This is a genomic window from Streptomyces sp. AP-93 (assembly GCF_022808175.1).
Taxonomy (GTDB): domain Bacteria; phylum Actinomycetota; class Actinomycetes; order Streptomycetales; family Streptomycetaceae; genus Streptomyces.
This window is the reverse complement of sequence record NZ_JALGBX010000022.1, coordinates 111,951-166,555: the sequence shown is the minus strand read 5'-3', so window position 1 is coordinate 166,555 and position 54,605 is coordinate 111,951. Positions and strand designations below refer to the sequence as shown.

At 71.9% G+C, this 54,605-nt stretch carries 58 protein-coding genes and 1 riboswitch (2 of these 59 cut by a window edge); of the genes, 32 read left to right on the top strand and 26 right to left on the bottom strand.

The features are described 5' to 3' along the window. The 3 genes from MTF69_RS31315 to MTF69_RS31305 form a co-directional block, all read left to right on the top strand. Positions 1-903: the 3' end of a helicase C-terminal domain-containing protein gene (locus MTF69_RS31315; protein WP_243339585.1), read on the top strand. The gene continues 1,578 nt to the left of window position 1, outside the view; the window shows 903 of its 2,481 coding nt (coding positions 1,579-2,481); its start codon lies beyond the left edge, outside the window; its stop codon occupies positions 901-903. A gap of 83 nt (positions 904-986) precedes the next feature. After that, the gene (locus tag MTF69_RS31310; protein WP_243339584.1) at positions 987-1,589 is read left to right on the top strand and encodes a DUF4291 domain-containing protein; all 603 of its coding nucleotides are present in this window, start codon (positions 987-989) and stop codon (positions 1,587-1,589) included. Between the two features lie 306 nt (positions 1,590-1,895). After that, positions 1,896-3,215, top strand: a complete 1,320-nt coding sequence (locus MTF69_RS31305) for a hypothetical protein (RefSeq protein WP_243339583.1) — start codon at positions 1,896-1,898, stop codon at positions 3,213-3,215. 75 nt (positions 3,216-3,290) lie between these two features. Here MTF69_RS31305 and MTF69_RS31300 read toward each other — a convergent pair whose 3' ends face one another. Together MTF69_RS31300 and MTF69_RS31295 are read right to left on the bottom strand one after the other, a co-directional pair. Beyond that, complete coding sequence (locus MTF69_RS31300; protein ID WP_243339582.1) at positions 3,291-3,773, bottom strand: N-acetyltransferase; 483 nt, start codon at positions 3,771-3,773, stop codon at positions 3,291-3,293. A gap of 9 nt (positions 3,774-3,782) precedes the next feature. Next, positions 3,783-4,433 (bottom strand): peroxiredoxin-like family protein, encoded by a 651-nt coding sequence (locus MTF69_RS31295; RefSeq protein ID WP_243339581.1) that lies wholly within the window; start codon positions 4,431-4,433, stop codon positions 3,783-3,785. 84 nt (positions 4,434-4,517) lie between these two features. On the opposite strand from MTF69_RS31295, the gene MTF69_RS31285 reads away from it, so the two are divergent. The 4 genes from MTF69_RS31285 to MTF69_RS31270 all read left to right on the top strand — a co-directional run bounded on the left by MTF69_RS31285 (position 4,518) and on the right by MTF69_RS31270 (position 7,509). Next, a complete protein-coding gene (locus tag MTF69_RS31285; RefSeq protein WP_279346482.1) occupies positions 4,518-5,126 on the top strand; it encodes a TetR/AcrR family transcriptional regulator in 609 nt (202 codons plus the stop codon). 7 nt (positions 5,127-5,133) lie between these two features. Then, complete coding sequence (locus MTF69_RS31280; RefSeq protein ID WP_243339580.1) at positions 5,134-5,382, top strand: hypothetical protein; 249 nt, start codon at positions 5,134-5,136, stop codon at positions 5,380-5,382. 155 nt (positions 5,383-5,537) lie between these two features. Beyond that, a complete protein-coding gene (locus MTF69_RS31275; protein ID WP_243339579.1) occupies positions 5,538-7,181 on the top strand; it encodes a DNA repair helicase XPB in 1,644 nt (547 codons plus the stop codon). Positions 7,182-7,227: 46 nt separating this feature from the next. After that, positions 7,228-7,509, top strand: a complete 282-nt coding sequence (locus MTF69_RS31270) for a hypothetical protein (protein ID WP_243339578.1) — start codon at positions 7,228-7,230, stop codon at positions 7,507-7,509. On the opposite strand, the gene MTF69_RS31265 is transcribed toward MTF69_RS31270, so the two are convergent. Both MTF69_RS31265 and MTF69_RS31260 read right to left on the bottom strand, forming a co-directional pair. Next, a complete protein-coding gene (locus tag MTF69_RS31265; protein WP_243339577.1) occupies positions 7,411-8,238 on the bottom strand; it encodes a glycosyltransferase family 87 protein in 828 nt (275 codons plus the stop codon). The genes MTF69_RS31270 and MTF69_RS31265 overlap by 99 nt on opposite strands. 107 nt (positions 8,239-8,345) lie before the next feature. Further along, entirely contained in the window at positions 8,346-8,531 is a 186-nt protein-coding gene (locus MTF69_RS31260) for a hypothetical protein (protein WP_243339576.1), read from the bottom strand. Positions 8,532-8,864: 333 nt separating this feature from the next. Here MTF69_RS31260 and MTF69_RS31255 point away from each other — a divergent pair, with 333 nt between their 5' ends. Next, complete coding sequence (locus tag MTF69_RS31255) at positions 8,865-10,982, top strand: AAA family ATPase (RefSeq protein WP_374324448.1); 2,118 nt, start codon at positions 8,865-8,867, stop codon at positions 10,980-10,982. 615 nt (positions 10,983-11,597) lie between these two features. On the opposite strand, the gene MTF69_RS31250 is transcribed toward MTF69_RS31255, so the two are convergent. Beyond that, on the bottom strand, positions 11,598-12,293 hold the full coding sequence (locus tag MTF69_RS31250) for a copper homeostasis protein CutC (protein WP_243339575.1): 696 nt from the start codon (positions 12,291-12,293) through the stop codon (positions 11,598-11,600). A 110-nt stretch (positions 12,294-12,403) separates the two neighbouring features. Here MTF69_RS31250 and MTF69_RS31245 point away from each other — a divergent pair, with 110 nt between their 5' ends. Beyond that, positions 12,404-13,114, top strand: a complete 711-nt coding sequence (locus MTF69_RS31245; RefSeq protein ID WP_243339574.1) for a hypothetical protein — start codon at positions 12,404-12,406, stop codon at positions 13,112-13,114. Positions 13,115-13,170: 56 nt separating this feature from the next. Next, the gene (locus MTF69_RS31240) at positions 13,171-14,394 is read left to right on the top strand and encodes a Cmx/CmrA family chloramphenicol efflux MFS transporter (protein WP_243339599.1); all 1,224 of its coding nucleotides are present in this window, start codon (positions 13,171-13,173) and stop codon (positions 14,392-14,394) included. Positions 14,395-14,451: 57 nt separating this feature from the next. Here MTF69_RS31240 and MTF69_RS31235 read toward each other — a convergent pair whose 3' ends face one another. Continuing rightward, the gene (locus MTF69_RS31235; protein WP_243339573.1) at positions 14,452-14,718 is read right to left on the bottom strand and encodes a DUF4031 domain-containing protein; all 267 of its coding nucleotides are present in this window, start codon (positions 14,716-14,718) and stop codon (positions 14,452-14,454) included. A gap of 7 nt (positions 14,719-14,725) precedes the next feature. Continuing rightward, a complete protein-coding gene (locus MTF69_RS31230; RefSeq protein WP_243339572.1) occupies positions 14,726-15,151 on the bottom strand; it encodes a hypothetical protein in 426 nt (141 codons plus the stop codon). 102 nt (positions 15,152-15,253) lie between these two features. Here MTF69_RS31230 and MTF69_RS31225 point away from each other — a divergent pair, with 102 nt between their 5' ends. From MTF69_RS31225 to MTF69_RS31215, 3 genes are all read left to right on the top strand, one after another. After that, entirely contained in the window at positions 15,254-16,228 is a 975-nt protein-coding gene (locus MTF69_RS31225; RefSeq protein WP_374324444.1) for a MurR/RpiR family transcriptional regulator, read from the top strand. A 45-nt stretch (positions 16,229-16,273) separates the two neighbouring features. Further along, complete coding sequence (murQ, locus tag MTF69_RS31220; protein ID WP_243339571.1) at positions 16,274-17,200, top strand: N-acetylmuramic acid 6-phosphate etherase; 927 nt, start codon at positions 16,274-16,276, stop codon at positions 17,198-17,200. A gap of 64 nt (positions 17,201-17,264) precedes the next feature. Beyond that, a complete protein-coding gene (locus MTF69_RS31215) occupies positions 17,265-18,788 on the top strand; it encodes a PTS transporter subunit EIIC (protein ID WP_243339570.1) in 1,524 nt (507 codons plus the stop codon). Positions 18,789-18,834: 46 nt separating this feature from the next. Here the strand turns inward: MTF69_RS31215 and MTF69_RS31210 are convergent, their stop codons facing one another. From MTF69_RS31210 to MTF69_RS31200, 3 genes are all read right to left on the bottom strand, one after another. Further along, the gene (locus MTF69_RS31210; RefSeq protein ID WP_243339569.1) at positions 18,835-19,377 is read right to left on the bottom strand and encodes a hypothetical protein; all 543 of its coding nucleotides are present in this window, start codon (positions 19,375-19,377) and stop codon (positions 18,835-18,837) included. Between the two features lie 259 nt (positions 19,378-19,636). Continuing rightward, positions 19,637-21,865, bottom strand: coding sequence for a site-specific integrase (locus MTF69_RS31205; protein ID WP_243339568.1), 2,229 nt, complete (start codon positions 21,863-21,865; stop codon positions 19,637-19,639). Positions 21,866-22,118: 253 nt separating this feature from the next. After that, the gene (locus MTF69_RS31200) at positions 22,119-23,321 is read right to left on the bottom strand and encodes a site-specific integrase (protein ID WP_243339567.1); all 1,203 of its coding nucleotides are present in this window, start codon (positions 23,319-23,321) and stop codon (positions 22,119-22,121) included. A gap of 52 nt (positions 23,322-23,373) precedes the next feature. On the opposite strand from MTF69_RS31200, the gene MTF69_RS43095 reads away from it, so the two are divergent. Next, positions 23,374-23,508, top strand: coding sequence for a hypothetical protein (locus tag MTF69_RS43095; protein WP_279346481.1), 135 nt, complete (start codon positions 23,374-23,376; stop codon positions 23,506-23,508). 99 nt (positions 23,509-23,607) lie between these two features. Here MTF69_RS43095 and MTF69_RS31195 read toward each other — a convergent pair whose 3' ends face one another. Continuing rightward, the gene (locus tag MTF69_RS31195) at positions 23,608-23,733 is read right to left on the bottom strand and encodes an alpha/beta hydrolase (RefSeq protein ID WP_243339566.1); all 126 of its coding nucleotides are present in this window, start codon (positions 23,731-23,733) and stop codon (positions 23,608-23,610) included. Between the two features lie 56 nt (positions 23,734-23,789). Between MTF69_RS31195 and MTF69_RS31190 the strand changes: the two genes are divergently transcribed. The 3 genes from MTF69_RS31190 to MTF69_RS31180 all read left to right on the top strand — a co-directional run bounded on the left by MTF69_RS31190 (position 23,790) and on the right by MTF69_RS31180 (position 25,218). Continuing rightward, a complete protein-coding gene (locus MTF69_RS31190; RefSeq protein ID WP_243339565.1) occupies positions 23,790-24,398 on the top strand; it encodes a GNAT family N-acetyltransferase in 609 nt (202 codons plus the stop codon). 137 nt (positions 24,399-24,535) lie between these two features. Continuing rightward, positions 24,536-24,808 carry a CopG family transcriptional regulator gene (locus tag MTF69_RS31185; protein ID WP_243339564.1) on the top strand — a complete coding sequence of 91 codons (273 nt, stop codon included), beginning with the start codon at positions 24,536-24,538 and terminating at the stop codon, positions 24,806-24,808. Then, positions 24,805-25,218: a PIN domain-containing protein gene (locus tag MTF69_RS31180; protein WP_243339563.1), complete on the top strand. Its 414-nt coding sequence runs from the start codon at positions 24,805-24,807 to the stop codon at positions 25,216-25,218. The genes MTF69_RS31185 and MTF69_RS31180 overlap by 4 nt, the downstream gene beginning before the upstream one ends. A 19-nt stretch (positions 25,219-25,237) precedes the next feature. Here MTF69_RS31180 and MTF69_RS31175 read toward each other — a convergent pair whose 3' ends face one another. Next, complete coding sequence (locus MTF69_RS31175) at positions 25,238-25,576, bottom strand: GYD domain-containing protein (RefSeq protein ID WP_243339562.1); 339 nt, start codon at positions 25,574-25,576, stop codon at positions 25,238-25,240. Between the two features lie 179 nt (positions 25,577-25,755). Beyond that, positions 25,756-27,084, bottom strand: a complete 1,329-nt coding sequence (locus MTF69_RS31170; RefSeq protein WP_243339561.1) for an MFS transporter — start codon at positions 27,082-27,084, stop codon at positions 25,756-25,758. Positions 27,085-27,269: 185 nt separating this feature from the next. Here MTF69_RS31170 and MTF69_RS31165 point away from each other — a divergent pair, with 185 nt between their 5' ends. Genes MTF69_RS31165 through MTF69_RS31140 form a run of 6 tightly spaced genes read left to right on the top strand, consistent with a single transcriptional unit; the run spans position 27,270 to position 33,115 of the window. Then, positions 27,270-28,298: an ABC transporter substrate-binding protein gene (locus tag MTF69_RS31165; protein ID WP_243339560.1), complete on the top strand. Its 1,029-nt coding sequence runs from the start codon at positions 27,270-27,272 to the stop codon at positions 28,296-28,298. Continuing rightward, complete coding sequence (locus tag MTF69_RS31160; protein WP_243339559.1) at positions 28,288-29,349, top strand: iron ABC transporter permease; 1,062 nt, start codon at positions 28,288-28,290, stop codon at positions 29,347-29,349. Before MTF69_RS31165 ends, MTF69_RS31160 begins: the two co-directional genes overlap by 11 nt. Then, the gene (locus tag MTF69_RS31155) at positions 29,346-30,176 is read left to right on the top strand and encodes an ABC transporter ATP-binding protein (protein ID WP_243339558.1); all 831 of its coding nucleotides are present in this window, start codon (positions 29,346-29,348) and stop codon (positions 30,174-30,176) included. Before MTF69_RS31160 ends, MTF69_RS31155 begins: the two co-directional genes overlap by 4 nt. Positions 30,177-30,223: 47 nt before the next feature. After that, the gene (locus MTF69_RS31150) at positions 30,224-31,063 is read left to right on the top strand and encodes a Rossmann-like domain-containing protein (protein ID WP_243339597.1); all 840 of its coding nucleotides are present in this window, start codon (positions 30,224-30,226) and stop codon (positions 31,061-31,063) included. Then, the gene (locus MTF69_RS43525; protein ID WP_243339557.1) at positions 31,060-32,190 is read left to right on the top strand and encodes a GHMP kinase; all 1,131 of its coding nucleotides are present in this window, start codon (positions 31,060-31,062) and stop codon (positions 32,188-32,190) included. The genes MTF69_RS31150 and MTF69_RS43525 overlap by 4 nt, the downstream gene beginning before the upstream one ends. Beyond that, complete coding sequence (locus tag MTF69_RS31140) at positions 32,111-33,115, top strand: pyridoxal-phosphate dependent enzyme (RefSeq protein ID WP_243339556.1); 1,005 nt, start codon at positions 32,111-32,113, stop codon at positions 33,113-33,115. The genes MTF69_RS43525 and MTF69_RS31140 overlap by 80 nt, the downstream gene beginning before the upstream one ends. Before the next feature lie 27 nt (positions 33,116-33,142). Here the strand turns inward: MTF69_RS31140 and MTF69_RS31135 are convergent, their stop codons facing one another. Continuing rightward, positions 33,143-34,330 (bottom strand): S8 family peptidase, encoded by a 1,188-nt coding sequence (locus MTF69_RS31135; protein ID WP_243339596.1) that lies wholly within the window; start codon positions 34,328-34,330, stop codon positions 33,143-33,145. 400 nt (positions 34,331-34,730) lie between these two features. Here MTF69_RS31135 and MTF69_RS31130 point away from each other — a divergent pair, with 400 nt between their 5' ends. The 3 genes from MTF69_RS31130 (at position 34,731) to MTF69_RS31120 (ending at position 36,139) form a co-directional block, all read left to right on the top strand. Next, a complete protein-coding gene (locus MTF69_RS31130; RefSeq protein WP_243339555.1) occupies positions 34,731-35,090 on the top strand; it encodes a protease inhibitor I9 family protein in 360 nt (119 codons plus the stop codon). 84 nt (positions 35,091-35,174) lie between these two features. Continuing rightward, positions 35,175-35,552 carry a PadR family transcriptional regulator gene (locus tag MTF69_RS31125; RefSeq protein WP_243339554.1) on the top strand — a complete coding sequence of 126 codons (378 nt, stop codon included), beginning with the start codon at positions 35,175-35,177 and terminating at the stop codon, positions 35,550-35,552. Continuing rightward, on the top strand, positions 35,549-36,139 hold the full coding sequence (locus MTF69_RS31120) for a hypothetical protein (protein WP_243339553.1): 591 nt from the start codon (positions 35,549-35,551) through the stop codon (positions 36,137-36,139). Before MTF69_RS31125 ends, MTF69_RS31120 begins: the two co-directional genes overlap by 4 nt. A 45-nt stretch (positions 36,140-36,184) precedes the next feature. On the opposite strand, the gene MTF69_RS31115 is transcribed toward MTF69_RS31120, so the two are convergent. The 3 genes from MTF69_RS31115 to MTF69_RS31105 form a co-directional block, all read right to left on the bottom strand. Further along, positions 36,185-37,645 carry a sodium:alanine symporter family protein gene (locus MTF69_RS31115; protein ID WP_243339552.1) on the bottom strand — a complete coding sequence of 487 codons (1,461 nt, stop codon included), beginning with the start codon at positions 37,643-37,645 and terminating at the stop codon, positions 36,185-36,187. A 106-nt stretch (positions 37,646-37,751) separates the two neighbouring features. Then, entirely contained in the window at positions 37,752-38,624 is an 873-nt protein-coding gene (locus MTF69_RS31110) for a haloalkane dehalogenase (protein WP_243339550.1), read from the bottom strand. A gap of 101 nt (positions 38,625-38,725) precedes the next feature. After that, positions 38,726-39,547, bottom strand: coding sequence for an SDR family oxidoreductase (locus tag MTF69_RS31105; protein WP_243339549.1), 822 nt, complete (start codon positions 39,545-39,547; stop codon positions 38,726-38,728). 96 nt (positions 39,548-39,643) lie between these two features. Here MTF69_RS31105 and MTF69_RS31100 point away from each other — a divergent pair, with 96 nt between their 5' ends. Further along, the gene (locus MTF69_RS31100; RefSeq protein WP_308401477.1) at positions 39,644-40,228 is read left to right on the top strand and encodes a TetR/AcrR family transcriptional regulator; all 585 of its coding nucleotides are present in this window, start codon (positions 39,644-39,646) and stop codon (positions 40,226-40,228) included. Positions 40,229-40,240: 12 nt separating this feature from the next. Here the strand turns inward: MTF69_RS31100 and MTF69_RS31095 are convergent, their stop codons facing one another. Both MTF69_RS31095 and MTF69_RS31090 read right to left on the bottom strand, forming a co-directional pair. Next, entirely contained in the window at positions 40,241-40,873 is a 633-nt protein-coding gene (locus MTF69_RS31095; protein WP_243339548.1) for a hypothetical protein, read from the bottom strand. Between the two features lie 783 nt (positions 40,874-41,656). Next, positions 41,657-42,274 carry a phosphoribosylanthranilate isomerase gene (locus MTF69_RS31090; protein ID WP_243339547.1) on the bottom strand — a complete coding sequence of 206 codons (618 nt, stop codon included), beginning with the start codon at positions 42,272-42,274 and terminating at the stop codon, positions 41,657-41,659. A 123-nt stretch (positions 42,275-42,397) separates the two neighbouring features. On the opposite strand from MTF69_RS31090, the gene MTF69_RS31085 reads away from it, so the two are divergent. Then, the gene (locus MTF69_RS31085; protein WP_243339545.1) at positions 42,398-42,988 is read left to right on the top strand and encodes a Uma2 family endonuclease; all 591 of its coding nucleotides are present in this window, start codon (positions 42,398-42,400) and stop codon (positions 42,986-42,988) included. A 106-nt stretch (positions 42,989-43,094) separates the two neighbouring features. On the opposite strand, the gene groL is transcribed toward MTF69_RS31085, so the two are convergent. From groL to thrC, 4 genes are all read right to left on the bottom strand, one after another. Continuing rightward, positions 43,095-44,717, bottom strand: coding sequence for a chaperonin GroEL (groL, locus tag MTF69_RS31080; protein ID WP_243339544.1), 1,623 nt, complete (start codon positions 44,715-44,717; stop codon positions 43,095-43,097). 369 nt (positions 44,718-45,086) lie between these two features. Then, positions 45,087-45,293, bottom strand: a complete 207-nt coding sequence (locus tag MTF69_RS31075) for a cold-shock protein (protein ID WP_008743607.1) — start codon at positions 45,291-45,293, stop codon at positions 45,087-45,089. Positions 45,294-45,686: 393 nt separating this feature from the next. After that, positions 45,687-45,965, bottom strand: coding sequence for a MoaD/ThiS family protein (locus MTF69_RS31070; protein ID WP_243339542.1), 279 nt, complete (start codon positions 45,963-45,965; stop codon positions 45,687-45,689). A 36-nt stretch (positions 45,966-46,001) separates the two neighbouring features. After that, a complete protein-coding gene (gene thrC / locus MTF69_RS31065) occupies positions 46,002-47,312 on the bottom strand; it encodes a threonine synthase (protein ID WP_243339541.1) in 1,311 nt (436 codons plus the stop codon). Between the two features lie 17 nt (positions 47,313-47,329). Further along, positions 47,330-47,488, bottom strand: a riboswitch (SAM riboswitch). Positions 47,489-47,686: 198 nt separating this feature from the next. On the opposite strand from thrC, the gene MTF69_RS31060 reads away from it, so the two are divergent. The 4 genes from MTF69_RS31060 to MTF69_RS31045 all read left to right on the top strand — a co-directional run bounded on the left by MTF69_RS31060 (position 47,687) and on the right by MTF69_RS31045 (position 52,083). Then, positions 47,687-48,673: a glucosyl-3-phosphoglycerate synthase gene (locus MTF69_RS31060; protein ID WP_243339594.1), complete on the top strand. Its 987-nt coding sequence runs from the start codon at positions 47,687-47,689 to the stop codon at positions 48,671-48,673. A gap of 270 nt (positions 48,674-48,943) precedes the next feature. Next, on the top strand, positions 48,944-50,203 hold the full coding sequence (locus MTF69_RS31055; protein ID WP_243339593.1) for a transposase: 1,260 nt from the start codon (positions 48,944-48,946) through the stop codon (positions 50,201-50,203). A gap of 47 nt (positions 50,204-50,250) precedes the next feature. Continuing rightward, positions 50,251-50,487, top strand: coding sequence for a hypothetical protein (locus tag MTF69_RS31050; protein ID WP_243339537.1), 237 nt, complete (start codon positions 50,251-50,253; stop codon positions 50,485-50,487). Between the two features lie 132 nt (positions 50,488-50,619). Continuing rightward, positions 50,620-52,083 (top strand): trehalose-6-phosphate synthase, encoded by a 1,464-nt coding sequence (locus MTF69_RS31045; RefSeq protein WP_243339534.1) that lies wholly within the window; start codon positions 50,620-50,622, stop codon positions 52,081-52,083. 470 nt (positions 52,084-52,553) lie between these two features. On the opposite strand, the gene otsB is transcribed toward MTF69_RS31045, so the two are convergent. From otsB to MTF69_RS31030, 3 genes are all read right to left on the bottom strand, one after another. Further along, positions 52,554-53,408 (bottom strand): trehalose-phosphatase, encoded by an 855-nt coding sequence (gene otsB, locus MTF69_RS31040; protein WP_243339533.1) that lies wholly within the window; start codon positions 53,406-53,408, stop codon positions 52,554-52,556. Between the two features lie 115 nt (positions 53,409-53,523). Then, positions 53,524-53,775, bottom strand: coding sequence for a DUF3263 domain-containing protein (locus MTF69_RS31035; protein WP_243339532.1), 252 nt, complete (start codon positions 53,773-53,775; stop codon positions 53,524-53,526). A 94-nt stretch (positions 53,776-53,869) separates the two neighbouring features. Continuing rightward, positions 53,870-54,605, bottom strand: partial view of an extracellular solute-binding protein gene (locus MTF69_RS31030; protein WP_243339531.1) — the 3' portion only. 581 nt of this gene lie beyond the right edge of the window; the window shows 736 of its 1,317 coding nt (coding positions 582-1,317); its start codon lies off the right edge, out of view; it ends in the stop codon at positions 53,870-53,872.

Genomic DNA, 54,605 nt, shown 5'->3' with positions numbered 1-54,605 from the left:
GTGGACCACGTACTGCTCCAGGCCGACCTGACGGCGGTGGCCCCGGGGCCGCTGCGGCGGCCGCTCGCCGAGGTGCTGGCCGTGCTGGCGGAGATCGAGTCCAAGGGCGGGGCCACCGTGTACCGCTTCACGCCCGGGTCGGTACGCCGCGCCCTGGACGCCGGCCACACCGCCGTCGACCTGCAGTCCTTCCTCGCCGAGCACAGCCGGACCCCGGTACCGCAGCCGCTGTCGTACCTCATCGACGACGTGGCCCGGCGGCACGGACACCTCCGGGTCGGCGCGGCCTCCTCGTACGTGCGCTGCGACGACGACGGCATGCTGAACGAGATCCTCGCCGACAAGCGGTCCGCCGGCCTCGGGCTGCGCCGCCTCGCCCCGACCGTACTGGCCGCGCAGGCCGAACCGACCGCGCTGCTCGACGGGTTGCGGGCCATGGGGTACGCGCCGGCCGCGGAATCCCGTACGGGTGACGTCCTGGTCTCCCGCGCCGACGCCCACCGCACCCCGGCCCGCGCCCTGCCCGTACCGGTCCCCGACGGGCCTCCGGTCCCGGACAGGACGCTGCTCGGGGCGGCCGTACGGGCGATCCGCGCGGGCGACCTGGCGGCGACGGCGGTCCGCAAGGAGCCCGCCGCTTCCGGCTCCCCGGGCGCCCCCGGCGAACTCCCGCGCACGAGCGCGGCGGAGACCCTGGCGACCGTGCAGGCGGCGGCGCTCACCGGGTCCGCGGTGTGGATCGGCTACGTCAACGCCGACGGGGCGGCGAGCCAGCGGGTCATCGCCCCGGTACGGGTGGAGGGCGGCTTCGTCACCGGCTACGACCACACGGCGGACGAGGTACGGACCTTCGCGCTGCACCGGATCACGGGCGTCGCGGAACTGGCGGAGGACCAGGTGTAGTCGGGGTCGAGTCCCGGGCCCCCGGCCCTGAGCTCCGGGGAAATCCGCTGGCCGGGACGGCCCGCGGCCCGCACCCTGGGGCCATGCAGGAATCCGCAGCCCCGTACCCCCGCCACCAGATCCGCGCCTCCCACACCGCCGACACCCTCACCGTCTACCAGGCCTACCGCCCCGGTCTGGGACTGCCGGCCGCCCGCGACGGCCGTTTCCCGCCCGAGTGGAAGCGCGAGCGGATGACCTGGGTCAAGCCGTCGTTCCTGTGGATGATGTACCGCTGCGGCTGGGCCACCAAGGAGGGTCAGGAGACGGTCCTGGCCGTCGAGATCACCCGCGCCGGTTTCGACCGGGCCCTGAGCGACGCCTGCCTGTCCCACTACGCGCCCGGCGTGCACCCCGACCGCTCGGCCTGGAAGCAGGCGCTGCGCACCGCCCCCGCCCGCGTCCAGTGGGACCCGGAGCGGGACCTGCACCTGAACCCGCTGCCGTACCGCTCGCTCCAACTGGGCCTGTCCGGGACGGCGTCACGCGCCTACGCCGACGAGTGGACGGTCTCCATCCGCGATGTCACCCCGCTGGCCCGGGAGATCCACGGCCTGCTCCGCTCCGGCGAACCGGAGGCGGCGCGGGCCCTGCTGCCGGTGGAGACGCCCTATCCGGCGGGGCCGCTGGAGCACCTGGGCGCATAGCAGGAAACAGGCTGCGGGAGCTTATTTCCCTGTTGCACGGCGGTGACATTCCGGCGACGGATTGGGGATGCGACCTGTGTGAGGATCAGCTCATCGCAGGAGCGACCGGGGGGAAGCAACCGGACCGCCGGCGAGAACCAAGCACCATCGGACCGGCCTTCAGTAGCCGGCCACCTCGCGCGGCCTCTCTTTCTCTGCCTCACCTCTGCCCTACCTCTGCGCTGCCTCGCACTGCCTCTGCACTGCCTCTCGGCCTCTCGGCCGCCACTGCCATGTGTTCTTGATGATTCCTGGGGGGAATCCGCCATGTCCGCTCGCTCCGCCGTCTTCCGCTCCGCCGTCTTCCGCTCCGCCGTCTTCCGCTCCGCCGCCCTGCGCACCGGCTCGGCCGCCGTGGTCGCCGCCGCCGTCGCCGGCACCTTCCTGATGCCGCTGTCGGCCTCCGCCGACGAGGGCAACCCGAAGGCGCTGAAGACCACGATGAGCGCGCCGGTCCCGAGCGGACCGCTGACCCGCGGCGGCGCGACGTCGACCTTCGACCTGACGGTGACCAACACGACGGCCAAGTCCTCCTCCTACCACCCGTGGATGCTCCTCGACCCCATCGGCGCCAGCCCGCTCCAGAAGGCCGACGTGATCTACAAGGTCGAGCCCGTCAGCGCCCCGGCGACCTCCTTCTTCATCGGGCAGCAGGACGGCGGGTGGCAGGGCATGTTCTACCCGGCGGGCAAGAACCCCACGGAGGGCTTCGAGATCCCGGCCGGCGGCACGCTGGTCTGGAAGGTCACCATGGGCCTCGGCAAGAGCTACCCGACCATCAACGGCGACTTCACCCTGCGGGCGTCGAGCATCCAGAACGAGATCGCGGACGGCGGCGAGGGCTCCCTCACCTTCAAGACCAGCCCGGCGGGCAAGCCCGGTGCACTGGAGACCTGGTTCGGCAAGGCGGCCCCCTGCACGGACGGCGGCGGGTCCCCCGACTGCAAGGAGCTGGACCTGCACTACCGGGTCACCGGTGAGGGCCAGTTCAGCTCCGGGCTCGGCACCTGGCTCGAGGTGGCCACGGCCGACCTGTCCGAGCACGAGGCAGCCGACCTCCAGACGCGCGTCAAGGGCGACGGCACCTGGAAGGGCACCAGCGTCAATCTGCCGGTCATCGCCAAGGGCTTCGGGGCCTCCTCCGGCGAGCGCGTCGTGCGCCTGCAGGTCAGGCTCGGCCCGAAGACGCAGCTCAAGAAGCTCACCCCGGTCAAGGCGACCGCCTCCGTCGGCCTGGCCGAGGGCGACAACACCTACCACTTCGAGTACGCCGATGGGGAGTTCGCGCTCGGCCCGAAGACCACCACCCCGCCCACCTCCCCGGCTCCCACCTCGCCGGCCCCGACCTCCCCCGCGCCCACCTCCCCGACGCCCACCACCCCGGCTCCGACCGGCTCCGCGACCACCACCCCCACGGCCACGACGACCCCGGCCACGGGGAACACCCCCGCGCCGACCGGCTCCCTCGCGCACACCGGCGCGGACTCCGACACCACCCTGTACTACTCCGGCCTGGCCACCGTCCTCATCGGCCTCGGCGGCGCGGTCGCCTGGTTCGCCCACCGCCGGCGCACCGTCCGCGGCTAGTCACCCCGTACCGCCACCCCGAAGGGGCCCGGTCCACGCCACGCGCGGGCCGGGCCCCTTCTGCTTCCGCCTCGCTCACCTCGCCGCGTACGCGATGCGCTCCGCGTCGAACGGCCAGACCTCGGCGAGCCAGCGCGTGACGGTGTCGTACACGGCCTTGTCGAGCGCGACCCGGTCGGCGCGCACCCAGGAACTGACGTGCACGCGCCCCGGCTCGGCCTTCGCGGGATAGATGTAGAGACACCCGATGACCTCGCCCTCGCCCTCGCGCTCCCCCTCCAGCACGCTGTACGTGAACCCGCGCCGCTCGGCGAAGTCCCGTGCGTGGCGCACCAGATCGGCGAGGTTCGCCTCGGGGCTCATGCCCTCCAGAGGTGGCCAGTCCCCCAGGAAGCCGGGCGTCGCGCGCACGTGCGCGATGCTCCCGCTCCAGGCGGCGAGGTCGCCCTCGTTGTGCTCGGGCCCGAGGGGCTCCAGCCGGAACCCCTCCCCGACGAGCCGGACGGGCACCTCGAACACGTCCGCGGGCGGTACGAAAGTCTGCTGATCGCTGCTCATGTGGCGACCCTACGCAGGTGCTCCCCCGGCGCCCACGGGATATTCGGCCGCCGGATCCGCCAGTCGGAGAAGTTCGTCGACGGACCACTGGTCGTACACGTGCTCCCCGTACTTGGCGGCCAGCACCCTCCCGTCCGGCGCGATCAGCAGGTCCGCGGGCAGCCCGAGCCGCCCGTTTGGCTGCCGCCGCGCGGGAAGCCGCTCCCGGCCCCGCGCCACCTCGGCGGCCGACCGCCCGATCCCCCACAGCACCGGCCCCCAGGCACGCGGGTCCAGCAGGGAGCGCGGGGAGGACTCGACTCCGAACTCCCGGTACAGCCGCTGCCGCGGATCGGCGATCACGTCGAAGGGGAAGTCGGCGACATGCGGGCGCAGTTCCTCCGCGGAGGAGTGGAAGAGCACGACCTCGCGGATCCCGGCGGCCTCGATCTCCGCGTGCCGCCGGACGACGGACCGCAGGTGGAGGTGGCAGACGGGGCAGCCGGCGAAGCGCCGGAACTGCAGATGGACGAGCCGCTCCGGGTCGGGCACGGAGACGGCCTCTCCTTCGACGGCCCCTGCGGACGTGATGGACGCGACCGGCGCGACCGGCGCGACGGGGGTGACAGGAGTGACGGACGTGAGCAGGCGTACGGGTACCACGGAACCGGGTTCGAGCATGGGAAACCCTCCCTCGACAGGCGTAGGCGTATGCCGTACGCCTACCTCTCCAGCGTAGGCGTATGCCGTACGCTGTCAACCGTCATGCCGCGCCCCCGCTCGCACACCCCGGACCAACTGGCCGCCGCCGCCCTCGCCGTCATCGACCGCGACGGGCTCCCCGGCCTCTCCATGCGCGCCGTCGCCACCGAGCTCGGCATCAGCCCCATGGCCCTGTACCGCTACGTCCCGGGCCGCGAGGAACTCGAAGCACTCGTCGTCGAACTCGTCCTCAGCGGCGTCGACACCACCCCGCCGCCCCCGGGCCCCTGGCAGGGCCGGATCACCGTCCTGGCCCGCCGCCTGCGCGACACCATGGGCGCCCACCCGGCCGCGCTCCCGCTCTCCCTGACGCACCGCCACCGTTCGGCCGGCGGGCTGCGCTGGTCGGAAACGGTGCTCGGAGTCCTCACCGAGGCCGGCATCGAGGCCGAGGAGCGGGTGCTCGCGCTGCGTGCCCTCATCGCGTACGTGATCGGCGCCACGCAGCTGGAACACCTCGGGCCGCTGGCCGGACCCGGAACCGCCGCCATCGCCGGTCTCCCCCCGCAGGAGTTCCCGTACATGACGGCCACCGCCCGCGACGCCCGCTCGGTCACCCCGGACCGGGAGTTCGAGGGCGGCCTGAAGCTGCTCCTGCGCGGCCTGTCATGATCCGCCGGTGACCACCGCAGCCGCCGCTCCCGCGCGGTACGGCCTGTTCGGCTTCGACGGCACCCTCGTCGACGCCGTCGCACACCTACTCCGCACACCTACTCCGCACGACGGCGCGGCCGAGCTGCTGTCCGCCCTGCCCGGGCGCCCACCGCCACTTCCCGACGCTCCGCGAGGCCGCCCCCGCCATCCTCGCCTTCACCACCGGCGGAGCCTGACCCCGTGCTCCGGCACATTCAGCCCCGCCGGCGTGTGAGGCGCGGGGTCCGGGGCGGAGCCCCGGCAACGGCGCCGCACCGACCGACGGGGCTCCGTACAGCTCAGAAGCGCCCAGCCCGCGGAGCGATACGGCAGACTGGAGGTTTGGCCGCCCGCGTCCGGGCGGGCCTCCCCCGCAGGAAAGGGACACGCGTGAACGGGCCCCTCATCGTCCAGAGCGACAAAACGCTCCTCCTCGAGATCGACCACGAGCTCTCCGCGGCCGCGCGGCGCGCCATCGCGCCCTTCGCCGAGCTGGAGCGTGCTCCCGAGCACATCCACACGTACCGGATCACGCCGCTGGGGCTGTGGAACGCGCGGGCCGCCGGGCACGACGCCGAGCAGGTCGTGGACGCGCTCGTGGAGTTCTCCCGCTACCCCGTCCCGCACGCGCTGCTCGTCGACGTCGCCGAGACCATGGCCCGGTACGGGCGGCTCACCCTCTCCAAGCACCCCGTCCACGGGCTGGTCCTGACCAGCACCGACCGGCCGGTGCTGGAGGAGATCCTGCGGTCGAAGCGGATCGCCCCGCTGGTCGGCGCGCGCCTCGATGCCGACACCGTGGCCGTGCACCCCTCCGAGCGCGGGCAGATCAAGCAGACCCTGCTCAAGCTGGGCTGGCCCGCCGAGGACCTCGCCGGGTACGTGGACGGCGAGGCGCACCCGATCGAACTGGACGAGACCGGCTGGGCGCTGCGCCCCTACCAGCAGCAGGCCGTCGAGGGCTTCTGGCACGGCGGCTCCGGCGTGGTCGTGCTGCCCTGCGGCGCCGGCAAGACGCTGGTCGGCGCCGGTGCGATGGCGAAGGCCAAGGCGACCACGCTGATCCTGGTCACGAACACCGTCTCCGCCCGCCAGTGGAAGCACGAGCTGATCAAGCGGACCTCGCTGACGGAGGAGGAGATCGGCGAGTACTCCGGCACGCGCAAGGAGATCCGGCCGGTCACGATCGCCACGTACCAGGTCCTGACGACGAAGCGGAAGGGCGTCTACCCGCACCTGGAGCTCTTCGACTCCCGGGACTGGGGCCTGATCCTCTACGACGAGGTGCACCTGCTGCCGGCGCCGGTCTTCAAGTTCACTGCCGACCTCCAGGCGCGCCGGCGCCTCGGCCTGACGGCGACCCTGGTCCGCGAGGACGGCCGCGAGTCCGACGTCTTCTCCCTCATCGGGCCCAAGCGGTTCGACGCCCCGTGGAAGGAGATCGAGGCGCAGGGCTACATCGCGCCGGCCGACTGCGTCGAGGTCCGGGTCAACCTGACCGAGTCGGAGCGCCTCGCCTACGCGACCGCCGAGACGGAGGAGAAGTACCGCTTCTGCGCGACCACCGCCACCAAGCGGAAGGTCACCGAGGCACTGGTCGCCAAGCACGCGGGCGAGCAGACGCTCGTCATCGGGCAGTACATCGACCAGCTCGACGAGCTCGGCGAGCACCTCGACGCGCCCGTCATCAAGGGCGAGACCTCCAACGCGCAGCGCGAGAAGCTCTTCAACGCCTTCCGCGAGGGCGAGATCAGCGTGCTGGTCGTCTCGAAGGTCGCGAACTTCTCCATCGACCTGCCCGAGGCCACGGTCGCCATCCAGGTGTCCGGCACCTTCGGCTCCCGCCAGGAGGAGGCCCAGCGCCTGGGCCGCGTCCTGCGCCCGAAGGCGGACGGCCACGAGGCGCGCTTCTACTCGGTCGTCGCGCGCGACACCATCGACCAGGACTTCGCCGCGCACCGCCAGCGCTTCCTGGCCGAACAGGGCTACGCCTACCGGATCATGGACGCCGACGAGCTGCTGGCCGGGGACTGACGGACGGGGACTGACGGACGGGGCGGCCGGGCCCTACGCTGGTCGTATGACGCACCAGGAGATCTACGAGGTCCTCTTCACGGAGTCGGCGGGCCGCGACCGGGACCGGCTGGAACCCGTGCGCCGCGCCTCCTTCGAAAAGGCCCTCGAAATCCTGGCCCGCGATCCGTACACGGAGCTGTCCCGGCCGATAGGAGCGGGCGAGCAGGACCGCGAGATCCGGCTCACCTCACAGATCGTGGCCGAGTACATGGTGTCGCGCGGGCGGCTGCTGCTCGTAGTGCTGCGGGTCTTCGACGACGCGGACATCCTGCTGCCCGAAGGGTGACCGGCGGCGCAGGGCGGCGGCGAGCAGGGCCGTGAGCAGGGGGACGGACCAGACCCACAGGTGGGGCCAGTCCAGCAGGAGCGAACGGCCGCCCGCGGGCGGATGCCGGGACCAGAACTCGGCGGAGGCGCCCGGGAGGACCAGCAGCCCGAGCAGGCCGCTTCCGGCGAAGGCGCCGAGTGCGGTCAGCCCCGCCCTGACCTGGCCGGTCAGCAGGAGGTACGGGATCAGCAGCGCCGGGGTCAGGGTGATCCCGGCTGCCGTGCCCAGCGCGAAGCCCTTGCCGAGCGCGCCGCGCGGCCGGTGCAGGTCCCACAGGACGGGGCAGGCCAGGGCCAGGGCGATCTGGCCGGACAGCGGGGTCTGGAACAGCGGCTCCAGCCACAGCCCGGCGACGGTGGCGGCCAGCACGGCGCCCGGCCGGGCCCGCAGTCCCACCAGCCGGCACGACAGCAGGATCAGCAGGGCGAACAGGCCCGCACTGCCCCCCACCAGGACGGCCTTCAGTACGCCGGTCGGCAGCCAGGCGGCCGGGGCGAAGAGGATGGCCGCGAAGGGCGGATACGCGGCGGGCGGACTCCACTCGGCGGCGGAGAGGCCGGGGGCGAGGGCATCGGCCACCGGGATGCGCAGGGCGACGCAGAGCACGCCGAGCACGAGCAGCAGGCCCGCGAGCAGCACTCCGGCGCGCGGCGACGCAGGGCGGCTGGGCTCGGAACTCCGGTTCACGGCGCGACCCTAGTGGATCAACGCCCCGGGACCCGAGCGGAGCCCTCCGGCCGACGCGCGAGGACGGCAGCGCACGGGCGCCGGCGCAGAGCCTGCGGCGCCGAGCCTCAGTGGCGTATGACGCCCGCGTCCTCGGAGTATTCACCGAGGACGACCACGCTCACGGCGGTCGCCGCGAAGACCTTGGCCGCGCGCAGGACGCTGCCGACGCTGTGGCGGGGGCGGGAGTCGGAAGTGGCGGTGGCGCCGCGAGGGCGGCGACCCTGGACCGGGGTGTAGGTTGCGGTGCTCATGTATCCATGGTCGGTTTTCGACCGGGTTGTCACATCGCCCTGAGGACTGAACCTCCAGGTCTCCGGCCTCCTCCTCTCGGCCCATGCCTCCCCCTACGGGCTCTGTCCGAAGGAGGACACGGACCGAACACCCCCCGTACGGGGTCACCGCCCCGAAGGACTTTCGGCCCCCCGTTCCCTTCGCTTTATCCATTCGCGCAGCGCCTCCGCGATGGCTAGAATCTCCGCTCTTGCCGCCTCCCGCCGCGTCACCGGGAGCGCCGCCCGCCGCTCGGAAACCGGCGGGCCCGTCCGCCCGCATCACGCAGGTCCTCAGCAGATGGAGGCAGTTCCGTGCCCGCGCACGCCCACGTCACAGACCCCGACGCCGCATCAGCAACGGCCGACGCGGCCGCCACCGACCCCCTGGGTCGCGAGCGGGCCCACCTGGCCGCCTCCCGGTCCGCGCTCCGCGCGATGCGCGAGGACGTCGAGAACCTCGACATCCGCGACGTCACCGCGAACTGGGTCAACGCGATCGTCCTGCAAGCCCAGATCGACGACCGGATCAAGGCCCTCGCCGACCTCGCCCACACCCCCCTCTTCTTCGGCCGCCTCAACTACCTGCACGCGCCCGGCGCGGAGCTCGCCGAGGGCGCGGAGGGCGAGCAGTTCTACATCGGCCGCCGCCACGTCCACGACGCCGGCGGCGACCCCATGGTGATCGACTGGCGCGCGCCCGTCTCCCAGCCCTTCTACCGGGCCTCGAAGAACGACCCGCAGGACATCGGGCTGCGCCGCCGCTTCGGTTACACGGGCGGCGAGCTGACCGCGTACGAGGACGAGCACCTCTGCGACCCGACCGAGACAGCGGCCGTCAGCAAACTGCTCCAGCAGGAGATCGAGCGCCCGCGCGTCGGCCCGATGCGCGACATCGTGGCGACGATCCAGCCGGAGCAGGACGAGATCGTCCGTTCCGGCCTGTCGGGCTCCGTCTGCGTGCAGGGAGGTCCCGGCACCGGCAAGACGGCCGTCGGCCTGCACCGTGTCGCGTACCTCCTCTACGCGCACCGCGACCGCCTCGCCCGTACCGGCACCCTGGTCATCGGGCCGAACCGTTCCTTCCTGCACTACATCGAGCAGGTCCTGCCCGCCCTCGGCGAGCTGGAGGTGAAGCAGGCCACGGTCGACGATCTGGTCGCCCGCGCGGACCTGGAGGTACGCGGCGCGGACGCCGCCGCAACCGCCGTGGTCAAGGGCGACGCCCGGATGGCGGAGGTCCTGCGCCGCGCGGTCCACTCGCACGTGAAGGAGCCCGTCGAACCGCTGATGGTGGTCCGCGGATCGCGCCGCTGGCGGGTCCCCGCGTACGAGATCGCCGAGATCGTCGCCGAGCTCCAGAACCGCGACATCCGCTACGGGGCCGCCCGCGACGCCCTCCCGCAGCGGATCGCGCACGCGGTCCTCGTACGCATGGAACAGGCGGGCGAGGCGCCCGACGACCGGGTCCAGGACGCGGTGGCGCGCAATCCCGCCGTGAAGGCCGTGGTCAAGGCGGTGTGGCCACTGGTGGAACCGGCCAAGCTGGTACTGCGCCTCCTCTCCGACCCGGGGTTCCTCGCGGAGCACGCGGACGGGATCCTGTCGGCGCCCGAGCAGGAACTTCTCCTGTGGGCGAAGCCGGCGCGCAGCGTGAAGTCGGTGAAGTGGTCGGCGGCGGACCTGGTCCTCATCGACGAGGCGACGGACCTGGTGGAGCGCACGCACTCGCTCGGCCACGTCGTCATCGACGAGGCGCAGGACCTGTCCCCGATGCAGTACCGGGCGGTCGGCCGGCGCTGCACGACCGGCTCCGCGACGGTCCTCGGAGACCTCGCGCAGGGCACGACCCCCTGGGCGACGCGCAGCTGGGACGAGGCGCTGGGGCACCTGGGCAAGCCGGGCGCGGTGCTGGAGGAACTGACCGCGGGCTTCCGCGTGCCGCGCGAGGTGATCGCCTACGCCTCGCGGCTGCTGCCGGCGATCTCGCCGGGCCTGTCGCCGGTCTCCTCGGTCCGCGAGACCCCGGGCTCGCTGATCGTCTCCCCCATCGACTCCCCCTCCGCCCTCCCAGCCGCGGTGATCGCGGCCTGCCGGGCCTCGCTCGTGCACGAGGGGTCGATCGGGCTGATCGCGGCGGACGCGCGGATCGCGGAGCTCGGGGAGGCGTTGCTGGCGGCCGGCCTGCCCTACCTCTCGCCCGGCGAGGAGACGACGGCGCAGTCGCGCCTGACGCTGGTGCCGGCGTCCCTGGCCAAGGGGCTGGAGTACGACTACGTCGTGCTGCACGAGCCGGCGGACGTGGTGGCGGGCGAGCCCGACGAACGGACCGGCCTGCGCCGCCTCTACGTCTGCCTCACCCGAGCCGTCTCGGGCCTCACCCTCCTCCACGCGGCCCCCCTCCCGCAGACCTTGGCCCCGACCGGCCCCTGACCGACGGTCCATCGTGTTCTGCCGCCGTGGGCGGGTCGGCCCTGCGGGGCGAAGTCCCCGACCCACCCTTCCACCGTTCCCCGGGCTCTGCCCGGACCCCGGTCCTCAAACGCCGGACGGGCTGGAAGGGGGTACCGGGCTGCGCCCGAACCCCCTGGGGCTCCGCCCCAGACCCCGGTCCTCAAACGCCGGACGGCTGAATTGGCGCGGGCGGCGGAATTGGCGTGGCCGGCGGGATTGGCGCAGGCGGCGGAATTGGCGGGGTCGGCGGGGTCGGCGGGATTGGCGCGGGCGGCTGGATTGCCGTGGTCGGCGGGATTGGCGCGGGCGGGCTGGTAACCCTCCCGTCGGCGGGACCGGGAGGGGCCCGGGACGGGGACGGGGGCGGGGTGGGGTGTTGGCCTGGACGTAAAGCGTGATTTGTGGCGCCGGCACACCCCGCGCCCTGTCGGAGTAGGGAGAGGGCGCCTAAATCATGCAGTCCAGGCCGACACCCCACCCCGACCCCGGCACCGGCCCCACCCGCAGCCACACCCCCACCGAGCACACCCCAGCCCCGCCGGCGTTTGAGGCGCAGGGGTCCGGGGACTGGTCCCCGGCAACGGCGCCGCCGGGTCAGCTCAGGGACGTGCGCCAGGCTTCGACCGCCATCGCAGACACCGGCCGGCCCCAGCCGTCGGGACGGGCCGCGCCGCCGATGTGGAAGGCGTCGATGCCCGCTTCGCGGAGCACCGGGAGGTGGGAGAGGGCCAGGCCGCCGCCCACCAGGATGCGCGGCCCGTAGCCGGGGGTCCCCGCCTTCGCGGCCTCCGCCAACAGCACCGGCAGGCCCTCGTCGACCCCGCCCGCCGCGCCCGCGGTCAGGTAGGTGTCCAGCCCCGGCAGGTCCGCGACCGCCTTGCGGAGCTGGTCACGGTCCGCCGCCCGGTCGATCGCGCGGTGGAACGTCCACCCGCACCCGCCGAGCTCCCCCACGACCGCCTCGACGGCGGTGAGGTCGGGGCTGCCGTCGGGGTTCAGGAAGCCCAGGACGAACTCCTCCGCGCCCTCGGCGCGCAGCGCTCGCGCCTCCTCGACCAGGCGTTCCACGTCCTGCGCGGAGCCCGCCGAGAAGCCGTCCGCCTGCCGGAGCATCACGCGCAGCCGGATGTCGACCGCCGCCCGGATCGCCGCGAAGGTCTCGCGCGGCGGGGTGAGCCCGTCGGCGGCCATGTCGGCGACCAGTTCGAGTCGGTCCGCCCCACCGGCCTGGGCCGCGACCGCGTCCTCCACGTCGAGGGCGATCACCTCCAGGAGCGCACGGTTGCTCATGTAATCCCATCCTTCGTCCCGCATTGGAAAATAGGTCTAGTCCAATATCCAGGGTACGGGCCTTCGCCCGCCCTTCACCAGCACAATCACGCCACCACCACAATGTGCGCATGACATCCGCCACGACTTCCGACACGCACCGCGAGCAGAACCTCCGCGCCCGCTGGCACGCCACCACCGCCGCCGCCGGAGCCGCCCCCGGCCTCGACCCCGCCCCCTACGCCGACCGCCTCCTCACCGCGTGGGCGGAGCCCCAGCGCAGGTACCACACCACCGCGCACCTGGCCGACGTACTCGCACGCATCGACGTACTCGCAGGCGAGGCACAGGGCGAGGCAGCTGAAGACGAATCGGACCGCACCTCCGTAGAGCTCGCCGCCTGGTTCCACGACGCCGTCTACCGGCCCGACCGCTCCGAGAACGAGGAGCGCAGCGCCGCCCTCGCCGAGCGCGCCCTGCCCGAGCTCGGCATCGACGGCGCCCGCACCGCCGAGGTGGCCCGTCTCGTCCGGCTCACGATCACCCACGACCCCGCACCCGGCGACACCAACGGCGAGCTGCTCTGCGACGCCGACCTGGGCGTCCTGGCGGGCACGGCGCAGGAGTACGCCGCCTACGCGGCAGCCGTGCGCGCCGAGTACGGCTTCGTCCCCGACGAGGCCTTCCGCGCGGGCCGGGCCGCCGTGCTGCGGCAGCTCCTCGCCCTGCCCCGCCTCTTCCGCACCGCCTACGGGGCTGCGCACTGGGAGGCCCCGGCCCGCGCGAACCTGGCCGCCGAGCTCGCGGACCTCACCGAGCCCACCGCCCAGCCCCGGGAATGAGATCCCGTTCGCCACAGTTGAGGTAGTTCATGCCCGCCGCAGCCGAACGCACCCGCATGCCCGTCGCCGTCTACATCCTCGGCCTCTCCGTCTTCGCACTCGGTACCAGCGAGTTCATGCTCTCCGGGCTGCTGCCACCCATCGCCGAGGACATGGGCGTCACCATCCCCCAGGCGGGCCTGCTCATATCCGCCTTCGCGATCGGCATGGTCGTCGGAGCGCCCCTGCTCGCGGTGGCCACGCTGCGGCTGCCCCGGCGCACCACCCTGCTCTCGCTGATCACCCTCTTCGGCCTCGGCCAGGTCGCGGGCGCGCTGGCCCCCTCGTACGGGCTGCTCTTCGCCTCCCGCATCGTCTCCGCGCTCGCCTGCGCCGGCTTCTGGGCGGTCGGCGCCGCCGTGGCCATCGCCATGGTCGAGCAGCACCAGCGGGCCCGGGCCATGGCCGTCATGATCGGCGGGCTCTCCATCGCCAACGTCTTGGGCGTCCCGGCCGGTGCGTTCCTCGGTGAGCACCTGGGCTGGCGCTCCGCGTTCTGGGCGGTCGGCGCGGCCTCCGCCGTCGCGCTCGTCGGCATCCTCGCGCTGATCCCCAAGATCCCGCTGCCCGCCGAGAAGCCGACGCTCGCGCGCGAGCTGCGCATCTACCGCGACCGCCAGGTGTGGCTGTCGATCGGCGTCACGGCGCTCGCCGCGGGCGGTGTCTTCTGCGCCTTCAGCTACCTGTCCCCGCTGCTCACGGACGTGGCCGGGCTCGATTCGCAGTGGGTCCCCTGGATCCTCGGCCTCTTCGGGATCGGCGCGCTGGTGGGCACCACGGTGGGCGGGCGGATCGCCGACGCGCACCTGTTCGGGGTGATGCTGTGGGGCATCACCGCCTCCACCGTCTTCCTCGCGGCGCTGGCCCTGCTGGCCTCCACGGCGGCGGCCGCGATCGCCCTGTCGTTCCTGCTCGGCTTCTCGGCGTTCTTCACCGCCCCGGCGCTCAACGCCCGCATGTTCAACGTCGCGGGCGCCGCCCCGACGCTGGCCGGCGCGACCACCACGGCCGCCTTCAACCTCGGCAACACCGGCGGCCCCTGGCTCGGCGGCACCGTCATCGACGCCGGGTACGGCTACTCCGCCACCGCCTGGGCCGGCGGCGCGATGACCGTCACCGCCATCGCCCTGGGCCTCGCAGCCCTCCGCCTGGACCGCCGTACGGGGTCCGGCGCGGCCCGCCCGACCCTCGTGGTGGCCACCTCGGCCCCGTCCCGGTCGGGCGCGACCGAGAAGGTCTGAGGAGTCCGACGGGCCCGACGGGCCCGGGGGCCGCCCCGCAGCGGCAGCGGACCGCGCCTACGCCGGCCGCCCCTTGGGCCGCCGCAGGCCGGCCGCCGTGATCCTCCGGACCAGCTCCTTGCTGCCGATCTCCACCGCGCCCGCGCCCACCGCGTCCGCGTAGCGATGCTCCGGGACGTCGTAGTGGTCGCGTTCGAAGGCCTTCGGCGGGCAGCCGATCGATGCCGCGAAGGCGTGCAGTTCCTCGAACGAGGCGTCGCTGACCAGGTGCGACCACATGCGGCCGTGACCCGGCCAGTCGGGCGGGTCGATGTACACCGTCACCGGCGGCTCATTCGCCGTACCCGAAGGCGGAGCCGTTCCCAGAGCCGGACCCGGAACCGAGGCCGCCGCCGAGGACCGGTCCGAGGCCGCCCACCGGCGCCACCCGCACGCCGGCCTCCGAGCACACCCACATCGGGTCCGGTCCGAGCTCGGGCTCCACGTCCAGCGCGTGCGGCTCGCCGTGGTTGCAGACCGGGCACAGCGGCCAGCGCCCGTACTTCTCCAGCAGCGCGTCCTTCACGTCCTGGGCGACGAGTCCGGCGAGGTAGTCGACGCCCTCCGGCCACTGTTCCACCCACCACCGGCGGTGCGTGACCGCGTCCTCGACGAGGGAGACGACATCGGCCTCGGCGACCTCGCCCGCGACGAGATCGGCGAGTACCAGGGCGCGTGCGGCGTGCAGCGCCCGTTCAAGGGGGGTCGCGTGGTCCATGGAGTCATTGTGGACCCGGACGGGCCATGTGGCGAAGGTCCTCTTCCACCGGTGACTTATGGCGTATTGACGTTCCCACCCCACTGAAAATAAGTTTCAAGGGTGAGCAAGAACGTGAAAGAAACCTTCAGCGGCACGGTGGACGCGCCCGTCGCCCCTGTCTCCGTCCCCGTCCCCGTCCCCGCCGCCCTGCGGGCCCGCGTCCGCAGCCTCGGCCCCTCGATGACCCGCTCCATGCAGGCCGTCGCCGAGGCCGTCGCCGAGGACCCCGCCGGATGCGCCGCGCTCACCGTCAGCGACCTCGCCGCCCGCACCGGCACCAGCGAGGCCACCGTCGTCCGCACCGCCCGCCTCCTCGGCTACCCCGGCTACCGCGACCTGCGCCTCGCGCTCGCCGCGCTCGCCGCCCAGCAGGAGTCCGGCGCGGCCCCCGCCGTCACCGTGGACATAGCCGTCGACGACTCCCTCGCCGACGTGGTCGCCAAGCTGGCCCAGGAGGAGGCGCAGACCCTCGCCGACACCGCCGCCGGACTCGACGTCACCGCCCTCGGCTCGGCCGTCGCCGCCCTCGCGGGCGCCCGCCGCATCGAGATCTACGGCGTCGGCGCCTCCGGCCTCGTCGCCCAGGACCTCGCGCAGAAGCTGTCGCGCATCGGCCTGATCGCCCACGCCCACAACGATCCGCACCTGGCCGTCACCACCGCCGTGCTGCTGCGCCCCGGCGACGTGGCCGTCGCCATCACCCACTCGGGCGGCACCGGCGACGTCATCGAGCCCCTGCGCACCGCCTTCGAGCACGGCGCCACCACCCTCGCGCTCACGGCCCGCGCGGGCTCCCCCGTCGTCCACTACGCCGACCTCGTACTGGCCACCTCCGCCGCCCGCGAGACCCAGCTGCGCCCGGCGGCCATGTCGAGCCGGACCAGCCAGCTCCTCGTCGTGGACTGCCTGTTCGTGGGCGTCGCCCAGCAGACCTACGAGACCGCGGCGCCCGCGCTCGCAGCCTCGTACGAGGCGCTCGCGCCCCGCCACCACACCCCCGTACCCACCGCCAAGCGGAGCACCACCACCCGCTAGCGGCAACAGCACCAGCACCAGCCAGGACCTCAGGAGCCGAAGCCCATGACCGCGTACGCCGAACTCCGCGCCCAGCTCGCCACCTTGACCACCGAGGCCTTCCGCCCCGAACTGGCCGAGATCGACCGGCTGTCCACCCTGGAGATCGCCCGCCTGATGAACGCCGAGGACGCCACCGTCCCGGCCGCCGTCGCCGGCGAGCTGGAGACGATCGCCGCCGCCATCGACGGGATCGCCGAGCGGATGGCCCGCGGCGGCCGCCTGATCTACGCGGGCGCCGGCACCGCCGGCCGGATGGGCGTACTGGACGCCAGCGAGTGCCCGCCCACCTTCAACACCGACCCCTCCGAGGTCGTCGGCCTGATCGCGGGCGGCCCCTCCGCCATGGTCAAGGCCGTCGAAGGCGCCGAGGACTCCAGGGAACTGGCCGCCGAGGACCTGACCGCGCTGGCCCTGACCGCCGACGACACCGTCATCGGGATCTCCGCCTCCGGCCGCACCCCGTACGCGATCGGCGCCGTCGAGTTCGCCCGCGACCGCGGGGCGCTCACCGTCGGCCTGTCCTGCAACGCCGGCTCCGCGCTCGCCGCCGCCGCCGACCACGGCATCGAGGTGGTCGTCGGCCCCGAACTCCTCACCGGGTCCACCCGGTTGAAGGCCGGCACCGCGCAGAAGCTCGTCCTCAACCTCATCTCGACCCTCACGATGATCCGGCTCGGCAAGACGTACGGAAACCTGATGGTCGACATGCGCTCCTCCAACGAGAAGCTGCGCGCCCGCGCCCGCCGCATCGTCTCGCTGGCCACCGGCGCCCCCGACGCCGAGATCGAGGCCGCGCTCACCGCCGCCGACGGCGAGGTCAAGCAGGCCATCCTCGTCATCCTCGGCGGAGTCGACGGCCCCACGGCCGCCGAACTGCTCACCGCCTCACGGGGCCACCTCCGGGCCGCCCTCACCCAGCCCCCGCGCTGACCCACCCCGCCCCTGGCCACCCTGCCCACCCCCGCTGACCCCCAGCAGCAAGGCGAACACCACGATGTCCACTGACAAGAACCGCGCCACAGCCGCCGCGATCCTTCCCCTGGTCGGCGGTCCGGACAACATCCTCTCCATCGCGCACTGCATGACGCGGCTGCGCATCACCCTGCGCGACCGCTCCCTGGTCCAGGACGAGGCCCTCAAGGCCCTCCCCGCCGTGATGGGCGTCGTCGAGGACGACACCTACCAGATCGTGCTGGGACCGGGCACCGTCGCCCGCGTCACGCCCGAGTTCGAGGCCCTGGTCGCGGAAGCCCGCGCGGCCGCCCCGGCGCCCGCCGCCCCCGGCACCGGGACCCCCCACACCGTGACCGCCGATGAACTCGCCGCCCAGGGCGCGGCCATCAAGAACGCCCAGAAGGCGAAGAACTCCACCCCCTTCAAGCTGTTCCTGCGCCGCATCGCGAACATCTTCGTCCCGCTGATCCCCGCCCTGATCGGCTGCGGCATCATCGCCGGCCTCAACGGCTTCCTCACCAACATGGGCTGGGTGCCCGCCGTCGTCCCGGCGCTCGCCGCGATGGCCTCCGGATTCATGTCCCTGATCGCGGTCTTCGTCGGCTACAACACGGCCAAGGAGTTCGGCGGCACCGCCATCCTCGGCGGCGCGGTCGCCGCGATCATCGTCTTCCCGGGCGTCGCGAAGATCGACGCCTTCGGCCAGCAGCTCTCCCCCGGCCAGGGCGGCGTACTCGGCGCACTGGCGGCCGCGCTGCTCGCCGTCCAGGTGGAGAAGTGGTGCCGCAAGTGGGTCCCGGAGGCCCTGGACGTCCTGGTCACCCCCACCCTCACCGTCCTCATCTCCGGCCTGGTCACCATCTTCGGCCTGATGTTCGTCGCGGGTGAGGTCTCCAGCGCCATCGGCACCTTCGCCACCTGGCTGCTCGCCACCGGCGGGGCCTTCGCGGGCCTGGTCCTCGGCGGGCTCTTCCTCCCGCTGGTCATGCTGGGCCTGCACCAGGCCCTGATCCCCATCCACACCACCCTGATCGAGCAGACCGGCTTCACCGTACTGCTCCCCATCCTCGCCATGGCGGGCGCGGGCCAGGTCGGCGCGGCCATCGCCGTCTACTACAAGCTCCCGCACAACCGCTCGATCCGCGCCACCATCAAGTCCGCCCTCCCGGCCGGCTTCCTGGGCGTGGGCGAACCCCTCATCTACGGTGTCTCCCTGCCCCTGGGCCGCCCCTTCATCACCGCCTGCATCGGCGGCGCCGCGGGCGGAGCCTTCGTAGGCCTCTTCAACCAGCTGGGCACCGCCTTCGGCTCCACCGCCATCGGCCCCTCGGGCTGGGCGCTGTTCCCGCTGCTGGACGGCAAGTCGGGCATGGGCCTCACCATCGCGATCTACGCGGGCGGCCTGGCCGTCGGCTACCTCGTGGGCTTCGCAGCCACCTACTTCTTCGGCTTCACCCAGCTTCTCTGCACTTCACTCAATGAGCCTAGTGAAGAGGAGCAGTCCACTTCTGAGGAACCGGTAACGAGTACAGCACCGGAAGAGGAAGCAGTTCTGACTCGCTGAGCGAGTAGTGGCCGAAGGCCGCCGGAGCATCGGTGCTCCGGCGGCCTCAGCCAGTAGATCCCCAATTGCGCCGCTTCTTGACCTTCGGCACAGGCATGTCAGGGTCCGTGAAGAGAGGCCCTTGCATGGTCTGCAGAATGATCACTGCATCGCTGGCGATGTCGGCACGCGCATAGCCCGTAGCGGCGTCCAGGTGCAGAGTCGTTGCTCCCCGTACCGGCTCTTCCGCCTCCCGTACTTGCATCCGGCTCCAGTGAACCTGTGGCAGCCTCTCAGCGTCGGGCGTGAACTCGTAGACAGCGTGATCAAAGATCAGCAGTCCGTCGATCAGAGGTTCACCCTCCTTGACCGGGTGCATGATGCAGGCGAAGGCGATGGGCCGCTCCTGCCACCAACCGATGACAGTGCTGGATCGCTCCCAGCCTGAAGCGAAGCGCTCGTTGAACAGTTTCGCGGTCCCCCACGCCCGGACCAGGCTGCCTCGAACACCATGGTGGGCCGCGAACTGATCGAGTGCCGTGCGGATCGCCTCCTGGATCTCGGCATCAAGCAGGTCAACCCCGCCAGCGTTGCGATCAGCAATCCGCACAGAGTTGTTGTGGACAATCGCTACGTAAGCCACCTGCTCCCACGTCGCCGCAGGGGCGATTTGCGTAGTACGCAAGACGTCCAGGTGACGACCTACCAACGCCTGATAGAACCGCCTGGTTGTCCTGCTCCTGCCCGGCAGATCCGTGATCCAGTCCGGTCCAGTGCTCTTGCGTCGGCTAAACAAGGCCACGCTCGATCGCCTCCCCAGCTCTCGGCCCCACCCCCAGAGGCGTGTCGGCTGATTAAGGTCCTCTCCTTCACCGGCCCACAGAGCGGGGGCGCGGCAAGCCGAGATCCACCACGGTCCGCTGAGCAGTCCGAGCCGCCTCGGCCTGCTTGGTCCGCAGGAACGTCAGCGTCATGTCGATTCCGTCGATCTCGCCGAGCCACTGCTCCTCTTCCGCCTTCTTACGGCGTAGAAGGAGGTCCTTCTCCAGCTCCACGAGTCGCGGCAGCATCTTGGGATTGATCTGGAGCATGGGGCAGCGGATGCAGGCGTGCTCGTGCTGGCAGGGCGTCCCGTAGGGACGCGCGCAGTTGCCCAGCTCGACCTTGCGCTTGTCGAAGTGCTCCTCGAACTCGTCCCATTCCTGTGGTGTGACCTCGCCGTATTCCACCTCTGGCCTCAGCGTTCGCCGGTGGTTTAGGAAGGCCTGGTAGTGGCCGACGACATCCTCTGCGAACACCGCAACGTAACCCTGAGTCGTCTGCAGATTGAGGTGTCCGAGCAGGGCGGCGCCGATGTGGATCGGTAGGCCCCCGTTGACAACCTCGGTGGCAAACAGCCGACGGAAGTCATGCGGGGTGAACTTCAGGCCCTCAAAGGCGGAGTTGATCTCGGCCAGCTCTTTGCAGCTGCGGTCAAGCATGCTCAGGACCGTTGCGCCAGACATGACGCCGATCGCGGTCCCGATATGTCGCTGCATGAGGAAAGGCAGCCGCTCCGACCACGTCCGCTCGTGCGGGTCGTACCGGGTCACCAGGGGGACGGTCCTGCCATTGCGCGTTTGGCGGCGAAGGATTTGCGCGACGGCGTGAAACAACTCAGCCGACATCGGAATCACTCGCTCGCGCTCGCTCTTCGACGGCGCGACCACCAACAGGGCGATGACCTCGCCGTTAGGCCGTTGGTACTGGCGGATGCTCAGGTGCGTGAGCTCGCAGAGTTCCTCCACCCGGATTCCGCTGTGCCGCAGCACCTCGACTGCCGCCCACTCCCAGAAGGCGGAGTCCTCGACAACGGTCACGTTGATCCGCTCACCCGATTCCTCTTCCGTGATCCTCACCGCCGGCTCTGCCTCCGCCGCGGCCATGCGCCGGTCATAGTCGGAGTTCCGGCGCCGGTAGCGGCGCCCTTGGTGGATGAACTCCTCACCGAGCGCGATCGGGCGAGCGGCATCCAGCAGACCGGCGTAGAACTCGTGGCGTGCTTCTACGTGGGCCACCAGCGCGGGCAGGAGCGGCTGCCGGACGCGGACCCGGTCCGCCATTCGCCGATTGATCTCCCGCCTGCGCTTCCCGAACCCCTTCAGATCCTGCGGACGGATGGGGCACGGAACGACCCACTGCGCCCACCGCTCCGGCTCTTCGACAGCCCAGCTGTGGAGGTCGACGTAGAGGCCGCGAACGGCAAGGAGGATGGATTCCGGGTCCAGGCGCTTCCTCAGCTCCCGGCCGCCACCAGTGGTGCACGTCTGGAGCTCGGCTCGCCATTGGTCGTAGAGGTCTTGGCCGAGGACCAGGTCAGGGTGTCCTGGGCTGAGCTCCTCGATTTTGGCCCAGAAGTGCTTGGCCAGGTTCCGGGCAAGGCCGGTGACGGTGACGTAGTCAGTCTCCGCCCGCCTGCGGGTCAGGTAGTCGATCAACAGCTGTCGGACTGAGAGGCTCTTGATCGCGTAGCGGTCCACCAGTTCCTCGATCGTCCGCTGACCGGTGTACACGAACGTCCTGAGCGTCGGTGGCGTCTCAGCCGGAAAGTGCCCCATGGCGTGGAGCAACTGCCAGGCACCGAGCGCAGCGAAGCGATTGTGGTTCTTGTTGGCCCCGTGGGTCAGCCCGAGACGCTTCGACTCCAGCGAGTAGTGCAGCAGAGCCGCAGGCGTCAGATCTTCGAGTGCGATGCCCTGAGTGGTCAGCGCGCAGGTGAGATCGAACTTCGCGCGTGCCTTGTGGACGTGTCCCATCGTGGGGTGTCCGTCAACGGCCTCGAAGAACCGGTCCAGGAGTGGGTCGTTCTGGATCTCCCGAAAGGGCTCGGCGTACCGCGTGAACTTGTTGGCGCGGAAGCCTGACACCGACGGCTGGACCACCCGAAGGCAGAAGGCCATCTTGGCGGCCGTGATCAGGTCGAAGCCGTCGTATTGGAACCCCTCACGCGCGAGGATGTTGACCGAGGGCGCGTTCTCGCCGTCGAAGCCGCTCGCCTCCCACCGTTGCTGCCAGGTCTCCCCTGGCAGTGTCTCCAAGTGGGCGAGCAGCATGTTCATCCCACGGCGCCGCTTGTTCGCGTGGGAACGGTCTGAACGCCCCTTGAGTGCTCCTGTGGCGATCTCCCGGACCTCTTCCAACGTCGCCCGGGAGAGATCCCCGAACGGCGCCGGCGGGACCTCTGGCCGCGGTGCCGGTGCGGCCTTCACAGATGCAGTGGAGAACCGGCTCCTCGGCGCCTCTAGCCGTGCACCCTCTCGGTAGGAGGCGACGCGGCGGTTTCGCGCGGTGTAGGTGTCGGGAGTGTGACGGTTAGGCACCGAACACCGCCTTGAAGTCGTCCTCGTCGTAGCCAGGCGCAATACTGCGCACGACCTTGGGCCGGTTGTAGTGCTCCTGCAGGGCATCGAAGAGGTCCTCGACGCGGGCGTTGAGGTAGCGGCCCGTGGTCGCCAGGTCCGCATGCCGGAGGATCGCCCGGACCTCGGTCAGGGTCAGGTTCGGGTCGTTCGCCATACGACTGGCTGCCGTGTGGCGAAGATCGTGCAGCGTCCAGTTCGTACCGAGCTTCGCGTTGGCCCGCTGGATGACCCGGCGCATCGCCCAGTAGCTCAGCGGCTTGTCGGGGCCGCGCCGCGTCCGCAGCACGGGCTCGTGGGCCGCGGGCAAGCCGATGGAGTCGAGGTAGGCCGCGAGCACGATGAGGGCCTGCGGGCTGGCCGGTACGGGGTCCCGTTCCTTGGTCCCTTTGGAGATCACGTGGAAGACCTGCCGTGACCAGTCGATATCGGCCGGGGTGACCCCCAGAAGCTCTTCGGCTCGGGCACCGCTGGAGACGTAGAGCAGGACAGCGGCCCTGTCCCGGTCATGCGTCATCGCTTCGAAGAACTCGTCCCACAGAACGTCGGGAATCGCCCTTGGGTCGCCCTTCGACACTCGCTGCCGTAGCCGGGCCCGCCGGAATGGCTGCGCCGGCTCGGTGGAGTTTCGGTGTGCCAGCGCCCTTCGTTGTGCGAGCGACTCCGGGACGGGGTTGGTCAGCGGGCCACGTCCGTAGTGACGGTGGAAGGCGTAGAAGCTGCTGACCACGGTCAATGCGTGGTTGATCGTGCTCGGTGCATAGCCGGCCTGGAGGTACCGCTTACCGGTGCGGGGGTTCACCGACCCTGGCCGTGGCGAGTCAAGACTGCTGCGGCGGCGCTGCGGGTTGGGTGCCGTACGGAGCCACCCCACGAGGGCGGCGGCCTCCGCCTCGGACGCCTTGTCCCACGGCAGATCGAGGAACCACAGCAGCCGGAACCAGCGCAGAAGGTCGTGCGCGTAGCTGCGGCCGGTCAGCGGGCTGTTGTCGCTGAGCGCCAGGTCCCGGAGGTACGAGAGGGCGGGCTCGACCACCTCACCGGACACGGTGAGGACCGCGTACGGAGGGTGCTGGGTCTCCAGTTTGGCCACCGACCCGAGGCGAGGCACACCGGCGCGGCCTTCGATCAAGTCGTGGTGCAGGTTGGGTTTCATGCGGGCTCTCCTTGAGCGGGGAAACATCGCCCTGCCCAACGAGCCAGAGAAGGTGCAGTTAACACACCAGATGCTGGCCGAGTTCAACACCGCACCGGACGCGGAAACGGCCCCGGAGACCGCGGCGGCGCCCGTGGCCGAGCCCGCCGGCACCCCGGACTCCGCGCCGGTCCCCGCGGGCCGCTGACGGCGGGGCCACTGACACCGGGCCCCCACGTACGAAGGCTCCCGGCCGGTGTGGTCCACCGGCCGGGAGCCTTCATTCACTGCGCGAAACTGCCGTCCGTCACGGGCAGTTGGACGGAGCCGGCTCGCCGAACCGGCAGGCCCGCTTCACGTACGCGTCGGTGGAGTTCGGGTTGATGACCGTGTCGGCCGTCCCCTGCATCACCAGCACCGGCGGGTCGGCCACCCCCCGACGGCGGCACCAGTGCCGGCACGCGCGCCCCGACGGTCCATGATGATCCGATGACCGACTCGATACCGGCCGTCGTCCCGCCGGGCCGGATGGCCGCCCTCACCCAGCCTTCGTACGACCTCCCCTGCGGGATGCGCCTGCGCCCCTGGGAGCCTTACGACGCCCCCGCGCTCGTGGCCGCATACGCCGACCCGGACATCCGGCACTGGAACCGCCCGGACCCGCTCACCGAGGCCCGGGCCGTCACCCGCATCGCCCGCTGGCGCGAACGCTGGCACGCGGAACGCTCGGCGGTCTGGGCCCTGGCCCCCGCCGAAGGAGTCGACGACGGCGACGGCAGCGACGGCAGCCCCGCGGTCGGCCTGATCGGCCTCGCCGACCTCGACCTGCCGGGCGGCAGCGGGGAGTTCATGTACTGGCTCCTCCCGGCCGGCCGCGGCAGCGGAGCCACCGCCGAGGGCCTGTCCGTCCTGACCCGCTGGGCCTTCGAGGACCTCGGCCTGCACCGCCTGCGCATCACCCACTCCGTGGCCAACCCGGCGTCCTGCCGCGTCGCCCTGAAGTCCGGCTACCCGCTGGAGGGCACCATGCGCGGCGCCCTCCTCCACGCGGACGGCTGGCACGACGAACACCTCCACGCCCGCCTGCGCACGGACTGAGGGCGGGCCGCCACCCCATCGAGCGAACCGGCACGAAAGGGCGCCCAGGGGTCCGCATATGCCGAGAGCCTATGCGCATGTACCTCTACGCCCCACACGCCGAACGCGGCGGTAGCATCGGAAGTAGCATGGGTGGCATGAGCGATGCCACCCAGAAGTACTCCATCTCGATGCCCCGCGACATCGCCGAGGCCGCTCGCGCCCGCAGCGGCCCCTCCGGCCTCTCCGCCTACGTCACCGCCGCCGTGGCCCGCCAGATCGAACGGGACAACCTGGCGGAGCTCGTCGCCGTGGCGGAGGCGGAGCACGGGCCGATCACCGCGGAGGAGATCGACGCGACCCGGGAGGAATTCCGCCGGGCCCACGGAGGGCAGTCCGACAGCCACGCCGAGCAGAAGGACGTCGCATGACGCCGAAGCCGACCAAGCCCGGGGGCACCCTCGTGCTCGACAGCGAGGGGCTCGCAAAGGCCGTGCTGCGGGACCGCACCATCACTCGCTGGCTCGCCCTGGCCCTCGCGGACGACATGCGGGTCATCACCAGCACCGCCACCCTCGTCGAGGTGGTCCACCCGAAGATCAACATGCCCGCCCTCACGTGGGCGCTGTCCAGGGTGGTGGTCGAGCCCGTCACCGAGGAGATCGCCCACGCCGCCACGGCCCTGCTGCGCGAGGCCGGCCTGCACGGGCACAAGTACGCCATCGACGCCATGCTGGCCGCCACCGCACTCGCGGCGCCCGGCCCGGTCACCGTCCTCACCTCCGACCCCGAGGACCTCACCGCACTCTGCGGCACACGCCTGGCCGCCGTGAAGGTCTAGGAACCTTCGATCGCCGGGTTCACGGCGTCCCGGACGCGCCGGGAGCCCGGTACCGGATCCGCTCGGCCTGGCGCAGGGCGTCCAGCGTGTCGTCCACGCTCAGGAGGACGGTCGTCTCGAACGAGCTGAGCGCGCCGCCACCGCTGATCGCCAGTGCGACCGCGGCCATGGACACGTTGTCCGGGGCTTCCCAGAGGTTGTAGCCGTCGTGCGTGCCGAAGGCGTACCAGAAGCCGTGCAGCTTGCCGCCGACGGACTCGATGTAGGACCGGGCGGCCTGAGCGCGGTCCTCGGGGTGGGCCGTCAGCCTCGCCCAGGTCTCCGGCGTGTAGCTGAACCTCGACAAGTAGAGCGGCATCGCGTCCACCTTCTTTCGTTTCGACGACGATGCCCACGCCGGACGACGGAAGGAGCGGACCGCATCCCGCGGTTCCCCCGAACGGCCGGGAACGGCCACCGCCACGGCCCAACGACCCAACGACCCAACGGGCCCAACGGTCCAAGCGCCCGGAGGCGCCCAGGCCCCCGGGTCCGGTCCTACGTCCGGTCCACCGCCGGCGTCGTCCGCGCGAAGTGACGGGACGTCGGCTCCAGGGCCGCCGCCGCCGGTACGAGGAAGCACGCGGCGGCGCAGGCGCCGAGGACGGCCGTGACGCCGAAGGCTTCGATGGCCGGGGCGATCAGGGCGAGGCCGACCGGGGCCAGGCCGTAGGAGACGAGGAAGTCCAGCGAGGAGACGCGGGCCAGCCGGTCCGGGGCGACCTCGCGCTGAGTGGCGGTGAACCAGGGCACGTTGAACAGTTCGATCCCGATCCCGGCGACGGCGTAAGCGGCGACGACCACCCCCGGGTGCACGGGGAACATCAGGCTCAGCGGGGCGAATCCGTACGCCGCCAGACCCGCGAAGGCGGCCCAGCCCTGTGAGCGCGGCCGCAGGCGGGCGATGACCAGGGCTCCGCCGAGCGCGCCCACTATGTACGCGGTCATGGCCGCGGCCAGCACCCATTCGCTGTCGTAGCGGTCCCGGCTGATCAGGGGCAGGGCGACGCTGGTCGCGGAGTAGCCGAGGGCGATCACCGCGACGAGGGCGGCCAGCCCGGCGAGGAACCAGGGGTGGCGCCGGGCCTCCTGTACGCCCTCCAGGAACTCGGTACGGAAACTCGCGCGCGGCGCGGGCCCGGCGGCCTCGGCTTCGGTCGCGGTCGCGGCCGGGTCCGTGGCGGTGGCCGGGTCCGTGCCGGTGCCGGTGCCGGTGACGGCGCCCGCGCCCCTGCCCGGGACGAGCGCGGCGACCAGCCAGAGCAGGCCGATGCCGAGCAGCAGGGTCCAGACGTCGAGGAAGGCCGCGAGCAGTGCGGTCAGGGCGGGTCCCGCGAGCGTGGAACCGCGTACGGCCATGGTCATGGCGGCATTGGCCTGTTGGCGCCGCCCGGGGTCGACGGTCTCGGCGGTGAGCGCCTGGAACGCCGGGCGGCAGGCGCCCTGTCCGGCGCCGGCGAGGGCGGCGGCGGCCGTCATCAGCAGGAGCGAGCGGCCCAGTCCGGCGGCGAGGAGGGGTGCGGCGACCGCTGCCGCGAGGGCCGACCAGAGGACGACCACGCGGCGGGAGTGCCGGTCGGCGAGGACGCCGCCGACGGTGACGGCGGCGAGGAATCCGACCGTGCGCGCGGCGAGGACCAGGCCGAGGCCGGCGGCGCTCAGGTCGCGGTGGAGTACGGCGAGCCCGAGGACGAAGGGCAGGGCCCAGGTCGCGAGTCCCGAGGCGGTGGTCCCCGCCCACAGGCGCAGGAACGGGACGTCGAGAAGGATCGAACGCGCGGGCGGATCAACGGACTTGGGCGCCGGAGGCGCGGGCGTGGTCGCCACGGTGTGGTTGCTCCTCGGGGGTGGGGTGGCGGCTCGGAGAACCGCCCCGGGTTCCTTAATGAAAATGAATACCATTACAGTACCCTTCGAACGTGGTGGTCTTGCCCGGTGCACGACAACGCCCACGGACCACCCGCGCCCTCACCCCACCCGCCCCCACCCGCCCTGCCCAGACCGGAGAACCCATGCGCCACCCCGCTCGCCTCGGCATCGCCCTCACCATCGCCCTCGCCACCGCGGCCTGCTCCGCACCCGCGGGCGGCGGTTCCAAGGCGGACGCCAAGCCCGCCCCCACCGCCCAGGCGTCCTCCCTCACGAGCTGCGGCCGCCAGGCGACCTTCGCCGCACCGCCGAAGCGGGCCGTCGCCCTGGACCAGACCTCGACCGAGACCCTCCTCGAACTCGGGCTCCAGGACTCGATGGCGGGCACCGCCAACCTCAAGACGAAGATCCCCGCCGCGTACGAGGCCGCGTACGCCAAGATCCCGGTCATCGCCCCGAAGATCGCGACCGGCGAACAACTGCGCGCCGCGACCCCCGACTTCGTCGTCGGTGGCTCCGCGGACCTCTTCACCAAGGACCGGGCCGGCACCCGCGAGGAGCTGGAAGCCCTCAAGGTCCCGACCTTCGTCAGCGCCGTGGACTGCCCCGAACGGAACCCGGCCGGCCGGACCCCCTTCGAGCTCCTCTTCTCCGACTACGAGAACCTCAGCAAGGTCTTCGGCGCCGAAGAGCGGGCCGCCAAGCTCGCCGCCGACCAGCGCACCGCCGTCGCCAAGGCCGGGGAGAACGCGGCCAAGGTTCCCGGGGGCGCCGACCGGCCCACCGTGGTCTACCTCTACTCCGTCTTCAACGGCATGCCGTACGTGGCGGGCAAGAGCGGCCTGCCCAGCGAGATGAGCCGGATCGTCGGCGCGAAGAACGCCTTCGACGACGTCGACGAGGACTGGCCGGAGGTCTCCTGGGAGGAAGTCGCCAAGCGCGACCCCGACTTCATCGTGATCGGCGACCTGTCCGAGCGCGGCCGGCCCGGAGACAGCGCCGCCGAGAAGCGCGCCACCATGACCGGGCACCCGGTCGTGTCGAAGCTCGCCGCGGTCCGCGACGGCAGGATCCTCGAAGTGCCCGGCATCGAACTGGACCCCTCGGTGCGCTCCGTACACGCCCTCGGCCTGCTGGCGGCCGGCATGAAGGACCTCGGATATGTCCGCTGATCCGGTCGTCCTGAGCGGGCCGGGGCCGGCTGCTCCCCGGTCCGCCGTGGCCGGGGCGGGACTCTTCCTCCTCGCCGTGGCCGTCCTGACCGCCTCGGTGGCGGCGGCCGTGCGGATCGGCGCCGCCGACGTGGGGTGGAGCGGCCTCGCCCGCGTCTTCGGCCTCCGACTCGGCCTGGACGTCACGCCGTTGCCCCCGCTGCTGGACTCGCTCGTCTGGGACCTGCGGCTGCCGCGCGTGCTGATGGCCGCCCTCGTCGGCGCCTCGCTCGCCGTGTGCGGCGCGGTGCTCCAGGCGGTCACCCGCAACGCCCTCGCCGACCCCTACCTGCTCGGCGTCTCCTCGGGCGCCTCCGCGGGAGCCGTCACCGTGGTCGTCCTCGGGATCGGCGCGAACACCCTCGGCGTCACCGGCGGAGCCCTCGCCGGCGCACTGCTCTCCTTCGGGCTGCTCCTGCTGCTCCTGCGGCGCACCGGGCTGGACTCCGTACGCATCGTCCTCACCGGCGTGGTCATCGGGCAGCTCTTCACCGCGCTGACCTCGCTCGTCCTGATGGCCTCGGCGGACGCGGACACCACGCGGGCCGTCACCCACTGGCTCCTGGGCTCGATGGCACCGGCCCGCTGGGACACGGTCGCGGTCTGCGCCGTCGTCGCCCCGCTCGGGCTGGCGGCGGCCTGGCTCTGCTCGAACGCCCTCGACGGGCTCGCCTTCGGCACCGACACCGCCGCCTCCCTCGGGATCGACGTACGGCGCACACGGATGCTGCTGCTCGTGGTCACGGCCGTGCTGACCGCGGTGGCGGTGGCCACCGTCGGCGCCATCGGCTTCGTCGGGCTGATCGTGCCCCACGGGGTGCGGTTCCTCGTCGGGCCGCTGCACCGGGTGCTGCTGCCGTACACGGCGCTGGCCGGCGCGGTGTTCCTGGTGTGGACGGACGCGCTGGCACGGATCGCCTTCGGACCGCGCGAGGTTCCCGTCGGCGTGATCACCGCGCTGCTCGGCGTACCGATCTTCCTCCTGGTCCTGCGCAAACGGGGTGAGCTGTGAGAGCTGTGAGGATCACCGCCGAAGCCGTGAGCTGGTCGGTGGGGGGCACCAGGGGCACCCCTGGCACTCCGGTCGTACGGGACGTCAGCGCCGACATCGCCTGCGGCGAGACCGTCGGGCTGCTCGGCCCCAACGGCTCGGGCAAGTCCTCGCTGCTGCGCTGCCTGGCCGGCCTGCGGGCCCCCGCCGCGGGCGCCGTCCGGTACGACGGGGAGTCCGTACGCGACTGGAGCGCGCGCAGGATCGCCCGGCACGTCGCCTACGTCGCACAGGACGCGGGCGCGGACGGCGATCTGCCGGTCGCCGACATCGTCGGCCTGGGGCGGACCCCGTTCCGCGACCGCTGGCGCGGGCCGGACGCCACCGACCGGGCGGTGGTCGCCGCCGCGCTGGAACGCGTAGGACTCACCGCGCTCGCCGGACGCCCCTGGAAGGCACTGTCGGGCGGCGAGCGCCAACGCACCCACATCGCCCGCGCGCTGGCCCAGCAGCCGTCCGGGCTCCTGCTCGACGAGCCCACCAACCACCTCGACGTCCGACACCAGCTCGAACTGATGGAGCTGCTGTCCGGCACCGGCCGGACGGTCCTGGTCGCACTGCACGACCTGTCCCTCGCCGCCCGGTACTGCGACCGCCTGCTGCTCCTGCACCACGGCCGCCTGATCGCCTCCGGCCCGCCCGCCGCCGTCCTCACGGCGCAGCGGCTCGCCGAGGTCTTCGAGGTGGACGCCGAACTCACCACCGACGCCCTCGGACACCCGCAGGTCAGCTACCGCGGACCGCTCGGCACGCGCACAACGCCGCCGACACCCCAACCCGCCATGTGAAGAGGAACCCCATGAACCACATGACCCCCATGAACCCCGTGAACCCCATGACCCCGACCACCACCGCCACCCCCTCCGTCGACGCGCTCGTCGACGCCGTACTGGCCGGCGAGCACGGCCCGCTGCCCTCCTCACTCGTCGCGACCAGCGTGTTCTGGATCCACCACGGCACCCGCCTGGCCGGCGGCGACACCACCTACCTCAACCAGTACGTCCTGGTCCGCCTCGGCGGCTCCTTCGGAGGCTGCGCCTTCGAAGCCGGCGAGATCGACCCCTCGGTCTGCCGCGACTCCTCCGGGACCCCGCTCGACCTCCTCCTGCGCGAGGCCCCCCGACCGCTGCGGATCGCCGCCCTCGACGCCTACCTCTCCGAGATCCGCCCGCACCGCGTGGCGGCCGAGCAGGGCGACGCCGAGCCCATCACCCTCCCCACAGGCACCCCGGAGATGCGCGCCGAGGCCCGCGACGCGGCCATCGCGGGACTGCTGGACATCGAGGAGGGCGCCGAGGTCGGGCTCATCGGCGTCGTCAACCCGCTGGTGGCGGCGATCCGCGAGCGCGGCGGCCGGCCCCTGCCGTGCGACCTCAACCTCAGGGCCACCCAGTGGGGCGACCCGGTCACCGACGACATGCACGAGGTCCTGGAGCGTGCGCAGGCCGTCGTCGCCACCGGAATGACCCTGAGCAACGGCTCCTTCGACACCATCCTGGAGCGCTGCCGCTCCCGGGGCATCCCGCTGGTCGTCTACGCGCAGACCGGCAGCGCCGTCGCCCGCGCCTTCCTCGGCTCCGGCGTGACCGCCCTGTCCGCGGAGCCGTTCCCCTTCTCCCAGTTCAGCGCCGAGGAGACGGTCCTGTACCGCTACCGGACGGCGGACGGCGCGTGATCCCCCGCGCTCCCCGCGCTCCCCGCGCTCCCGGCACTCCCCGCGCTCCCCGCACTCCCGGCGCCGCCGCCCGCCCGGCCGCGCCCCGTGCCGGAAACCTCCCCACCGGCACCGGGCAGGCCCCCTGCCACCACGGCGAGATCCTCCAGGGCGTCTTCCTCGACGGAGCCGGGCGCCGGTGCGCCGGACTGGTCACCCTCCCCATGGCGGGCCCCGGCAGCAGCGCCGCCTTCGTCCGCCGGGCCGGCGCGCCGCCCGGGACCCTCACCGTCGCGCCCGCCGACCGCACGAAGGCGGCGCGAGCCGCGGCCCTCGCGGTCACGGAGTGCGCGCGGCGGACCGGACAGCCGCCCTGCGGCGGGGAGTTGCGGCTCAGCGGCGCGATACCGGTGGGCCTGGGCATGGGCAGTTCCAGCAGCGACGTGATCGCAGCCGTGCGCGCGGTCGCGGACTCGTACGGGCTGCGGCTGGAGCCCTCGACGGTCGCCGCGCTGGCCGTACGCGCCGAACTGGCCTCCGATCCGCTGATGCTGAGCGGCCGCCCGGTGCTGTTCGCCCAGCGGGAGGGCCGGGTCCTGGAGGACCTCGGCCCGGCCCTCCCGCCGCTGGTCGTGGTGGGCTGCGCCCTCGGCGGGGGCGCGCCCGTCGACACCCTGTCCCTGCCGGTGCCCGACGTGGCCGACGTGGACGAGAGCGACGTACGGGCCTGCGAGCGGCTGCGCGCGCTGCTGCGCCGGGCCGTGGCCACCGGTAGCACCGAGCTGCTCGGCGCGGTGGCCACCGCCAGCGCGCGGCGCGGCCAACAGGTGCTGGGACACCCGGAGTTCGATGCACTTGCCGCCATCGCGCGCCGGGTCGGGGCGGTCGGCGTGCAGATCGCGCACAGCGGCGCGGTGGCGGGCGTGCTCTTCGATCCGGCCGCCCCCGGGCTGCGCCGCCGCGTCGGCGGCTGCCTGCACGCCCTGGCCGCCCACGGCATCCCCGCCACCCGCACCTTCACGACCTTCACCGGCACCGGCAGCACACCCCCCAAGGAGATCCCGGACCATGGACCAGCACATCACGGAGTCGATCGGCCGGCCCGACCTGATACGCCTCGACGACCGGCTCGTCTGCCTGCGCTTTGAAACGATGAAGGTGGTCTCCGCCCTCGCGGCGGTACGCCACCTGCTCGACACCGGAGTCGTACGCCGCGGGGACACCCTGCTGGACAGCTCCAGCGGCATCTACGCGTACGCCCTGGCCCTGACCTGCCACCGGTACGGCCTGCGCTGCCACATCGTCGGCTCGGCCACGGTGGACCACACGCTGCGGACCCAACTGGCCGTCCTCGGGGCGACGCTGGAGCAGATGGAGCCGTGCAGCGACCTGAAGCTCGACCAGAAGCGGCGCGTCGAGCGGATCCACGAGATCCTCGCCGAACACCCCGGGTATCACTGGATGCGCCAGTACCACGACGACGTCCACTACCTCGGCTACCGCTCGATCGCCGACCGCATCCGGGAGGCCACCGGCACGGCGGACGGGCTCACCGTCGTGGGCGGGGTCGGCTCGGGCGCGTCCACCGGCGCCCTCACCCGCTACCTCCGCGAGGACTCCCCCCACGCGGCCGATGTCGAACTCGTCGGCGTCCAGCCGTACGGCAGCGTCACCTTCGGCTCCGAGCACGTCAACGACACCGAGATGATCATCGCGGGGATCGGCAGCTCCATCCCGTTCGGGAACGTCTCGCACGAGCTGTACGACACCCTGCACTGGATCTCCTTCGACGCGGCCCTCGCCGGCAGCGTCGACCTGCTGCGCCGGCACGCGGTCTTCGCCGGCCTGTCGACCGGCGCCGGCTACCTCGCCGCCCGCCACGAGCGCGAGCGCTCACCCCACCGCACGGTCCTCTTCATCGCCCCCGACACCGGCCACCGCTACGTCGACACCGTCTACGCGAGGCACCGCGAGGCCGCGCCGATCACGGACCTCGCCCCGCGCGAGGTGGCGGACCGGAGCGAGCTGGCCCTGCCGTGGTCGCGGATGCGCTGGAACCGCGCCGCCGCGTGAGCGCCGCGGCCCTCGCGTCCGCGGTGGTCAGAGGCCGTTGGTGAACAGCAGCTCGTTCGGGGTGCCCTTGCTGATGCTCGTCAGCACGTCCTTCGTGGACTCGTCCCTCAGGTACTCGACGATGTCCTGCGGCGTCGCGGCCGGGTTCGCCTGCTTGTAGAGGACGGCCACGCCGGTGACGTGCGGTGCGGCCATGGACGTACCGTTCTCGGCCACGCTGCCGCCGCCCAGCTTGGCGGAGACGATCGCTTCTCCGGGCGCGTACAGGCTCACGCACGTACCGAAGTTGGAGAAGCTGGTCTCCTCGTCGTACCGGTTGGTCGCGGCGACCGTCAGCACCTTCCCCGCCGACGCGGGCGAGACGAGGCAGGCGTCCTTCGAGGAGTTGCCCGCCGCGAAGACCGGCAGTACGCCCGCGTCCGTCACGGCGTCCGCCGCCGCGTTCAGCACCTCGGACCTGTCCCCGCCCAGGGAGCCGTTGAGGACCGCGGGCTGCTTGGCGTTCTTGGCCACCCAGTCCAGGCCCGCGATGATCCCGGAGAAGTCGCCCGTGCCCTCGCAGTTGAGGACGCGGACGCTGACCACGTTCGCCTTGCGCGCCACCCCGTACGTCTTGCCGGCGACCGTGCCCGCGACGTGCGTGCCGTGGCCGTTGCAGTCCTGGCCGTCGCGGCCGTCCTTGATCGCGTCGAAGCCGAAGGTGGCGCGGCCGCCGAACTCGTCGTGCTTGTAGTCGATGCCCGTGTCGAGGACGTACGCGGTCACCCCGGCGCCGTTGCCCTGGGTGGTGTAGGTGTTGTCGAGCGGCAGCGCCTTCTGGTCGATCCGGTCCAGGCCCCAGGACGCGGACGGCCCGCGCAGGGCGGTGGCCGTCGCCGGCACCCCCGACGGGGCGGAGACCTTCGCGTCCGCCTCCACCGACTTCACGCCCAGGCTGACGCGGGCGATCTCCAGCTGGAGCTTGGTCATGGGGACGGCGAAGCCGTTCATGGCCTTGGTGTAGAGGAACTTCGGCTTGAGGCCCAGCCGCTCCGCCACCTTGGCCGGGTCGTAGCCCGGCTCCAGCGTCACGATGTACTGGCCGGGGATGGCGTTGGCCGAGATGGTCAGCGGCACCGGGGTGGGCTCGGGCGCGGCGTCGGCGGACGCGGAACCGACTGCCACCGGGGTGACGGCGAGCAGGGCGGCGGTGGCGGCACGGGCGAGCAGGCGCAGGGACATGTCGGGGCTCCTGAAGGGTGGCGATCGGCATGCGAGAGCCGCCCCGTGCGGCGCGGAACGCGTCTGCGGGTGCGGCCCTCCCCTTCATCGGCGGGCCGGCGGCTTGCCTTGACCGGACCGTTGCGCCCCTCGGCCCGCGCCCGCGAGCCGCCCGGGCTTGTCTTCGTACCGACTGAAGAAAGGATTCCGTCCCGTCGCCGCCCCGACCCTCCTCACCTGCGCGGACGCCCGCGCGGACGCCCGCGCCGCCGTACGGTGCCACCGCACAGGTTCACCCGTACGGAAGGCACCGCACGCATCCGGCGAGGGCGCACTCGCGCTTCACCCCCACCCGGGTCCGCCGCGCCGCCGGGGGTCGTTGACCGCGACGGCCGTACGTGGTGGCCTCACCGTCATGCGCACCCGACCGAGCTGGACCCTGCCGACGGCCCTCGCCGCCCTCGCACTGACCGCCATGGCCGCCCTGCCCGCCCTGCCCGCCCACGCCACGGCCCCGGCCACCGGCCCCGCTCCCGCGTCCCACGCGGCGGCCCCGGCCGAGTGGCCGGCGTACATCGTCACCGTGCACCGCGGCCTCGACCCGGCCGCCGTCGCGGACGCCTACGGGATCACCCCGGTCCACGTCTACCGCCACGCCCTGAACGGCTTCAGCGCCCGCCTCTCCCCCGACCAGGTCGAGGCCCTGCGGTCGACGGCGGTCGTGACCTCGGTCGAGCCGGACGGCCCGGTCGCAGTCTCCGGTCCGGCGGTCTAGCCCTGACTCAGTGCGGGAAAGGCCCGGATGGAGTGACTCCAAGTCTCTTGTGGTGCAAGGTACTTCCTGACTACCTTGTACCGCATGACAAAGGAAGTGCCTGCGGCCGGTGACCAACGACGCAGTCAGCTCCTGCGCGGAGTGCTCGACCTGTGCATCCTGGCGTTGATCGCCGAACGGCCCAGATATGGCTTCGAGTTCGCCGAGGCGCTCGCCGCCGGCGGGCTGGAGCTGGTCAGCGACGGCAGCATCTATCCGCTGCTCGCCCGGATGGAGCGGGCGGGACTCATCTCCTCCTACCGCGCCCCCTCCTCGAGCGGCGGAGCCCCGCGCAAGTACTACCGCCTGACCGAGGCGGGGCACGCCGAACTGAGCGGCGGCCGGGCCGACTGGCTCGCCTTCGCCGGGCAGGCGGGCCGCATCCTGACCGCCACGGAACCCACGGGGGGAACCACACCATGACGAACGCACAGATACTCGCGGTCTGCCGCAGCAACTGGGAGTACCGGGGGATCGACGACACGTCCGTACGGGAGATGCTCGACGAGCTCTCCGCCCACTTGGAGGATGCGCAGGCCGCCGGCCGTACGGGACAGGACGTCGTCGGACGGGACGTCCGCAGTTTCGCCGCGACATGGGCGCGGGCACGCGCCCCACTCTCCCGCCGGGTGCTGCGCACCGCGTCCCTGGCCTGTCTCGCGATCGGCTGCGTCCTGCTGATCTCCTACCTGCGCCACTGGACCACGAAGCTCGCCGTGACCCCCGACTACCTGGCCTTCTGGGTGGTCCTCGGTGTGGCCACGGTCACCTGGGAGCTGCGGCGGGGCAGCCTGGGCATGCGTGCGGGCTGGGCGCTCGGCCTCGCCACCGCCCTGCCCGCCGGGATACTCACGAGCCTGTTGGCCGGTGACGGGGTGCTGTTCACGCTGCCGTTGTGGGCGGCGCCGTTCCTGCTGCTGCCCGGGCTGCCGTACGCCGTCGCCGACGCGCGGGCCAAGAAGAGCGGCCCCGCCGACGACGAGGTCGCCGTTGGCCTTCCGGGCCGGTGACGGGGTTCCCCGTCCCACGATCGAGTGGCGGGTCCGGCGGCCGGGCTAAACCCGTTCCGGCGCCTGCGCCGACGGGACCGTCGTGCGGACCGGGTCCCAGCACTGGACGCCCTTCAGGTCCGGCATGCGGTCGCGGGTGAAGACCGGCTCCAGGCCCGCCCGGCGCTGGGCGAGGTAGTCGTCCAGGAGGCGGAAGGCGATGGCCGACAGCGGGATGATCGCGGCGAGGTTGATCAGGGCCATGAGGCCCATGAACACGTCCGCCAGGTTCCAGACGACCGACACCGAGCCGAGCGAGCCCAGGACGACCGCCGACAGGACCAGCACCCGGTATCCCGGCAGGACCCACCGCTTGCGGGTGATGAACTGGATGTTGGTCTCGCCGTAGTAGTAGTTCCCGATCATGCTGCTGAAGGCGAGCATGAAGACCACCACCGTCAGGAGGTGGCCGGCCCACCCGCCCAGCGTGTCGCTCAGCGCCGTCTGCGTCAGGTCCGCGCCCTGGCGGCCCGACAGCTCCGGGTTGGTGACGAGGACGATGAAGGCCGTCATCGTGCACACGAGGAGGGTGTCGAAGAAGACGCCCAGGGACTGTACGAGGCCCTGCTTGACCGGGTGCGAGACCTCGGCGGCCGCGCCCGCGTTCGGGGCCGAGCCCAGGCCCGCCTCGTTGGAGAACATGCCGCGCCGGATGCCCTGCTGGATGGCCGCGCCGATGCCGCCGGCCGCCAGCTCGCGGAAGCCGAAGGCGCCGCCGACGATGTCCGCGATGACCCGGGGGAACTCGGTGATGTTGAGGAGGACCACCGCCGCGCCGAGCAGCAGGTAGACGATCGCCATCACCGGGACCAGGACGGTGGTGACGGCCGAGATCCGCTTGACCCCGCCGAAGACGGCCAGGCCCAGCAGGGCGGCCAGCAGCACGCCGAGCGAGGGGCCGAACCAGTTCGACCCGTCCGCGTCCGCGAGGGAGCCCGAGGCCACGGCGGTGATGGTGTTGGCCTGCACGGCGTTGAAGACGAAGCCGAAGGTGACGGTGATCGTCACCGCGAAGAGCACCCCGAGCCAGCGTTTACCGAGCGCCCGCTGCATGTAGTAGGCCGGGCCGCCCCGGTAGGCACCGCCCGCGTTGCGCACCTTGTAGAGCTGGGCGAGGGCCGATTCCACGAAGGCGGAGGCCGCGCCGATCAGCGCCATCATCCACATCCAGAAGACGGCGCCCGCGCCGCCCAGCGTGATGGCGGCGGCGACACCGGCGATGTTGCCGGTACCGACGCGCGCGGCGGCGGAGATCGTGAAGGCGCCGAACGACGAGACCTGCTTGCGGCCGTCGGCGCGCGGCGGGGTCTTCTCCTTCACCACCCGGAACATCTCGGGCAGCAGGCGCAGCTGCACACCCCGGGAGCGGACCGTGAAGTACAGGCCCGCACCGACCACCAGCGGAATCAGCAGGTAGGTCCAGAGGTGATCGTTGACGTTGACGATCACCGAATCCAGAGTGTCCATGATGCGAAGTCTCCCCGGGGCGGAAGGCCCACCGACAGGGACCTACGTCCGCCGCCGGGGGGTCCGAAGGCCCGCGCTGGGCGTCCTTCGCCTCGTCCGGACCGCCTCACCCCCACAGCCCGTGCCGCCCCGCCCAGTCCCGTACCGCCGCCGCGACCAGCAGCGGATGGTCCTCGGGGGTGTGGTGCCCGGCGGACACCCCGTCGTGCCGGGCGAGTTCCAGGCCCGCGATGTTCGCCACGCACCAGTCGACGGTCTCCGGTCCCGTCATCGCCCCGGGCCCCGGGGCGAAGGTCAGCAGCAGCTTGGGTATCCCGGGGCTCCCCGCGAGCCAGTCCCCGTACGCCGCCACGCGGGCGACCACCTCGGCAGGTTCCCCGCCCAGCGGCATCGACCGGGCCCACTGGAGCAGCGGGCGCCGGCTCTCCCGGGTCGGGTACGGGGCCCGGTACACGTCCAGGTCGCGCGGGTCCATCGGGCGGACGCCACTGCCGGACAGCCCCTCGATGAACCCGTTCGCGTCGAGGAGCATGGCCTCCCCCACCCCCGGCGTCTTGATCGCCCGGAACAGCTCGCGGCCGCCCTCCGGGAACTCCTCCCAGCTCATCGGCTTGACGATGGTTTCGGTGAACGCGATCCCGCGTACCCGCCCCGGATGCCGGGCGGCCCGGTCGAAGGCGAGCGCGCCGCCCCAGTCGTGCCCGACGAGCACCGCCTCCTCCAGCCCGAGCGCGTCGAACCAGGCGTCGAGGTAGCGGGCGTGGTCGGCGAAGGTGTAGCCGATGGCGGGCTTGCCCGAGTCCCCCATCCCGATCAGGTCCGGCGCGAGCAGCCGGGCCCGACCGCCGACGGCGGGGAGCACCTCCCGCCAGAGGTGGGAGGAGGTGGGGTTCCCGTGCAGGAAGACCACGGGGACGCCCTCGGGCGCACCGGCTTCCCGGTAGTGGATCGTCGAGTCGAGTACGGGCTGTACGGGCATGGCTGCTGCTCCTGCGGAGAAGGGAAGGGAAGGGAAGGGAAGGGAGACGTCTGCCGGTGCGGGACCGGGCCGGGACCCGGCCGGGACCGGACCGAGGCCGGTCAGCGGAAGGCCGCCGCCGAGCGGTCCGCCCAGGCGGCGAAGGGGCGCGGGGCCCGGCCCAGGATCTGCTCGACGGCCGGGCTGACGGCCCGTTCGGCGGCGACCGGCGCGCCCAGGATCGCCAGGGTGCCCTGCACCGCCGGCTCGGGCATGAAGGTGAGCATCTGCGCCCGGGCCTCCTCGGGGCTCTGCTCCACGAACCGCACCGGCTCGCCGATCGCGCCCGCGATCGCCTCGGCCCGCTCACGGGGGGTGACCGGCGCCGGGCCGGTCAGGTCGTACGTGTTCCCCGCGTGCCCGGAGCCCCGCAGTACCGCCGCCGCGACCTCGGCGACGTCCGCCGGATCGACCGTCGGCAGCCCGACGTCCCCGAAGGGCGCGGCGGCCGTGCGGTGCGTACGGATCGACTCGGCCCAGGCGAAGGCGTTGGAGTCGAGCCCGCCCGAGCGCAGCACCGTCCACTCCAGGCCCGACCGGCGGACGGCCTCCTCGAAGGCGGCCGGGTGCCCGTACTGCTCGGGCCGGGTCCCGACCCCCTGCGAGGACAGCAGCACGACCCTGCGTACGCCGGCCCCCGCGGCCGTTTCGAGGACCGCCCGCGGGTCCTCGCCCGCGACCAGCAGGAACAGGGCCCCGGCCCCGGCGAGGGCGGGCCGCAGGCTCTGCGGATCGGCGAGGTCGGCCCGGTGGTGGCGGACGCCTTCGGGCAGGGGCTCCTGCGGCGCCCGGCGGGAGACGGCCGTGACCGGCTCTCCCGCTGCCGCGAGGATCCGTACGAGCTCGCTGCCGACGTTTCCGGTCGCACCCGTGATGACGAACATGAAAGGAAGCTCCCACCCGTGAAGTGAGTTAGTTGACTGACTAACTCCTGGGGCGACCATAGCCCCCGGGGGCGGCGCCCGTCTACACTTAGTCAGGTGACTTACTCAGGTACGAAGCGCGGGGGCGGCAGCAGCAAGCGCGAACGCCTCGCCGCGGCCGCGGCCCAGGTCCTGCACGAGCAGGGCATGGAGAAGACGACGATCGCCGACATCGCGCGCGCGGCCGACGTCCCCGTCGGCAACGTCTACTACTACTTCAAGACCAAGGACCAACTGGTCGAAGCGGCCATCGGCGCCCACGCACAGGCCCTCGCGGACATGATCAGCGCCCTGGACGCGCTCCCCGCCCCGCAGGACCGGCTGAAGGCCCTCCTCGCCGGCTGGGTCGGCCAGCGCGACCTCACCGCCCGCTACGGCTGCCCCACCGGCTCGCTCGCCTCCGAGCTCGACAAGCGCGACGACGGCCTCGACCAGACCCTCGCCAAGGTCATCCGGGTGCTGCTCGACTGGGCCGAGCAGCAGTTCCTCGCATTGGGCCGGACCACCGACGCGCGCGAGCTCGCGGTCGCCCTGATCGCCTCCTACCAGGGCATCTCCCTGCTCACGAACACTTTCCGCGACCCGGAGCTGATGGCCTCGGAAGGGCGCCGTCTGGAGCGCTGGATCGACTCGCTGGCCTAGCCGGCGGCCGGACTACGGCGCCGGGACCACCGTGATGGCGGTGTCGCCCGTGTACGGGAAGGTGCCCGCGGGCAGGCAGTCGGCCTCCCGGTCCGACCCGAGGCCGTCGCAGTGCTCGTCCTTGAGGGTGAAGAGGATGGTGTGCGTGTGCGGGCCGAGGTCCGGCGCCTTGAACGACGGCGAGACGGCGGCCGAGTACGGAAGGCCGTCGGGGGCGATGAAGCCGGTCCGCAGGACCTGCTTCTTCTTGAACGTGTGGCGCTTCTCCTGCGGCGTGCCGATGTCGAGGACGTACGTGGCGCTGACGAACTTGGAGTTGAAGTCGTCGATCGGGTCGGGCTCGGACGGCGTGTAGCCGGCCGGATAGACGGCCACCGCGGCGCTGGGCGCCGTGCTCCAGCCCGGCGCGACCCGGACCCACTTCTCCTTGGCGTAGATCTCGCGGCAGGTGGGCGGACCGACGATCCGCTCCTTCACTCCGTAGAACTCGTTGAGGTCGGTGCCGTCGTTGCCGAAGCAGTGCGGGACCGGGTACTTCGGCTTCGGCAGGGGCGCGGCCGCGGCGGGCGCGGTCAGCGCGGTGGCGCCGAGTGCGGCCATGAGCAGGGACGGGACGAGCGCGGCGAGGAAACGGGCGCGTTTCACCGGGTACCACCTTTCGCTGGGGGCGATTGACCGTCGGACAGCTGACCATCCCCGGCGGGCCGATCCCCGGAGACACCGGCGGCGAACGGCCGGACGGCGCATCTGATCCACACGCCCGGCCCCCGGGCCCGGGGCGTGGCGCGCGTCGGCGCCCGGCCGCGCCGGTCCAACCGGCCCCGCCGGCCCAATCGGCGCGGCCGGCGTGTGCGGCGCGGCCGGCGTGTGCGGCGCGGCCGGCGTGTGCGGCGCGGCCGGCGTGTGCGGCGCGGCCGAGGCGTGCGCCCGGGCCGCCCGTAGGCCCCGGCCGCCCGGCGCGGTCTGCCGCAGCGGGCGGGGCGGCCCTGCGGGGGCGAAGTCCCCTACCCGCCCTTCCACCGTTCCCCGGGCGCTGCCCGGACCCCGGTCCTCAAACGCCGGACGGGCTGGAAAAGTCCCGGGCTGCGCCCGGAACCTGGTCCTCAAGCGCCGTGCGGGTTGGAAGGGTCCCGGGCTGCGCCCGGACCCCTGGGGCTCCGCCCCAGACCCCGGTCCTCAAACGCCGGACGGCTGAAATGCCCCAGACCCCACGCCTCGAACGCCGCACGGCTGAAATGCCCCGCACCCCGCCCCTCGGACACCGCACGGCAGAGAACCCCACACCCCGATCCTCGGGCGCCGCACAGCTGAAAGCCCCGGACCCCGATCTTCCGGCGCCGCACGGCTGAAGGCCCCGGACCCCGATCCTCGAGCGCCGGACGGCGAAAGCCCCGGACCCGTGCCTCCGACGCCGGCCAGGCTGGGTTCTCAGCCCCGGCGGGGGACGGTGGCGCGGGCGGCCGTGATGAAGGCGCGGATGAGGTCCGGGGACTTCACCCCGCGTTCGCTCTCCACGCCGCTGGAGACGTCCACGCCCCAGGCGCCGGTGACCGTGAGTGCCTCCGCCACGTTGGCCGGTGTCAGCCCGCCCGCCAGCAGCCAGCGGCCCGCGGGGGCGGTGAACTCCGGCGAGCCCCAGTTCCACGGCTTGCCGGAGCCGGGGTCCGGGGCGTCGAGGAGCAGCAGGTCCTCGCCGTACTCCCCGCAGCGCTCCACCTGCCGCGCCGTGGCCCGCAGCAGGGTGCGGCCCTGCGCGCGCAGCGCCGCGAAGTCCTCCGGGCCCTCCTCGCCGTGCAGCTGCACGCCCCGTACGCCGCTCTCCTCGGTGAACCGGCGCACCGACTCGACGGACTGCCCCCGGAACACCCCCACGGTGAGCACCCCGTCCGGCACGTGCCCGGCGAGCTCCCGCGCGGTCGCGGCGTCGACGGTACGCGGGCTGCCGGGCGCGAAGACGAACCCGACGGCATCGGCCCCGGCCGCCACGGCGACCTCGACGTCGTGCGCGGTCCTGAGCCCGCAGATCTTGACGAACACATCAGTCATGTCTGCAGTCAACCAAAGGTCGGGGGGCTGGGGCAGTCCGTCCCATAGGCCGGGCACGGCGGTCTGCCCGCCGCTAGCCTGGGACGAGGCACACATTCAGGGGCACAGCACGCCATCCGGAGGATGACGGTGACGATCATGACCGAGCGGGCCACACCCATAGACACGCTGTCGGCGACGGCGACGTTCGAGAACCTCCTGCAAACGGTTGCGGAGATGAACACGCCAGTCGGCTTCAAGGCCGAGCTCATCCGGGGGAAGATCATCGTGTCGCCGTTCTCCAAGCTGCGCTACTCCCGTCGCATGCGTCTCCTGCGCGAGCAGCTCCAGGCACACGTCCCCAAGGGGCACTTCGCCGACACCTCACCCTTCCTCTTCCGGTTCGCGGCGGCGGAGCGTGGCTACGGGCCTGACCTGTACGTCGCGGACGAAGCGGCCTTCGACGAAGAGGGGCTGCACGCGGACGGAGCGGCGCTGTCGCTGGTCGGAGAGTTCACGTCCGTCTCCACCAAGGACGCCGACTGGAACGAAAAGCTGGACGTGTACGGCCTGCTCGTCCCCGTCTACCTGGTCGTCGACATGCAGGGCTCGGAGATCACCTGCTTCTGGGACCCCTCCCCGCACGGATACCGCTCCCGCAAGACGGTCTCCTTCGGTGAGCCCCTGCACGTCCCGGAGCCCTTCGACTTCGCCATCGACACCACCGGCTTCTAGGGCCGCGCAAACGCCCGAGGGCGGCACCCCCTCCGTCAGGAGAGGGTGCCGCCCTCGGTACGTGAAGAACAGCCGATCTACCTTCGGGCCGGAGCCCGGGGGTGGATCAGAAGTCCATGTCGCCGCCCGGCATGCCGCCGCCGCCAGCGGCGCCGGCCTTCTCGGGCTTGTCGGCGATGACGGCCTCGGTGGTGAGGAAGAGGGCCGCGATCGACGCCGCGTTCTGCAGGGCAGAGCGGGTGACCTTCGCCGGGTCGATGATGCCCTCGGCGATCATGTCGACGTACTCGCCGGTCGCGGCGTTCAGGCCCCAACCGATCTGCAGGTTGCGGACCTTCTCCACGACGACGCCACCCTCGAGACCACCGTTGACGGCGATCTGCTTGAGCGGGGCCTCCAGCGCGAGCTTGACGGCGTTGGCGCCGGTCGCCTCGTCGCCGGTGAGCTCGAGCTTGTCGAAGACCGAGGAGGCCTGCAGCAGGGCCACGCCGCCACCGGCGACGATGCCCTCTTCGACGGCCGCCTTCGCGTTGCGAACGGCGTCCTCGATGCGGTGCTTGCGCTCCTTGAGCTCGACCTCGGTCGCGGCTCCGGCCTTGATGACCGCAACACCGCCGGCGAGCTTCGCCAGGCGCTCCTGCAGCTTCTCGCGGTCGTAGTCCGAGTCGGAGTTCTCGATCTCGGCGCGGATCTGGTTGACGCGGCCCTGGACCTGGTCGCTGTCACCGGAGCCGTCGACGATGGTCGTCTCGTCCTTGGTGATGACGACCTTGCGGGCGCGGCCGAGCAGGTCGAGACCGGCGTTCTCGAGCTTGAGGCCGACCTCCTCGGAGATGACCGTGCCGCCCGTGAGGATGGCGATGTCGCCGAGCATGGCCTTGCGACGGTCACCGAAGCCCGGAGCCTTGACAGCGACGGACTTGAAGGTGCCGCGGATCTTGTTGACGACGAGGGTGGAGAGCGCCTCGCCCTCGACGTCCTCGGCGATGATCAGCAGCGGCTTGCCGGACTGCATGACCTTCTCCAGGAGCGGCAGCAGGTCCTTGACCGAGCCGATCTTGGAGTTGACGATCAGGATGTACGGGTCGTCGAGGGACGACTCCATGCGCTCCATGTCGGTGGCGAAGTACGCCGAGATGTAGCCCTTGTCGAAGCGCATGCCCTCGGTGAGCTCGAGCTCCAGGCCGAAGGTCTGCGACTCCTCGACCGTGATGACGCCTTCCTTGCCGACCTTGTCCATGGCCTCGGCGATGAGCTCGCCGATCTGGGTGTCGGCGGCGGAGATGGAGGCCGTCGAAGCGATCTGCTCCTTGGTCTCGACATCCTTGGCCTGCGCCAGCAGGGCGGCGGAGACGGCCTCGACGGCCTTCTCGATACCGCGCTTGAGGGCCATCGGGTTCGCACCGGCGGCCACGTTGCGCAGGCCCTCGCGGACGAGCGCCTGGGCGAGAACGGTGGCGGTGGTCGTACCGTCGCCGGCGACGTCGTCCGTCTTCTTGGCGACTTCCTTGACCAGCTCGGCGCCGATCTTCTCGTACGGGTCCTCGAGCTCGATCTCCTTGGCGATGGAGACACCATCGTTGGTGATCGTGGGGGCGCCCCACTTCTTCTCAAGGACGACGTTGCGACCCTTGGGGCCAAGGGTGACCTTGACGGCGTCGGCGAGCTGGTTCATGCCTCGCTCGAGACCGCGCCGGGCCTCCTCGTTGAACGCAATGATCTTGGCCATCTGAAGTGGTCCTCCCGGACAGCGGTGGATTGCTCCCGGACCGCGCCCGCGCCCGCGACGGACGGCCTGCGTGCCCGGCGGTTTCTTCCCGCCGGACCCTGCGGGCCTCACTGACCCGGTCCTCGTATAGGTAGCACTCTCACCAGGAGAGTGCTAACGCCAATGATTAGCACTCGACCCCCCCGAGTGCAAGCGGCTTCGGGCAACCCGGGATGAACACCCAGACGCCACAAGGGGGCCGGAGCCACCACGCACGAGGGGCCCGCATCCCGTGTCCAGGATGTGGGCCCCTCGTACACATGCCGTTGTGCCGTCGTGCGCGGCCGCTGTGCGTGGCCCCGTACGTGTCGGTGGTCGATCGCGGTCGGATTAGCCGGCGGCGAGCTTGACCATGTCCGCCTGCGGACCCTTCTGGCCCTGCGAGATCTCGAACTCGACCCGCTGACCCTCTTCAAGGGTGCGGTACCCGTCCATCTGGATGGCGCTGTAGTGGACGAACACATCCGCACCACCGTCGACCGCGATGAAGCCGTAGCCCTTCTCCGCGTTGAACCACTTGACGGTGCCCTGAGCCATGCCTAACTCCCCTATTACTGGCCCTTGCGCAGGACCGCACTTCGCGGTCCCGGGTCAGAACTTGCGCCGGAACGCCTCGACCGGGGCTGAATGTATCCGCACCGCTGCTGTCTGCAACAGGTCATTCCGACGAGAATTCTGGACACGGCAAAAGATTGAAATAGGGTGAAAACCCGGAATATTCCTGGGCAACTCGGGCCGGACAAACCACGCCAACGACCCATAGCGCACTTGCATGTTGACTCAATGTCAACCCTCTCGCGGCCCGCTCATATGCGGCGGGCAAGAACAGCGGAGGGGACTTCCCCAACTCTACCGCGCCCAACCAAGCAGAATTGCCCCCTCCGTTTGGCAACGGAGGGGGCAATTCAGTTTCTACGAGCCGTTGGCCGCTCAGCAGCCGCCCGCGACGGCCGGGATGATCGAGATGCCCGCGCCGTTCGGGGTGGACGTCTGCAGCCCGCCCTCGAAGCGCACGTCGTCGTCGTTGACGTAGACGTTGACGAAGCGGCGCAGCTTGCCCTGGTCGTCCAGGACGCGCGCGGCGATGCCGGGGTGGCTCGCCTCCAGGGACTGGATGACCTCTTCGAGGGTCGCGCCCTCGGCGGAGACCTCGGCCTGGCCGCCGGTGTAGGTGCGCAGGATGGTGGGGATGCGGACGTTGACGCTCATGGCGCTACTGCCTTTCCGGTGTGCAGGGGAGAGAGATCAGGCCAGGTTGGCGGCGCGGAACGCGTCCAGGCTGGGGCGGATCGTGGCGGTCTGGCCGCTGTCCGCGGCCACCGCCTCCAGGGTCTTGAGGCCGTCACCGGTGTTCAGGATCACGGTGGTCAGCGCGGGGTCGAGCTGCCCGTTCTCGATGAGCTTCTTCGTCACGCCGACGGTCACGCCGCCCGCGGTCTCGGCGAAGATGCCCTCGGTCTGGGCGAGGATCTTGATGGCCTCGACGACCTGCTCGTCGTTGACGTCCTCGACGAAGCCGCCGGTGCGGCGCGCGATGTCCAGGACGTACGGGCCGTCCGCCGGGTTGCCGATGGCCAGCGACTTGGCGATGGTGTTCGGCTTCTGCGGGCGGACCACCTCGTGACCGGCCTTGAAGGCGGTCGAGACGGGCGAGCAGCCCTCGGCCTGGGCGCCGAAGATCTTGTACGGCTTGTCCTCGACGAGGCCGAGCTTGATCAGCTCCTGCAGGCCCTTGTCGATCTTCGTGAGCTGCGAGCCGGACGCGATCGGGATGACGATCTGGTCGGGCAGCTGCCAGCCGAGCTGCTCGCAGATCTCGTACGCCAGGGTCTTGGAACCCTCGCCGTAGTACGGGCGCAGGTTGACGTTGACGAAGCCCCAGCCCTCGCCCAGCGGGTCGCCGATGAGCTCGGAGCAGAAGCGGTTGACGTCGTCGTAGTTGCCCTCGATGCCGACGAGGTCGCCACCGTAGACACCGGCCATGACGACCTTGCCCTGCTCCAGGTCGTGCGGGATGAACACGCAGGAGCGGAAGCCGGCGCGGGCGGCCGCGGCGCCGACGGCGCCGGCCAGGTTGCCGGTGGAGGAGCAGGAGAGGGTGGTGAAGCCGAAGGCGCGGGCGGCCTCGACGGCGATGGCCACGACGCGGTCCTTGAAGGAGTGCGTCGGGTTGCCGGAGTCGTCCTTGACGTACAGCTTGCCGGTGACGCCGAGCTCCTTGGCCAGGTTGGCCGCGTCCACGAGCTTGGTGAAGCCGGGGTTCAGGCTCGGCTTGGAGGCCACGTCCGCCGGGACGGGCAGCAGCGGCGCGTAGCGCCAGATGTTGTTCGGGCCGGCCTCGATGGCGGCGCGCAGGGCTTCCGGGTCGCCCAGGGGCAGCTCGTAGGCGACTTCGAGCGGGCCGAAGCACTCGGCGCAGGCGAAGATCGGGCCGAGCTCGAAGCGGGTACCGCACTCACGACAGGAAAGGCCGGTGGCGGGACCGAGATCGACAGAGGCGCCGGAAGCGATGTTTTCAACGGTTTCGGCAGAGGTTGCGACAGACTGTGCAGCCATGATGGCGAGGCCCTTTCTCCTCATCTTCCCCATGGCGCACTTCGCCATGAGACGGAATTGGCACCTTCCCTAGCCGGGGACCTCGCTGGCGGCGCTGGAATGCGCGATCGCGAGAACCGACTGGAGGGTTGCCGGGGCTTCAACGGGCCGTGTCCCTCTGCCCCTCTGGATGAGCGGTATGGCACCGGCACACGCGCTCTGTGGCGCGCCGGTGCGTTTGTACGCGGGGACCCCCGGCATGCGGTGGACCTTCGCGTTGTTCAAGACTGTAACCGAAGGCCCGGGTGGTTGAGACAGCCGTCCGAACCGCGAGATGGATCACATTTCGGTCCAAACCAGTGAAGAACCCAGTGATGAACCAGGGAGTGTTGAAGGTGCTGGAAGAGGTGGAGCGCTGGTTGGCAGACCGCTCCTGGTCAGCCGCCGACCGACCGCTCGGCCAGCTGCTTTCGGCCAAGCGGGCGGCGGGGACCACGGTGAGCGTGGTGCTGCCGGCGCTGAACGAGGAGGCGACGGTCGGCGAGATCGTCGAGGTGATCCGGCGCGATCTGATCGAGGGCCTGCCCGTGCCCCTGGTGGACGAGCTCGTCGTGATCGACTCGGGCTCCACGGACCGCACCGCGGAGGTCGCGGCCAAGGCCGGGGCCCGGGTGGTGCACCGCGACGAGGTCCTGCCGCGGATCCCGGCGCTGCCCGGCAAGGGCGAGGTGCTGTGGCGGTCGCTGCTGGTCACCACCGGTGACATCGTCTGCTTCGTGGACGCCGACCTGCGCGATTTCTCGGCCGCCTTCGTCTCGGGGATCGTCGGCCCGCTGCTGACCGATCCGGACGTGCGGTTCGTCAAGGCGATGTACGACCGCCCCTTCGGCCAGGAGTTCGGCGACCCGGCCGCCCTGGCCTCCGCCAAGGCCCACGGCCAGGGCGGCCGGGTCACGGAGCTGGTGGCCCGCCCCCTGCTCAACCTCCACTGGCCGCAGCTGGCCGGCTTCGTCCAGCCGCTCGGCGGCGAGTACGCCGTACGCCGCGAGCTGCTGGAGCGGCTGCCGTTCCCCGTGGGCTACGGGGTCGAGCTGGGCCTGCTGGTGGACGCGCTGCACACGGCCGGGCTGGACGCGCTGGCCCAGGTGGACGTGGGCGTACGGCTGCACCGCCACCAGGACGGCCAGGCACTGGGGCGGATGGCCGCCGCGATCTACCGCACGGCGCAGGTGAGGCTCTCGCGCGGGCACCTCGTACGCCCCGAGCTGACGCAGTTCGAGCGCGGCCCGGAGGGGTTCGTACCGCACACCTACGCCGTGGACACCGAGGAGCGGCCGCCGATGCTCGACATCGAAGAGTACGCGCACCGTCGCGTGGCGTAACGTCCCCATTCATCCCTATTGGTCTAATTTCCCTTTCATGGAGTTTCTCCGATGAACTGTTTCAGCCCGGCCTCGAAGTCGGCGCAGACCTGCCGCATGGCCTCTTCGGCGCGGGAGCAGACGTCGGTGAACGTATTCCGCCGTTACTTGGTGACGAAAACAAAGTGAACGTGCAGGTTGGGGACAACGTGGCGTCCGGTGCGTACATCGTGATGAGCTGCGACGTGAACCGCTGCTAGGTTCCCGTTCGTGAGTCAAGGCCCCCTGGTCATGCGGCAGTTCGGACACCGTGCCCGGCTTTCACTGTCGTGCGCCGAGGTGTTGAAGGCTGATGGCCAGGCGCACGCGGCCCGCACCATGTGGAACCTGCTGCACGCCTGGTGGGGGATGATGCCGAAGGAGAAGCGGACCCTGGCGAATGCGGATGCCGCGATCCGGCAGGCCCGCGAGGACATCAGCTTTCTTGCTGTCCTTCCCGCTCAGGCGGCGCAGGCGGTGTTGAAGGCGTACTTCCAGGCGTGGAAGAACTGCTGGGACGGCCGCGCCGACGCCCCGAACTTCAAGGGCCGCATCCGTACGGTGCCATCCGTGGACGTCCCGCAGGGCCGGGACCTGAAGGTCACCCGCGTGCACCGCCGCTGGGGCATGGCCAACCTGCCGAAGATCGGCCGGGTCCGCTTCCGGTGGACCAAAGACCTGCCCGTCGGCAAGCGCGCCAACACGGAGAACCGGATCACCGGCGCCCGGTTGATCAAGGACGCACTCGGCTGGCACATCGCCTTCCGCATCCAGACCCTGGAGGTCACGCCAGAGCCGCACCAGGGGCCGGACGTCGGCATCGACGTGGGCATCACCGTGCCCATGGCCCTCTCCGACGGTGGGACCTTCGAGCACGACGAGTGGCTGACGGCCAAAGAGCAGGCAAAGCTCCTGCACCTGGAGCGGCGCGCCGCGCAGCGCAAGCAGCACCGCAAGCCCGGCGAGTACACCAGCCGCCGGCTGCACCGCACCTACGACCAGATCGCAGGACTCCGCGCGAAAGCCAAGCGCAGGGCACTGGACTGGCAGCACGAGACGACCACCACCATCGCCCGCACCTACGGCACCGTCGTGGTCGAAGCACTCACCATCACGAACATGGTCAAGTCCGCCAAGGGCACGGCCGACCAGCCGGGACGGAACGTCGCCCAGAAATCCGGGCTGAACCGCTCCATCAGCGGGGAGGCGTGGGGCCGGACGGTCGCCATACTGACGTACAAGACCGCCCGGCACGGCGGCACCCTGCACAAGGTCCCCGCCCCCGGCACCTCTCAGCGCTGCTCCGTGTGCGGCTTCACCACGCCCGGCAGTCGGGAGTCCCAGGCTGTGTTCGTGTGCAAGAACCCGGACTGCGGCTGGTCGGGCAACGCCGACTGGAACGCGGCCCGCAACGTCTTGCACCTGTACCGGATGGGCCTCGCGCTCGTCCCGGCTGCCGGGAGGGCAGTCGTCAGGCGCGCGAAGCGCGTCAAGCCCGCTACCGCAAGGTAAGCGGGAATCTCCCGGCCTCGGCAGGGAGAGCACTTCAAGGCGGCCACGTGCTCCACCGCTCGACCAGCCCGGACACCACGGCCAAGGTCTCCGGCTTCTACCGCTCAGGCGACGGCCCGGTCCGGGCGAGCGCGATGGCGTACCAGGGCGCCTGGAACACCAAGGGCGATCAGTTCCGGGTGAACAGTGCGAACATCACCGCGGCCGCTGCCGGAAACTCCCGTGGGCCCCAGGGACGACTCCCCGGGCTCCCCGGGCGGGAACCTGGCCACCACCGGCTCTGACGGCCGCAGCTGTGGATGATGGGCACGGCGGCCGCCACGCTCACGGCACTCGGCGGTGTGGTCTTCCTCTCGGTCCGGCGCACACGCAGGCGCTGACGTTTGACCGGAGGCGAGGCGGGCTAGGTTCGCCGCATGGCTTCCCAGGTGCTCGTCGCCGCGAATCGCGGCCCCCTCTCGTACGCCCTCGACGCGGCCGGCACGCTCAGTGCCCGCCGCGGCGGGGGCGGCCTCGTCTCCGGCCTCTCCGCAGCCCTCGCGGAGCAGCCGGGGGCGCTGTGGATCTGCGCGGCCCTGTCCGACGCGGACCGGGAGGCGGTACGGCGCGGGGTCGCCGAGCCGGGCGTGCGGATGCTCGACATCGACCCCGAGGTCTACGACGCCGCGTACAACGGCATCGCGAACTCGGTGCTGTGGTTCCTCCACCACCACCTGTACGACGTCCCCCGCGAGCCGGTCTTCGACGCGGAGTTCCGGCGGCGCTGGCAGGCGTACGTCACCTACAACGAGGCCTTCGCGGCGGCGCTGGCCCAGGAGGCGGCCGAGGGGGCGGCGGTCCTGATCCAGGACTACCACCTGGCCCTGGCCCCGGGCATGCTCCGGGAGCTCCGCCCGGACCTGCGGATCGGGCACTTCACGCACACGCCGTGGGCCTCGTCGGAGTTCCTGGACATGCTCCCGGACGACATCCGGAGCCAGCTGGTCTGGGGGATGCTCGGGGCGGACCGTCTCGGCTTCCACACGTGGGAGTGGGCGTTCAACTTCACCTCGGGAGCGAACTTCGACAACCTGAGCGGCATCGCGCAGTCGTACTCCCCGACCGGAACCCCGGAGCGCGGGGTGTGGCACCGCAGGGCCGCCGATACCAAGACCGGGCTCGGGGAGCGCCGGTTCACCGAAGTGAACCCGTACCCCCTCGGCGTGGACGGCGACGAGCTGCGCGCGCTCGCGCACCGGCCGGAGGTGGACGACAAGCTGGCGGCGCTGCGGGCGGAGGTCGGCGGGCTGAAGACGATCGTCCGGGTGGACCGGACGGAGCTGTCGAAGAACATCCTGCGGGGGCTGCTGGCGTACCGGGAGCTGCTGACGGTCCACCCCGAATGGCGCGGCCGGGTGGTCCACCTCGCCTCCGCCTACCCGTCCCGGCAGGACCTGAGCGTCTACCGGGAGTACACCGAGTCGGTACGGGAGCTGGCGGCGGCGATCAACGCGGAGTTCGGCAACGGTGACTGGCAGCCGGTACTCGTCTCCGTGGAGGACGACTTCGCGCGGTCGCTGGCCGCGTACCGGCTGGCGGACGTGGCGCTGGTCAATCCGGTGCGGGACGGCATGAACCTCGTCGCGAAGGAGATCCCGGTGGTCTCGGAGGCGGGGTGCGTGCTGGTGCTGTCCACCGGGGCGGGGGCGTACCAGGAGCTGCGCGCGGACGCGCTGACGGTGAACCCGTACGACGTGACGGCCACTGCGGAGGCGCTGCACGCCGCGCTCTCGATGCCGGCGGCGGAGCGGGCGGACCGCACGAAGCGGCTGGCGGTGGCGGCGACGGCCCTCCCCCCGGCCCAGTGGCTCACGTCCCAACTGAACGCCCTGCGCACCTGACCCACCCGCGCGGGGCGAAGTCCCCACAGCAACCCTCACCGCTGCGCGGGGCGAAGTCCCCGCAGCAACCCTCACCGCTGCGCGGGGCGAAGTCCCCGCAGCAACCCTCACCGCTGCGCGGGGCGAAGTCCCCTACCCGCCCTTCCACCGTTCCCCGGGGCTGCGCCCCGGACCCCGCGCCTCAAACGCCGGCGAGGCTGAGTTTTGCGGCGCAGCGGCAACTCCAGCCCGTCCGGCGTTTGAGGACCGGGTCCGGGCAGAGCCCGGGGAACGGGCGAAGGGCGGGTAGGGGACCCAGCCCCGCAGGGCCCAACCAGCCGCACCCGCCCACCGGCCCCCGCCCCAAGCGGCAGTGGCGGCGGCCCCGCCCGGCCACCGCCGGACGGAGTCCGGCGCAGCGGCACGAAGCCCGCGCAGCGGTGCGAGCGGCGCGTCGAAAAGGTGCCCCGCGCAGCGGTGCGAGCGGCGCGTCAGGAAGGGGCCAGCGCCGCGGCCAGGGCGGACAGGAAGGCCACGACCTGCGACGGGCCGGACAGCGTCAGGTCCGCGCGGGCGGCGAGTTCCGGAACCTCCGCAGAGCCACTGCACAGCAGCACCCCCGGCATGCCCCCGGCCCGCAGCTTCTCCACCGCCGAGTACGCCGCGAGGTCCCCGAGGTCGTCCCCGGCGTAGAGCACGGCCTCCGCCCCCACCTCCGCGAGGTACTCCGTGAGGGCGACGCCCTTGTCCATCCCCGGCGGCCGCAGCTCCAGTACGGCCCGGCCCGGTTCGACCATCAGGCCGTGCCGGGCCGCCAGCCCCGCCAGGGGCTCGCGCAGGGCCGCGAAGGCCGCCTCCGGGTCGGCCGCGCGGCGGGTGTGGACGGCCAGCGCCTGGCCCTTCTCCTCGATCCACGTCCCGCGCCACGCACCGATCGCGTCCAGGAACCCGGGCAGCTCCGCCCGGACCGACGCCACCCCCGGATGCTCGGCCGGAGCGTGCACGATGCCGCTCACGGCGTCCCAGCGCTCGGCCCCGTAGTGCCCGAGGACCACCAGGTGTTCGAGGCCGGGGACTCCGGCGAAGCCCCCGTAGCGGACGGCGACCCCGGCGGGCCGGCCGGTGACGACCGCGATGGAGCCGACCTCGGGGGCGAGGGCGGCGAGCGCGGGGACGGCTCCGGGGTGGGCCCGGGCCTGGTCGGGGTCGGGGACGATGTCGGCGAGGGTGCCGTCGAAGTCGAGGGCGACGACGGAGCGGCGCGGTGTGCGGAGGAGGGCTTCGAGTCCCTCGCGTCCGGCGGTGGTGACGGGCATCGGCAGATCGTGCGGATGGTAGCTCCCCATACGCTCGACCCTAACGGCCCAGCGGGGCCACGGCTACGGCGCGGGCGCCCGCACCCGGCCGCCCGCCCACCGCGGCCCGCACAGGCCGTCCCGCACACCCCGGCCGCGCCCGCCGCTACCGCCTCGCCCGCTGGGCCTCGCGGATGCGCCGCAGGCGGTTCACCGTGCCCGGCGCGTGCTGGAGCGCCCTGGGGTCGTCCATCAGCGCGTTGAGCAGCTGGTAGTACCGGACCGGGGGCATCCCCAGTCCTTCCCGTATGGCCCGCTCCTTGGCGCCCGGCCCGGGCCAGGTGCGGCCTTCGTAGGCCAGTACGGCCGCCTCGTCGGCGCTCAGCCCGGCCGGCGGCCTCTCGTCCGCGTCCGTCATACGGCCAGATTAACTCCGCCCTACGACAGCCCCCGGTCGGCGCGGATCGGACCGGCCCGCATCCGGCCCGCATCCGGCCCCCATCCGGCCCGGATCAGCGGGGCTCCGCCTTGCGCGCCATCTCCGCGAGGTCCGCGAGGGTCTTCTCGGGCTGTCCGCCCGGCTGCACGGCCTTGCCGATGTTCTTCTTGACGTCCTCGCTCACGGCCGCCCAGGACTTCTTGCCCACGGGGTAGAGCCGTGCGTTGGGCAGTGCGCGCAGGAAGGTCTTCAGCTCCGCCGAGGAGGCGCCCGTAGAGGCCTCCATCGCCCGGGATCCGCTGGTGGTGACCGGGAGCAGGTCGTACTTCTCGGTGAAGGCCGTCACGTTGTTCGCCTCGTACAGGAAGTCCAGGAACTTCCCGGACTGCGTCTGGTGGCCGGTCTTGAAGGCCATCACCCAGTCGGCGACGCCCATGGTCGGGTGGGGCACCCCGTCGGAGGTCGGCATGGGGGTCATGCCGTACACCACGCCCTTCGCGGCGGCCTGCTTGAGCAGCGTCGGGTGCCCGTTGAGCATGCCGACCTCGCCGCGCGAGAAGGAGTCGAAGGCGGCCTGGCGGTTCAGCTTGGCCGGTTCGACGGGGCCGGTCAGGCCCCCGCCGACGAGCTTGTCGCGCAGGAACTCCAGGGTCTTGACGTTGTCCGCGGAGTCGATCGAGTACTGCTCCTCGTTGTCGGCGTAGCCTCCGCCGCCCGCGAGCAGCCACTGCATGGTCTCGGCCTGCGCCTCCTCGCGGCCCATGGGCAGCGCGAAGGGCGTCGGGACTCCGTCCGCCTTGAGCTTCTTG

What these genes read in the sequence shown, in the direction of transcription:
- MTF69_RS31310 (WP_243339584.1), top strand. Translation starts at nt 987, where the DNA reads ATGCAGGAATCCGCAGCCCCGTACCCCCGCCACCAGATCCGCGCCTCC.
- MTF69_RS31305 (WP_243339583.1), top strand. Translation starts at nt 1,896, where the DNA reads ATGTCCGCTCGCTCCGCCGTCTTCCGCTCCGCCGTCTTCCGCTCCGCC.
- MTF69_RS31300 (WP_243339582.1), bottom strand. Translation starts at nt 3,773, where the DNA reads ATGAGCAGCGATCAGCAGACTTTCGTACCGCCCGCGGACGTGTTCGAG.
- MTF69_RS31295 (WP_243339581.1), bottom strand. Translation starts at nt 4,433, where the DNA reads ATGCTCGAACCCGGTTCCGTGGTACCCGTACGCCTGCTCACGTCCGTC.
- MTF69_RS31285 (WP_279346482.1), top strand. Translation starts at nt 4,518, where the DNA reads ATGCCGCGCCCCCGCTCGCACACCCCGGACCAACTGGCCGCCGCCGCC.
- MTF69_RS31270 (WP_243339578.1), top strand. Translation starts at nt 7,228, where the DNA reads ATGACGCACCAGGAGATCTACGAGGTCCTCTTCACGGAGTCGGCGGGC.
- MTF69_RS31260 (WP_243339576.1), bottom strand. Translation starts at nt 8,531, where the DNA reads ATGAGCACCGCAACCTACACCCCGGTCCAGGGTCGCCGCCCTCGCGGC.
- MTF69_RS31250 (WP_243339575.1), bottom strand. Translation starts at nt 12,293, where the DNA reads ATGAGCAACCGTGCGCTCCTGGAGGTGATCGCCCTCGACGTGGAGGAC.
- MTF69_RS31245 (WP_243339574.1), top strand. Translation starts at nt 12,404, where the DNA reads ATGACATCCGCCACGACTTCCGACACGCACCGCGAGCAGAACCTCCGC.
- MTF69_RS31240 (WP_243339599.1), top strand. Translation starts at nt 13,171, where the DNA reads ATGCCCGTCGCCGTCTACATCCTCGGCCTCTCCGTCTTCGCACTCGGT.
- MTF69_RS31230 (WP_243339572.1), bottom strand. Translation starts at nt 15,151, where the DNA reads ATGGACCACGCGACCCCCCTTGAACGGGCGCTGCACGCCGCACGCGCC.
- murQ (WP_243339571.1), top strand. Translation starts at nt 16,274, where the DNA reads ATGACCGCGTACGCCGAACTCCGCGCCCAGCTCGCCACCTTGACCACC.
- MTF69_RS31215 (WP_243339570.1), top strand. Translation starts at nt 17,265, where the DNA reads ATGTCCACTGACAAGAACCGCGCCACAGCCGCCGCGATCCTTCCCCTG.
- MTF69_RS31205 (WP_243339568.1), bottom strand. Translation starts at nt 21,865, where the DNA reads ATGAACATGCTGCTCGCCCACTTGGAGACACTGCCAGGGGAGACCTGG.
- MTF69_RS31200 (WP_243339567.1), bottom strand. Translation starts at nt 23,321, where the DNA reads ATGAAACCCAACCTGCACCACGACTTGATCGAAGGCCGCGCCGGTGTG.
- MTF69_RS31190 (WP_243339565.1), top strand. Translation starts at nt 23,790, where the DNA reads ATGACCGACTCGATACCGGCCGTCGTCCCGCCGGGCCGGATGGCCGCC.
- MTF69_RS31185 (WP_243339564.1), top strand. Translation starts at nt 24,536, where the DNA reads ATGAGCGATGCCACCCAGAAGTACTCCATCTCGATGCCCCGCGACATC.
- MTF69_RS31180 (WP_243339563.1), top strand. Translation starts at nt 24,805, where the DNA reads ATGACGCCGAAGCCGACCAAGCCCGGGGGCACCCTCGTGCTCGACAGC.
- MTF69_RS31175 (WP_243339562.1), bottom strand. Translation starts at nt 25,576, where the DNA reads ATGCCGCTCTACTTGTCGAGGTTCAGCTACACGCCGGAGACCTGGGCG.
- MTF69_RS31165 (WP_243339560.1), top strand. Translation starts at nt 27,270, where the DNA reads ATGCGCCACCCCGCTCGCCTCGGCATCGCCCTCACCATCGCCCTCGCC.
- MTF69_RS31160 (WP_243339559.1), top strand. Translation starts at nt 28,288, where the DNA reads ATGTCCGCTGATCCGGTCGTCCTGAGCGGGCCGGGGCCGGCTGCTCCC.
- MTF69_RS31150 (WP_243339597.1), top strand. Translation starts at nt 30,224, where the DNA reads ATGACCCCGACCACCACCGCCACCCCCTCCGTCGACGCGCTCGTCGAC.
- MTF69_RS31140 (WP_243339556.1), top strand. Translation starts at nt 32,111, where the DNA reads ATGGACCAGCACATCACGGAGTCGATCGGCCGGCCCGACCTGATACGC.
- MTF69_RS31130 (WP_243339555.1), top strand. Translation starts at nt 34,731, where the DNA reads ATGCGCACCCGACCGAGCTGGACCCTGCCGACGGCCCTCGCCGCCCTC.
- MTF69_RS31125 (WP_243339554.1), top strand. Translation starts at nt 35,175, where the DNA reads ATGACAAAGGAAGTGCCTGCGGCCGGTGACCAACGACGCAGTCAGCTC.
- MTF69_RS31120 (WP_243339553.1), top strand. Translation starts at nt 35,549, where the DNA reads ATGACGAACGCACAGATACTCGCGGTCTGCCGCAGCAACTGGGAGTAC.
- MTF69_RS31115 (WP_243339552.1), bottom strand. Translation starts at nt 37,645, where the DNA reads ATGGACACTCTGGATTCGGTGATCGTCAACGTCAACGATCACCTCTGG.
- MTF69_RS31110 (WP_243339550.1), bottom strand. Translation starts at nt 38,624, where the DNA reads ATGCCCGTACAGCCCGTACTCGACTCGACGATCCACTACCGGGAAGCC.
- MTF69_RS31105 (WP_243339549.1), bottom strand. Translation starts at nt 39,547, where the DNA reads ATGTTCGTCATCACGGGTGCGACCGGAAACGTCGGCAGCGAGCTCGTA.
- MTF69_RS31090 (WP_243339547.1), bottom strand. Translation starts at nt 42,274, where the DNA reads ATGACTGATGTGTTCGTCAAGATCTGCGGGCTCAGGACCGCGCACGAC.
- MTF69_RS31085 (WP_243339545.1), top strand. Translation starts at nt 42,398, where the DNA reads ATGACGGTGACGATCATGACCGAGCGGGCCACACCCATAGACACGCTG.
- groL (WP_243339544.1), bottom strand. Translation starts at nt 44,717, where the DNA reads ATGGCCAAGATCATTGCGTTCAACGAGGAGGCCCGGCGCGGTCTCGAG.
- MTF69_RS31075 (WP_008743607.1), bottom strand. Translation starts at nt 45,293, where the DNA reads ATGGCTCAGGGCACCGTCAAGTGGTTCAACGCGGAGAAGGGCTACGGC.
- MTF69_RS31070 (WP_243339542.1), bottom strand. Translation starts at nt 45,965, where the DNA reads ATGAGCGTCAACGTCCGCATCCCCACCATCCTGCGCACCTACACCGGC.
- thrC (WP_243339541.1), bottom strand. Translation starts at nt 47,312, where the DNA reads ATGGCTGCACAGTCTGTCGCAACCTCTGCCGAAACCGTTGAAAACATC.
- MTF69_RS31055 (WP_243339593.1), top strand. Translation starts at nt 48,944, where the DNA reads ATGCGGCAGTTCGGACACCGTGCCCGGCTTTCACTGTCGTGCGCCGAG.
- MTF69_RS31045 (WP_243339534.1), top strand. Translation starts at nt 50,620, where the DNA reads ATGGCTTCCCAGGTGCTCGTCGCCGCGAATCGCGGCCCCCTCTCGTAC.
- otsB (WP_243339533.1), bottom strand. Translation starts at nt 53,408, where the DNA reads ATGGGGAGCTACCATCCGCACGATCTGCCGATGCCCGTCACCACCGCC.
- MTF69_RS31035 (WP_243339532.1), bottom strand. Translation starts at nt 53,775, where the DNA reads ATGACGGACGCGGACGAGAGGCCGCCGGCCGGGCTGAGCGCCGACGAG.